Annotated in this window: 51 protein-coding genes (2 of these 51 only partly in view); 31 read left to right on the top strand and 20 right to left on the bottom strand. The window is 71.9% G+C overall.

Features of this window, described 5'->3' with window-relative positions; genetic code table 11:
- Positions 1-1149, top strand: partial view of a S8 family peptidase gene (locus tag EIY87_RS42110; RefSeq protein ID WP_125315544.1) — the 3' portion only. 390 nt of this gene lie to the left of the window's left edge; only the last 1149 of its 1539 coding nucleotides appear in the window; the start codon falls outside the window, past its left edge; the stop codon is at positions 1147-1149.
- A 40-nt stretch (positions 1150-1189) separates the two neighbouring features.
- Here the strand turns inward: EIY87_RS42110 and EIY87_RS42105 are convergent, their stop codons facing one another.
- Both EIY87_RS42105 and EIY87_RS42100 read right to left on the bottom strand, forming a co-directional pair.
- Positions 1190-2626, bottom strand: coding sequence for a trypsin-like serine protease (locus EIY87_RS42105; protein ID WP_125315543.1), 1437 nt, complete (start codon positions 2624-2626; stop codon positions 1190-1192).
- 89 nt (positions 2627-2715) lie between these two features.
- The gene (locus EIY87_RS42100; protein ID WP_125315542.1) at positions 2716-3141 is read right to left on the bottom strand and encodes a DUF6292 family protein; all 426 of its coding nucleotides are present in this window, start codon (positions 3139-3141) and stop codon (positions 2716-2718) included.
- Between the two features lie 347 nt (positions 3142-3488).
- Here EIY87_RS42100 and EIY87_RS42095 point away from each other — a divergent pair, with 347 nt between their 5' ends.
- The 5 genes from EIY87_RS42095 (at position 3489) to EIY87_RS42075 (ending at position 8137) form a co-directional block, all read left to right on the top strand.
- Complete coding sequence (locus tag EIY87_RS42095) at positions 3489-4880, top strand: FAD-binding oxidoreductase (protein ID WP_125315541.1); 1392 nt, start codon at positions 3489-3491, stop codon at positions 4878-4880.
- Entirely contained in the window at positions 4862-6157 is a 1296-nt protein-coding gene (locus tag EIY87_RS42090) for a class I SAM-dependent methyltransferase (protein WP_191984463.1), read from the top strand. The genes EIY87_RS42095 and EIY87_RS42090 overlap by 19 nt, the downstream gene beginning before the upstream one ends.
- Positions 6158-6246: 89 nt before the next feature.
- Positions 6247-6450 carry a cold-shock protein gene (locus EIY87_RS42085; protein ID WP_086680104.1) on the top strand — a complete coding sequence of 68 codons (204 nt, stop codon included), beginning with the start codon at positions 6247-6249 and terminating at the stop codon, positions 6448-6450.
- Between the two features lie 215 nt (positions 6451-6665).
- Entirely contained in the window at positions 6666-7598 is a 933-nt protein-coding gene (locus EIY87_RS42080) for an acyl-CoA desaturase (RefSeq protein ID WP_125315539.1), read from the top strand.
- Positions 7595-8137, top strand: coding sequence for a polysaccharide deacetylase family protein (locus tag EIY87_RS42075; RefSeq protein WP_125315538.1), 543 nt, complete (start codon positions 7595-7597; stop codon positions 8135-8137). The genes EIY87_RS42080 and EIY87_RS42075 overlap by 4 nt, the downstream gene beginning before the upstream one ends.
- Here EIY87_RS42075 and EIY87_RS42070 read toward each other — a convergent pair.
- The gene (locus EIY87_RS42070) at positions 8127-9143 is read right to left on the bottom strand and encodes an endo-1,4-beta-xylanase (RefSeq protein WP_225440380.1); all 1017 of its coding nucleotides are present in this window, start codon (positions 9141-9143) and stop codon (positions 8127-8129) included. The genes EIY87_RS42075 and EIY87_RS42070 overlap by 11 nt on opposite strands.
- An 81-nt stretch (positions 9144-9224) precedes the next feature.
- Here EIY87_RS42070 and EIY87_RS42065 point away from each other — a divergent pair, with 81 nt between their 5' ends.
- Positions 9225-10295: a LacI family DNA-binding transcriptional regulator gene (locus tag EIY87_RS42065; RefSeq protein ID WP_125315537.1), complete on the top strand. Its 1071-nt coding sequence runs from the start codon at positions 9225-9227 to the stop codon at positions 10293-10295.
- Between the two features lie 88 nt (positions 10296-10383).
- Here the strand turns inward: EIY87_RS42065 and EIY87_RS42060 are convergent, their stop codons facing one another.
- Genes EIY87_RS42060 through EIY87_RS42045 form a run of 4 tightly spaced genes read right to left on the bottom strand, consistent with a single transcriptional unit; the run spans position 10384 to position 16461 of the window.
- The gene (locus EIY87_RS42060; RefSeq protein ID WP_125315536.1) at positions 10384-13362 is read right to left on the bottom strand and encodes a glycosyl hydrolase 115 family protein; all 2979 of its coding nucleotides are present in this window, start codon (positions 13360-13362) and stop codon (positions 10384-10386) included.
- Between the two features lie 14 nt (positions 13363-13376).
- Positions 13377-14201 carry a carbohydrate ABC transporter permease gene (locus tag EIY87_RS42055; protein WP_125315535.1) on the bottom strand — a complete coding sequence of 275 codons (825 nt, stop codon included), beginning with the start codon at positions 14199-14201 and terminating at the stop codon, positions 13377-13379.
- Complete coding sequence (locus EIY87_RS42050; protein ID WP_125315534.1) at positions 14201-15172, bottom strand: carbohydrate ABC transporter permease; 972 nt, start codon at positions 15170-15172, stop codon at positions 14201-14203. The genes EIY87_RS42055 and EIY87_RS42050 overlap by 1 nt, the downstream gene beginning before the upstream one ends.
- On the bottom strand, positions 15169-16461 hold the full coding sequence (locus tag EIY87_RS42045) for an extracellular solute-binding protein (RefSeq protein WP_125315533.1): 1293 nt from the start codon (positions 16459-16461) through the stop codon (positions 15169-15171). Before EIY87_RS42045 ends, EIY87_RS42050 begins: the two co-directional genes overlap by 4 nt.
- Positions 16462-16595: 134 nt before the next feature.
- Here EIY87_RS42045 and EIY87_RS42040 point away from each other — a divergent pair, with 134 nt between their 5' ends.
- The 5 genes from EIY87_RS42040 (at position 16596) to EIY87_RS42020 (ending at position 22898) form a co-directional block, all read left to right on the top strand.
- Positions 16596-17606, top strand: coding sequence for a LacI family DNA-binding transcriptional regulator (locus tag EIY87_RS42040; RefSeq protein WP_166640652.1), 1011 nt, complete (start codon positions 16596-16598; stop codon positions 17604-17606).
- A 31-nt stretch (positions 17607-17637) separates the two neighbouring features.
- Positions 17638-19935 (top strand): beta-xylosidase/alpha-l-arabinosidase, encoded by a 2298-nt coding sequence (locus EIY87_RS42035; RefSeq protein ID WP_125315532.1) that lies wholly within the window; start codon positions 17638-17640, stop codon positions 19933-19935.
- Positions 19932-21155 carry an SGNH/GDSL hydrolase family protein gene (locus EIY87_RS42030; protein ID WP_225440379.1) on the top strand — a complete coding sequence of 408 codons (1224 nt, stop codon included), beginning with the start codon at positions 19932-19934 and terminating at the stop codon, positions 21153-21155. Before EIY87_RS42035 ends, EIY87_RS42030 begins: the two co-directional genes overlap by 4 nt.
- A 183-nt stretch (positions 21156-21338) precedes the next feature.
- Positions 21339-22232, top strand: a complete 894-nt coding sequence (locus EIY87_RS42025; RefSeq protein ID WP_125315531.1) for an Asp23/Gls24 family envelope stress response protein — start codon at positions 21339-21341, stop codon at positions 22230-22232.
- A 117-nt stretch (positions 22233-22349) separates the two neighbouring features.
- Complete coding sequence (locus tag EIY87_RS42020; RefSeq protein ID WP_125315530.1) at positions 22350-22898, top strand: hypothetical protein; 549 nt, start codon at positions 22350-22352, stop codon at positions 22896-22898.
- On the opposite strand, the gene EIY87_RS42015 is transcribed toward EIY87_RS42020, so the two are convergent.
- The 5 genes from EIY87_RS42015 to EIY87_RS41995 all read right to left on the bottom strand — a co-directional run bounded on the left by EIY87_RS42015 (position 22895) and on the right by EIY87_RS41995 (position 29450).
- Positions 22895-23440 (bottom strand): dihydrofolate reductase family protein, encoded by a 546-nt coding sequence (locus EIY87_RS42015; RefSeq protein ID WP_225440378.1) that lies wholly within the window; start codon positions 23438-23440, stop codon positions 22895-22897. The genes EIY87_RS42020 and EIY87_RS42015 overlap by 4 nt on opposite strands.
- A 66-nt stretch (positions 23441-23506) precedes the next feature.
- Complete coding sequence (locus EIY87_RS49415; RefSeq protein ID WP_125315529.1) at positions 23507-26575, bottom strand: helicase HerA domain-containing protein; 3069 nt, start codon at positions 26573-26575, stop codon at positions 23507-23509.
- Positions 26575-27237, bottom strand: a complete 663-nt coding sequence (locus tag EIY87_RS42005) for a hypothetical protein (RefSeq protein WP_125315528.1) — start codon at positions 27235-27237, stop codon at positions 26575-26577. The genes EIY87_RS49415 and EIY87_RS42005 overlap by 1 nt, the downstream gene beginning before the upstream one ends.
- Positions 27234-28862 carry a CATRA system-associated protein gene (locus EIY87_RS42000; protein WP_125315527.1) on the bottom strand — a complete coding sequence of 543 codons (1629 nt, stop codon included), beginning with the start codon at positions 28860-28862 and terminating at the stop codon, positions 27234-27236. The genes EIY87_RS42005 and EIY87_RS42000 overlap by 4 nt, the downstream gene beginning before the upstream one ends.
- A gap of 3 nt (positions 28863-28865) precedes the next feature.
- Complete coding sequence (locus tag EIY87_RS41995; RefSeq protein ID WP_125315526.1) at positions 28866-29450, bottom strand: TIR domain-containing protein; 585 nt, start codon at positions 29448-29450, stop codon at positions 28866-28868.
- 258 nt (positions 29451-29708) lie between these two features.
- On the opposite strand from EIY87_RS41995, the gene EIY87_RS41990 reads away from it, so the two are divergent.
- Positions 29709-30680, top strand: a complete 972-nt coding sequence (locus tag EIY87_RS41990; protein WP_158641456.1) for an SEFIR domain-containing protein — start codon at positions 29709-29711, stop codon at positions 30678-30680.
- A gap of 202 nt (positions 30681-30882) precedes the next feature.
- On the opposite strand, the gene EIY87_RS41985 is transcribed toward EIY87_RS41990, so the two are convergent.
- Positions 30883-31482 (bottom strand): TetR/AcrR family transcriptional regulator, encoded by a 600-nt coding sequence (locus EIY87_RS41985; RefSeq protein ID WP_125315524.1) that lies wholly within the window; start codon positions 31480-31482, stop codon positions 30883-30885.
- Between the two features lie 79 nt (positions 31483-31561).
- On the opposite strand from EIY87_RS41985, the gene EIY87_RS41980 reads away from it, so the two are divergent.
- The 6 genes from EIY87_RS41980 to EIY87_RS41955 all read left to right on the top strand — a co-directional run bounded on the left by EIY87_RS41980 (position 31562) and on the right by EIY87_RS41955 (position 37978).
- A complete protein-coding gene (locus EIY87_RS41980; protein WP_125315523.1) occupies positions 31562-32848 on the top strand; it encodes a cytochrome P450 in 1287 nt (428 codons plus the stop codon).
- A complete protein-coding gene (locus EIY87_RS41975; protein ID WP_125315522.1) occupies positions 32845-33735 on the top strand; it encodes an alpha/beta fold hydrolase in 891 nt (296 codons plus the stop codon). The genes EIY87_RS41980 and EIY87_RS41975 overlap by 4 nt, the downstream gene beginning before the upstream one ends.
- Positions 33736-33802: 67 nt before the next feature.
- Entirely contained in the window at positions 33803-34666 is an 864-nt protein-coding gene (locus tag EIY87_RS41970; RefSeq protein ID WP_125315521.1) for an SDR family NAD(P)-dependent oxidoreductase, read from the top strand.
- Positions 34663-36138: a flavin-containing monooxygenase gene (locus tag EIY87_RS41965; RefSeq protein WP_125315520.1), complete on the top strand. Its 1476-nt coding sequence runs from the start codon at positions 34663-34665 to the stop codon at positions 36136-36138. Before EIY87_RS41970 ends, EIY87_RS41965 begins: the two co-directional genes overlap by 4 nt.
- A gap of 33 nt (positions 36139-36171) precedes the next feature.
- The gene (locus tag EIY87_RS41960) at positions 36172-37047 is read left to right on the top strand and encodes an NAD(+)/NADH kinase (protein WP_125315519.1); all 876 of its coding nucleotides are present in this window, start codon (positions 36172-36174) and stop codon (positions 37045-37047) included.
- A gap of 154 nt (positions 37048-37201) precedes the next feature.
- On the top strand, positions 37202-37978 hold the full coding sequence (locus EIY87_RS41955) for a DUF998 domain-containing protein (protein ID WP_225440377.1): 777 nt from the start codon (positions 37202-37204) through the stop codon (positions 37976-37978).
- Here EIY87_RS41955 and EIY87_RS41950 read toward each other — a convergent pair.
- Positions 37884-38234, bottom strand: a complete 351-nt coding sequence (locus EIY87_RS41950; protein WP_191984462.1) for a DNA polymerase ligase N-terminal domain-containing protein — start codon at positions 38232-38234, stop codon at positions 37884-37886. The two genes, EIY87_RS41955 and EIY87_RS41950, sit on opposite strands and share 95 nt — an antisense overlap.
- Positions 38235-38339: 105 nt before the next feature.
- Here EIY87_RS41950 and EIY87_RS41945 point away from each other — a divergent pair, with 105 nt between their 5' ends.
- The 5 genes from EIY87_RS41945 (at position 38340) to EIY87_RS41925 (ending at position 42706) form a co-directional block, all read left to right on the top strand.
- The gene (locus EIY87_RS41945) at positions 38340-38774 is read left to right on the top strand and encodes a Fur family transcriptional regulator (protein ID WP_125315517.1); all 435 of its coding nucleotides are present in this window, start codon (positions 38340-38342) and stop codon (positions 38772-38774) included.
- On the top strand, positions 38771-40282 hold the full coding sequence (locus tag EIY87_RS41940) for a catalase (protein WP_225440376.1): 1512 nt from the start codon (positions 38771-38773) through the stop codon (positions 40280-40282). The genes EIY87_RS41945 and EIY87_RS41940 overlap by 4 nt, the downstream gene beginning before the upstream one ends.
- A 208-nt stretch (positions 40283-40490) precedes the next feature.
- Positions 40491-41459 (top strand): YdcF family protein, encoded by a 969-nt coding sequence (locus tag EIY87_RS41935; RefSeq protein WP_125315516.1) that lies wholly within the window; start codon positions 40491-40493, stop codon positions 41457-41459.
- Between the two features lie 84 nt (positions 41460-41543).
- Positions 41544-42377: a hypothetical protein gene (locus tag EIY87_RS41930; RefSeq protein WP_125315515.1), complete on the top strand. Its 834-nt coding sequence runs from the start codon at positions 41544-41546 to the stop codon at positions 42375-42377.
- Entirely contained in the window at positions 42374-42706 is a 333-nt protein-coding gene (locus tag EIY87_RS41925) for a winged helix-turn-helix domain-containing protein (RefSeq protein ID WP_225440375.1), read from the top strand. The genes EIY87_RS41930 and EIY87_RS41925 overlap by 4 nt, the downstream gene beginning before the upstream one ends.
- Before the next feature lie 10 nt (positions 42707-42716).
- Here EIY87_RS41925 and EIY87_RS41920 read toward each other — a convergent pair whose 3' ends face one another.
- Positions 42717-43178, bottom strand: coding sequence for an SRPBCC family protein (locus EIY87_RS41920; RefSeq protein WP_125315514.1), 462 nt, complete (start codon positions 43176-43178; stop codon positions 42717-42719).
- 76 nt (positions 43179-43254) lie between these two features.
- On the opposite strand from EIY87_RS41920, the gene EIY87_RS41915 reads away from it, so the two are divergent.
- Positions 43255-43680 (top strand): DUF4383 domain-containing protein, encoded by a 426-nt coding sequence (locus EIY87_RS41915; RefSeq protein ID WP_225440374.1) that lies wholly within the window; start codon positions 43255-43257, stop codon positions 43678-43680.
- On the opposite strand, the gene EIY87_RS41910 is transcribed toward EIY87_RS41915, so the two are convergent.
- Positions 43631-44848, bottom strand: a complete 1218-nt coding sequence (locus EIY87_RS41910) for a glycosyltransferase 87 family protein (protein WP_225440373.1) — start codon at positions 44846-44848, stop codon at positions 43631-43633. The genes EIY87_RS41915 and EIY87_RS41910 overlap by 50 nt on opposite strands.
- Before the next feature lie 409 nt (positions 44849-45257).
- On the opposite strand from EIY87_RS41910, the gene EIY87_RS41905 reads away from it, so the two are divergent.
- From EIY87_RS41905 to EIY87_RS41895, 3 genes are read left to right on the top strand one after another with little or no spacing between them, the layout of a single operon-like run.
- Positions 45258-45485: a hypothetical protein gene (locus EIY87_RS41905; RefSeq protein ID WP_125315512.1), complete on the top strand. Its 228-nt coding sequence runs from the start codon at positions 45258-45260 to the stop codon at positions 45483-45485.
- Between the two features lie 55 nt (positions 45486-45540).
- Positions 45541-46674, top strand: coding sequence for an acyltransferase family protein (locus EIY87_RS41900; protein WP_263855659.1), 1134 nt, complete (start codon positions 45541-45543; stop codon positions 46672-46674).
- A 31-nt stretch (positions 46675-46705) separates the two neighbouring features.
- Complete coding sequence (locus EIY87_RS41895) at positions 46706-47908, top strand: cysteine desulfurase-like protein (RefSeq protein ID WP_125315510.1); 1203 nt, start codon at positions 46706-46708, stop codon at positions 47906-47908.
- Positions 47909-47911: 3 nt separating this feature from the next.
- On the opposite strand, the gene EIY87_RS41890 is transcribed toward EIY87_RS41895, so the two are convergent.
- From EIY87_RS41890 to EIY87_RS41880, 3 genes are all read right to left on the bottom strand, one after another.
- Positions 47912-49351: a M4 family metallopeptidase gene (locus tag EIY87_RS41890; protein WP_125315509.1), complete on the bottom strand. Its 1440-nt coding sequence runs from the start codon at positions 49349-49351 to the stop codon at positions 47912-47914.
- Positions 49352-49611: 260 nt separating this feature from the next.
- The gene (locus EIY87_RS41885; RefSeq protein ID WP_225440372.1) at positions 49612-51252 is read right to left on the bottom strand and encodes a PucR family transcriptional regulator; all 1641 of its coding nucleotides are present in this window, start codon (positions 51250-51252) and stop codon (positions 49612-49614) included.
- Between the two features lie 78 nt (positions 51253-51330).
- The gene (locus EIY87_RS41880) at positions 51331-53136 is read right to left on the bottom strand and encodes a hypothetical protein (protein WP_125315508.1); all 1806 of its coding nucleotides are present in this window, start codon (positions 53134-53136) and stop codon (positions 51331-51333) included.
- 129 nt (positions 53137-53265) lie between these two features.
- Here EIY87_RS41880 and EIY87_RS41875 point away from each other — a divergent pair, with 129 nt between their 5' ends.
- From EIY87_RS41875 to EIY87_RS47930, 3 genes are read left to right on the top strand one after another with little or no spacing between them, the layout of a single operon-like run.
- Positions 53266-53613: a cupredoxin domain-containing protein gene (locus EIY87_RS41875; protein ID WP_125315507.1), complete on the top strand. Its 348-nt coding sequence runs from the start codon at positions 53266-53268 to the stop codon at positions 53611-53613.
- On the top strand, positions 53610-54833 hold the full coding sequence (locus EIY87_RS41870) for a hypothetical protein (RefSeq protein ID WP_225440371.1): 1224 nt from the start codon (positions 53610-53612) through the stop codon (positions 54831-54833). Before EIY87_RS41875 ends, EIY87_RS41870 begins: the two co-directional genes overlap by 4 nt.
- On the top strand, positions 54830-54997 hold the full coding sequence (locus tag EIY87_RS47930; protein ID WP_158641455.1) for a hypothetical protein: 168 nt from the start codon (positions 54830-54832) through the stop codon (positions 54995-54997). The genes EIY87_RS41870 and EIY87_RS47930 overlap by 4 nt, the downstream gene beginning before the upstream one ends.
- A gap of 48 nt (positions 54998-55045) precedes the next feature.
- On the opposite strand, the gene EIY87_RS41865 is transcribed toward EIY87_RS47930, so the two are convergent.
- Positions 55046-57671, bottom strand: the 3' portion of a protein-coding gene (locus EIY87_RS41865) for a discoidin domain-containing protein (protein ID WP_125315506.1). The gene runs 965 nt beyond the window's last position; the window shows 2626 of its 3591 coding nt (coding positions 966-3591); its start codon lies beyond the right edge, outside the window — the gene reads right to left on this strand; its stop codon occupies positions 55046-55048.

Below are 57671 nucleotides of genomic sequence, written 5' to 3'. Positions count from 1 at the left end.
CGCGACAACTCCTACACCTACCCGAACACCGGCGAGGGCGTCACCGCCTACGACCTCGACACCGGGATCAAGCCCGACAACCCCGAGTACGAAGGCCGCGCGTCGATCGGCAAGGACTTCGTCGGAGGGAACGGCAGCGACTGCAACGGCCACGGCACGCACACCGCGGGCACGATCGGCAGCAAGACCTACGGCGTCGCGAAGAAGGTCAAGCTCGTCGGGCTCAAGGTGCTCGGCAACGACTGCTCCGGCAACGGCCCGGACTCCGCCGCGGTCGACGCGATCGAGTGGGTCACGGCCAACGCCGTCAAGCCGGCGGTCGCGAACATGAGCCTCACCATGGACCAGGTCGGGGTCGGCGACGACGCCATCAAGCGGTCGATCGCGGCCGGGATCGTCTACTCGGTGGCCGCGGGCAACAGCTCCACCGACGCCTGCGGCACCAGCCCGGCGCACGTCCCCGAGGCGATCACGGTCAACGCCTCCGACGAGAACGACAACCGCGCATCCTTCTCCAACTACGGCAGCTGCACCGACCTCTTCGCGCCGGGCAACAACATCACGTCGCTCGGGCTGTCGAACGGCAGCAGCGCGAACATGAGCGGCACGTCGATGGCGACCCCGCACGTCACCGGCGCGGCCGCGCTCTACCTGGCGGCCAACCCGGGCGCCACGGCGCAGCAGACGCGGGACGCGCTCGTCGGCGGCGCGACCTCCGGTGTCGTCAAGAACGCCGGGAGCGGTTCGCCGAACAAGCTGCTGAACGTCTCGTTCATCGGCGGCGGCACCCCGCCGTCGCAGTGCGGGGCCAAGTCGAACACGACGCCGGTGGCGATCCCGGACGCCGGCGCCGCGGTCACCAGCTCGGTCACCCAGGACGGCTGCGACGGCAAGGCCTCCGCGGCGCTGCCGGTGAAGGTGGACATCAGCCACACCTACACCGGCGACCTCGCCGTCGACCTGATCGGGCCGAGCGGCGCGGTCTTCCCGCTGCAGCAGGCGGGCGGGACCGGCTCGGCGGCGGGCATCCACACCACGTTCACGGTCAACGCGGCCGCGGAGCCGGCGAACGGCACCTGGCAGCTGCGGGTGCAGGACGTCTACCGCTTCGACACCGGAACGCTGGAGGGCTTCTCGATCACCTTCTGACCCCGGGGCGGGGAGGCGGCCGCCTCCCCGCCCGCGGTCCTCATTGGACGGTCAGGGTGTACTTCGCCGTCGCCGTCTTGCCGGTCGAGTCCTTCGCGGTGACGGTGACCGGGTAGGTCCCGCGCTGGAACGGCCCGACCACCTGCATCTGCGACGTCCCGGCGCCGTTCAGCGTCGAGGGGTTGAAGAACGGCGCGAACGACAGCCCGGTGGCCGACAGCGTCACGGTGCCGGTACCGCCGGCCACGGTGACCGTCGCGGTGGTGAAGAAGCCGGGCTGCACGGTCCCGCTGCCCGGGTTGACGCTCACCTTGAAGTCGCCGGTCGGCGGCTGGCCGCTGCCGACGGTGAGCGTCAGCTTCGCGGTCGCCGTGCCGCTCGGGCCGGTCCCGGTGATGGTGACCGGGTAGTCGCCCTGCGGGGTGCTCGCGGACGTCTCGATCGTCAGCTTCGCGGTGTCCCCCGAGGTGATCTTCGCGGGCTGGAACGTCGCCTTCGCGCCTTCCGGCAGGCCCGACGCGGTCAGGTCGACCTGCTCCGGGCCGTTCTTCCCGGCGGTGCTCGTCACCGAGGCGGAGACGTACTTGCCGGGCTCGGCCCGCACCGTGCCCGGCGTGACCCCGAGCCCGAACGTCTCCGGCGGCGTGACGTCGCCGATCTGCTGCTTCACCCAGTCGCCCATGTCGTTGTTGAGGCGGCCGTAGACGCTGTACCACTTGAAGTCGCTGCGGCTCCACGACGCGACGCCGGCGACCTTGCCGTCGACGAGCAGCGGGCCGCCGCTGTCGCCGGGCAGGATCGTGACGTGGCCGTCGGCGTAGCCGCTGCAGATCATGGTGGCTTCCTGGAACCCGGCGCCCACCCCGCTGCAGTTGCTCCCGGCGACGATCGGCAGGCTGAACTTCGTCAGCGTGACGTCCCGGGTGTTGTCGTTGAAGTCCTTCTTGCCGTAGCCGAGCCCGAGCCCGGTCTTGCCCGGCTTGTTCAGGTCGGTGTCGGCCGAGGTCGCGACCTTCGCGTACTGCCCGCCCGGCACCGGGATGTCCCGGTCGGTGGTCACGACCGCGACGTCGTAGCCCTGGTCGAAGTTGACGTACTTGGGGTGGGTGTCGTAGCTGACGACACCGATGGACGTGCCGCCGCCGGTGCTGAGGTCGTCGAGCCCGTACAGGAACGACTTCTGGCCCTCGGCCGCCTTGCAGTGGGCGGCGATGAGGATCTTGCGCGGGGCCACGACCGAGCCGGTGCAGGTCTGGCCGAGCGGCCGCGACCCGCCCTCCCGCAACCCCGCGATGATGAACGGGTAGTCCTTGACCGACGCGGGCGTCCCGCCGACCGAAGACGGCGAAACCCCGGCCGGCAGCGGTGTCCCGCCGAGCGGGGTGACCGCCACCGGATCGGCACCGGCGGGCACGGCGAACAGCGGGAGGGCGAGGACGGCGGCGAACGCGCCCAGCAAGCGTTGTCTCGAGTTCACGGCAGCTCCTTTTCGAGGTTGCTGCCGGTCACTTTCCGGTGACGCCGGGTACGAGAACAACCGGGGAGCCGCCCCGTACGGCTACGGAACTATTGCCGCGCGAGCAGGGCGTTCAGCAGCTGCTCGTGGTCACCCGCGGCGCGCAGCTCCGGCGCTTCGAGCGAGCCCGCACCGGGGTCGTCCGCGCGCACGGCGGCCAGGAACCGCACCACGGCACGGGGTTCGGGGACGACCTCGCCGCCGAGGTGGGCCAGCGCCGTGGCCGGGTTCCCGGCCGCGCCCTCGATCGCCGCGGCCCAGCCGTGCCGCTCGTCCCAGACGAGCGCGAGATCGTGGTCGGGGAAGCGGCCGAGCCGCCAGTCGAGCGCGATGTAGGCCGCGGCGGGCGTGCCCGCGTCGAACGCGCAGGACTCCAGCCCCACGCCGACGGCCTTGGCGACCGCCTCGACGTACCCGCGCAACCGCCGCTCGAACGAGAACTCCGTGTCGCGCCCGAAGTCGATCAGAATGCTCAACGCCGCCTCGCTTTCCCCTGGTGCGCCGCGGGATCCCCGCGGTCCGGACGGCGAGTACCCCGCCGGGGGCAGGATCAATCCCGGCCCGGCCGCCCGGAGAACACCACCGCGATCAGCCGCCTCCCGTGGGCCGCGCCACCGCCCGGGCACCGTCCGGCAAAGTCGCGCCGAGAGTGAGCCTGCGGCGTGGCACACTTTCGATCACACACAGTCACAAACGACGGACCTGCTCCCGGCTCCGCGACACGAAGCCGAGCCGGCCGCGCGCCGCACCCGGATTCCCGGTATGGCACTGAAATAGGCCGCGGCGCGGTGCGGCCGCCCTGGACGTGAGGCAGGATCGAGTCGTGACCATCGATCAGGCCGGGGTGCCCGAAGCCCGTCCGGGCCCGGCGTTCCCCGAGCACGAAGCCCGCGTCGACGCCCTGCGGCGGCAGCTCACCGGGATCAGCGGCGAAGCCACCGTGCGGCTGGCCAAGCGCACCTCGAACCTCTTCCGCTCCCGGGCGGCCACCCGGCACCCCGGACTGGACGTCTCCGGGTTCAGCCACGTGCTGCGCGTCGACCCCCGAACCCGGACCGCCGACGTCGAAGGGATGGTCACCTACGAGCAGCTCGTCGACGCCACCCTGCCGCACGGGCTGATGCCGCTGGTCGTCCCGCAGCTCAAGACCATCACCCTCGGCGGCGCGGTCACCGGGCTCGGCATCGAGTCCTCGTCGTTCCGCAACGGCATGCCGCACGAGTCGGTGCTCGAGCTCGAGATCCTCACCGGCGACGGCCGGATCGTCGTCGCCACGCCGGACAACGAGCACCGCGACCTCTTCCACGGCTTCCCCAACTCCTACGGCACCCTCGGCTACGCGCTGCGGCTGCGGATCCTGCTGGAGCCGGTCAAGCCGTACGTCGCGCTCCGGCACGTCCGCTACCACGACCGGGAGACCTTCTTCCACGCGCTGGGCGAGGTCTGCGAAAGCGGCGAGCAGGACTTCGTCGACGGCACGGTGTTCGGCCCGGACGAGCTTTACCTGACGCTGGGCACGTTCACCGACACCGCGCCGTCGACCAGCGACTACACCTGGCTGAACATCTACTACCGGTCCATCCAGCGGCGCGGGACCGACCACCTCACCGTCCGCGACTACCTCTGGCGCTGGGACACCGACTGGTTCTGGTGCTCGCGGGCGTTCGGCGTCCAGCACCGGCTGCCCCGGCTGCTGCTCGGCCGCCGCCTGCTCCGGTCGTCGGTCTACTGGAAGCTCGTCGCCCTCGACCGCCGGTTCAAGGTCGCCGAGCGGCTGCTCAAGCTCCGGCGGCTGCCGCCGGAGGAGACCATCGTGCAGGACATCGAGGTGCCGCTGGCCCGCGCGGCGGAGTTCCTCGAGTTCTTCGAACGGGAGATCCCGATCAGCCCGGTCTGGATCTGCCCGCTGAAGCAGCGCCCCGGCGGCGTGCGCTGGCCGCTGTACGAACTCGACCCCGCCGAGCTCTACGTCAACTTCGGGTTCTGGTCGTCGGTGCCGCTCGAACCGGGCGAACGCGACGGCGTGCACAACCGGATGATCGAAGCCGAGGTCACCCGGCTCGGCGGGCACAAGTCGCTCTATTCGGACAGCTTCTACGCCGAAGACGAGTTCTGGCGGCTCTACAACGGCGAGACCTACGCCGGGCTCAAGCGGACCTACGATCCGGGCGGGCGGCTGCTCGGCCTCTACGAAAAATGCGTCCGCCGCCGGTGAAAGGAACGAAAGTGACCCAGGCAAGCACCACGGTCGGCGAGGTCTTCGAGCGCCTCCTCGGCCCCCGCGCCACCGTGTCGATCACCGCGTACGACGGCAGCCGCAGCGGCCCGGCCGACGCCCCGGTGGCCATCCAGGTGCGCTCCCCGCTGGCGCTGGACTACCTGATGTCCTCCCCCGGCGACCTCGGGCTCGCCCGCGCGTACGTCGCCGGGGCGCTCGACGTCACCGGCGACCTCTACACGGCCCTGCACGCGCTGTCGGCCCAGGTCGACCAGCTCACCCCGGCCGACCGGCTGTGGCTGCTGCGCAAGCTCGGGCCACGCCACCTGCGGGTCGTCAAGCCGCCGGCCGAGGAGCACCCGAGCCGGTTCCGGCGCGGGCTCACCGCGCTGCGGCACTCGAAGGAGCGCGACAGCGAGGCCATCGCCAGCCACTACGACGTCTCCAACCGGTTCTACGAGCTGGTCCTCGGCCCGTCGATGGCCTACACGTGCGCGGTGTTCCCGACCGCGGACGCCACGCTGGAGGAGGCCCAGGCCAACAAGTTCGACCTGGTCTGCCGCAAGCTCGGCCTGAAGCCCGGGATGCGGCTGCTCGACGTCGGCTGCGGCTGGGGCGGCATGGTCGCGCACGCCGTCCGGCACTACGGCGTCGAAGCACTCGGCGTCACACTTTCGCGTGAACAAGCGCAGTGGGCGCAGAAGAACATCGTCGCCCTCGGCCTCGCCGACCGCGCCGAAATCCGCCACCTCGACTACCGGGACGTCACCGAAACGGGGTTCGACGCGATCTCCTCGATCGGCCTGACCGAGCACATCGGGGCGCGCAACGTGCCCGGCTACTTCCGCTTCCTGGCCGGCAAGCTGAAGCCGCACGGGCGCCTGCTCAACCACTGCATCACCAACCCGGACACCAGCGTCGCGCACCGCTCGCGCGGGTTCATCGACCGCTACGTCTTCCCGGACGGCGAGCTGGAGGCGCCGGGCGAGATCGTCACCGCGATGCACGACAGCGGCCTGGAGGTGCGGCACTCGGAGAACCTGCGGGAGCACTACGCGCTGACGCTGGCCGGGTGGTGCGCCAACCTCGACGAGCACTGGGACGAGGCGGTCGCCGAGGCCGGGGCCGGGCGCAGCCGCGTCTGGGCGCTCTACCTCGCCGCCTGCCGGCTGGCGTTCGAGCGGCGCGAGATCGAGCTGCACCAGGTCCTCGGGGTGCGCACCGACAGCGAGGGCGGCATGGGCCTGCCCCTGCGCCCCGACTGGGGGGTTTGACCCGGGTACGGGGAGTAGTGCGAGAATGACCCGAGACCGGGACGTCCGAACGGGACGCTCCGGCTCACCAACAAAGAGTGGGTATTGGTATGGCTCAGGGCAGTGTCAAGTGGTTCAACGGTGAAAAGGGCTTCGGCTTCATCGCCCAGGATGGCGGGGGCCCGGACGTGTTCGTCCACTACTCCGAGATCCAGGGCACCGGCTTCAAGTCGCTCGACGAGGGCCAGCGCGTCGAGTTCGAAATCGGCCAGGGCCAGAAGGGCCCGCAGGCCCAGCGCGTCAGCGTCATCTGAGCCACGAGGCACCCGAAGGCCCCTGCCCCCACCGGGCGGGGGCCTTCCTCGTGCGCGGCCACACGGCGGGTTCACAACGATCAGGTAACGTGGGGTGTAGCGAGCACGCCGCCGGCAGGAGCGGCGACGTCTCCCCTCGCCGCCCGCCGGGTGTTCCCGCTCCCCGGCCTCCCGCGCGTACCTCGCCGCGGTGCCGACCTGGAAACGAGTAGTGCATGACCGCCTCCGTGAAGGCTCCCCGTCCCGCCCCGAAACCCGTGCTCTCCGGCAAGCAGACCGTCGCCGAGCTGATCACCATCCGCACGTTCCTGCTGGTCCCGTTCGTCGCGCTGGCCGCGGCCGTCCCGGTGTTCTGGGGCTGGGGCGTCAGCTGGCTGGACCTCACCATCGGCGGCGCGTTCTTCGTGGTGTCGACCCTCGGGGTGACCGTCGGCTACCACCGCTACTTCACCCACGGCGCCTTCCGCGCGAAGCGGGCGCTGCGGGTCGCGCTGGCCATCGCGGGCGGCCTCGCCGCCCAGGGCCCGGTGATCGGCTGGGTCGCCGACCACCGCCGCCACCACGCCTTCTCCGACCGCGAGGGCGACCCGCACTCGCCGTGGCTGTTCGGCACCTCCGCGGTGGCGCTCGCCCGCGGGTTCTGGCACGCCCACATGGGCTGGCTGTTCGGCCGCGACAAGACCAACGTCGACCGGTTCGCCCCGGACCTCGCGGCCGACCGCGACCTGCGCGTCGTCGACCGGCTGTTCCCGCTGTGGGTGCTGCTGAGCCTGCTGCTCCCGCCGCTGCTCGGCGGCCTGCTCACGCTGTCGTGGTGGGGCGCGCTGACCGCGTTCCTCTGGGCCGGGCTGGCCCGGATCTCGTTCCAGCACCACGTCACGTGGTCGGTGAACTCGATCTGCCACATGATCGGCGAGCGCCCGTTCGCCAGCCGCGACCGCTCGGCGAACTTCTGGCCGCTGGCGATCCTGTCGATGGGCGAGTCCTGGCACAACACCCACCACGCGGACCCGACGTCGGCCCGCCACGGCGCGCTGCGCGGCCAGATCGACGTCTCGGCCCGGGTCATCTGGCTGTTCGAGAAGCTCGGCTGGGCGTGGAACGTCCGCTGGCCGACGCCCAAGCGGCTGGCCGCGCTCGCCCGATGAGCACGGTCGCCCTCACCTTCGACGACGGCCCGTACCCGTCGACCACGCCGGCCCTGCTGGCCGCGCTCGGCGACGTGCGGGCGACGTTCTTCCTGTGGGGCGAGCACGCCGAGGCGCACCCGGACCTGGTGCGGGCGATCGCCGGCGCCGGGCACGTGCTGGGCAACCACACGTGGACGCACCCGCGGCTGACCACTGTGGACCCCGCCGCCCGCGACGCGGAGATCCGCCGGACCCAGGAACTCCTGACCTCGCTCACCGGCGTCCGCCCGGTGCTGTTCCGGCCGCCCTACGGCGACACCGACCGGGCCGTGGCGTCGGCCGCCGCCGGCCACGGCCTCACCGAGGTGCTGTGGAGCGTCGACACCCGCGACTGGGCGGGCGCGCCGGCGGACGAGATCGTGACGGCGGCGTCGGCGGTGGAGCCGGGCGGCGTCGTGCTGATGCACGAAGGCCGCCCGGCCACCGTCGAGGCGGTTCCCCGCGTCCTGGCGGCGCTCGCCGCCCGCGGGCTGCGGACCGGTCCGGTCAGGGGTTGATGCGGGTGTAGGCCGGTTTCGGGTTCAGGTTCTCGTCGAAGAGGCAGGCCGCGCCCTCACCGGGGAAGACGTCCGGCACCCAGGAGTGCCGGTCCGTGAAGCCCCACGTCGTGAACTCGACGCAGCGGCGGACCGCCTGGCAGCCGTCCCAGAGCTGCCCGAAGTAGCTCGCCTGGGTCTCGAGGCCCGCGGCGGTGGCCGGGGTCGGGACGCGGACGTCCGCCTCCGTGATCGCGACGTCCACGCCGAGCTTCGCCAGCCGGGCCAGATTTTCCCGGTACTCGCCCGGGAAGCCGTACTGGATCGACAGGTGCCCCTGGATCCCGACGCCGCCGATCGGCACGCCCTGCCGCCGCAGGGTCTTCACCAGCTCGTACACGGCGTCGCTCTTCGGGTTGCGGCCTTCGATGTTGTAGTCGTTGATGTACAGCGTCGCCTTCGGGTCGGCCGCGTGCGCCCAGCGGAAGACGTCGGCGACGAAGCCGTCGCCGAGCTTCTGCCGGAACACCGTGTCGCGCCGCGTGCCGTCCTCGTTGAAGATCTCGTTGACGACGTCCCAGGCGCGGACCTTTCCCTTGTACCGCTTGACTTCCGTCGTGATGTGGTCGCGCAGGACCCGGCGCAGCTCGTCGGCGGGCAGCGCGGCGACCCAGTCGGGGAGCTGGGAGTGCCAGACGAGCGTGTGCCCGCGGACGGTCTTGTGGTGCTCCTGGGCGTAGCGCACGATCGCGTCCGCGCCCGACCAGTCGTACTGCCCGCGGACGGCTTCGACGGTGCCCCACTTCATCTCGTTCTCGGGGGTGACGTTGTCGAATTCGCGGGTCAGCACGGCCCGGTAATCGGGTTCCGACGCCAGGTACGACGCGGCGACCGCGCTGCCGACGTAGCGGTTCGTGGTGTATTGCAGCGGAACCGACGCGGACGCCGCCGGCGCCTGCCACACCGCGATACCGGCGACGGCGGCGAGCACCGCGGCAGCGCGTTTCTTCGGAATTCTTCTCAGCATCTTGCACCCTTCCATCGACAATGGCGAACCGAAAGTTTCGAGGCGTTTCAAATCAGGTTTCGATGACCTAGAATCTCCTCCATGACAACGAAGTCCGAGGAACTCGAGCCGACCGCGTCCCGGGTCACGATCGCCCGGATCGCCGCCGAGACCGGCGTTTCGGTACCGACCGTTTCGAAAGTGCTGAACGGTCGCCCGGACGTCTCCGAAAGCACCCGGGCCCGGGTGGAAGCCGTTATCGGGAAATACGGTTACCGCCGCCGGGCCGACGAGCGGTCCCGCCGTTCACGATTGCTGGAACTGATGTTCCACGAACTCGAAAGCACGTGGGCACTGGAAATCATCCGCGGGGTCGAGTGCGTCGCCCGCGAAAACGGAATGGCGGTCGTGCTCGCGGAATCGTCGGGACGGCACACCCCCGGCCAGAGCTGGCTGGAGAGCGTCCTCGCCCGCCGCCCGGTCGGCATCGTCTCGGTCTGCTCGGACTTCACCGGCGGGCAGCTGGCCAAGCTGCGCGCCCGCGACATCCCGCTGGTCGTGGTCGACCCGGCCGGTGCCCCCGGCCCGGAGACGCCCTCGATCGGGGCCACGAACTGGCAGGGCGGCCTGACCGCGACCCGGCACCTGGTGGAGCTGGGCCACCGCCGGATCGCGATGATCGGCGGGCCGGAAGGCGTGCTGTGCAGCCGGGCGCGCATCGACGGCTACCGCACGGCGCTGGAGACGGCGGGCCTGGCGTTCGACCCGGCCCTGGTCCGCCGCGGCGACTTCCACGTCCGCTCGGGTTACCGCGAGCTGGCATCACTGCTCACCCTCCCGGATCCGCCGACCGCGGTCTTCGCCGGCAGCGACCTGCAGGCGCTGGGCGTGTACGAAGCCGCCCGCGGCGCGGGGCTGCGCATCCCGGACGACCTGAGCGTGGTGGGGTTCGACGACCTGCCGATCGCCCGCTGGCTGACCCCGGAGCTGACGACGATCCGCCAGCCCCTGCAGGAGATGGCCGCGACGGGCGCGCGGCTGGCGATCTCGCTGGCCCGCGGGGTGCACCCGGAGAGCCACCGGGTGGAGCTGGCGACCAGCCTGGTGGTGCGCCAGAGCACGGCGGCCCCGGCCCACCGCCGCACCGAGGTCCTCTCCGTCGTCCGCCGGTAGCCGCCCGCGAGGGCCGGCCGCGCCACTTTCACGTGAAAGCTCCGCGTAGCTTTCACGTGAAAGCTCCGCGACGGGGGCCGCGGGGGGCTCATCCCGGCCACCGCATGCTCTCCGGCGGTCCGAGGTAGCTCGGCCGCAGGCCGCCGGTGTCCACCACCAGCTTGCGCAGCACCACGGCCGGGTCCACCATCCAGAACTTCAGCACGTGCGGGCCGGGCGTCCCCACCACGTGCGTCGTCGACGTCAGGTTCACGTTGTCCGACGTCGTCCGCTCCCACTGGCGGTTCATCGAGGTGTCATCGGCGCCGGTCGCCTTCGTGGTGTTGACGACCTGCGGCTCCGCGTCGTCGAACGAGACCGCGTACCGCAGCCCGTCGCCGGCCAGCACGTTGTTGCGCGGCGCAAGGTGGGCCCACACCGTGACCGGCCCGGCGGTGAACAACGTCATCCGGTACTCCAGCCGGGCACCCGCGCCGGGCGCCGCGCTCGCGGCGGTCACCGGGAACGGCGTCATCCCCAGGTCCGGGACGCGCCGCCAGGAAACCGGACCGGCGCCGACGTTCGCGCTGCAGTGCGGCGCTTCGACCGACACGTAGCCGCCCGCCTCCACGAACCCGCGGCGCCACGGCAGCGGCAGCTCGCGGTTCCGCACCACCGCGTCCACCACGACCGACGCACCGGCGCCCGACACCGTGATCGGCACCGTCGTCGTCCCCCGGGGCGCCCGGGCCCAGTCGATGCGCACGGTCATCCGCAGCTCCTCCTCCACTCGCCCGCCGCGCGGCTCGACGCGGACCCACGGCGCGCCCGGCGTGACCGTGCAGCGGAACGGCGTCCGGCCGCGGTTGAACACGTCGAGGTACTGCGCCGGCGCGCTTTGCCACGGGCTGAACTCCGGCAGCACCGGCCGTCCCGGCGCGCCCGGCCACGCGTCGAGGGACCCGTCGACCGCCACGCCCAGCGAGGCCGCTTCGGGGACGTCGATGCGGCGCACCGCCGGGAAGATCACGTCCGGCAGGGCCACGTTGTTCAGCTCCGGCTGCTGCCACGGCGCGTTCGGCCCGTACCGTTCGACGTCGCCGTAGTCGATGTGCGGCTGGGTCTGGAACCCCCGCCACTTCCCGCCCGCGATGCCGGTGTTGTACTTCTCCGCGAGCGCCAGGTCGTCGGCGAACCGGGCCTCGGTGACGGCGGCGAGCCCGTTCGCCGAAGCCCGCCCCTGGGTCACGTACAGCAGGTTCGTGAACTCCGCGCGCCGCAACGCGTACAGGTTCGCCGTCGCCTGGACCTCGTAGCCCACCAGTTCGTAGAAGGCGTCCCGGTAGCCCGCGGGTACCCGGGCGGCGATCCGGCCGGCCCGCGCTCCCAGGTCCTGCCACTCCGCGGTGACCCGGTCCAGCTCGCCGTAGTTCTCCAGGCTGAACGGCGTCGCCTGGTCGTCGTAGGTGATGGTGCCGTCCGCGGCGAGGGTGATCCGCCGGTTCAGCAGCTCCGGTTTGCGCCGGGACTGCAGCCGCCCGTAGTCGTGCAGCACCCCGGCGATGTCGGCCGCCAGTGCCCCGCCGAAGTTCTCCGCGGCGAACTCCCGCTCCCAGGTGGCCAGCCGGTCGGCCGGCCACGCCGCGGGGTTCCAGGCGTAGTCGAGGAAGAACTGCAGCGGCAGCTCGTTGCCCTTCATGTCCCCGACGTTCGCCACCCACAGCCGGTCGTTCCCGTAGGACGCGGCCTGGTTCAGCTGCTCCCACGTGTTCGCGATCAGCGCGGTGTCGACCCACTTGTAGTTGCGGCCGCCCCCGACGTAGTCGAAGTGGTAGTACAGCCCGTACCCGCCAGGGTGCGGGGGCAGCGAGAGGTCCGGCTGCTTGCGGATGTTGCCCCAGTTGTCGTCGGTGAACACCACGATGACGTCGTCCGGCGGCCGCAGGCCCTTCGCCCAGTACCGCTGGACCTCCTTGTAGAGCGTCCACACCTGCGGGACGTCGGTGCTCAGTTCGCGCGCGAGGATGTCCCGCTCGGCCGCGATGATCTCCTGCATCAGCTCGATGCCGTCGCCGTCGGGCAGGCCGACGTCGCCGTTGCCGCGCATGCCGAGGGTGACGACGCCTTCGAAGCCCTCGCGCGCCATCCGGCGGATGCCGTCGGTCCAGTACGCCTTGATGGCCTCGCCGTTGCGGCGGAAGCTCCACTCCCCGGTGCCGCCGTACGGGTCGTGCCCGGGCGTCGCGTGCCGGTTCCACTCCTCGATGCCGCGCATCATCGGCGCCTCGTGCGAGGTGCCCATGACGACGCCGTACTCCTTGGCCGTCGCGTGGTTGAGCGGGTCGTCCTCGGCGAAGGCCCGCCCCCACACCGCGGGCCACAGGTAGTTGGCCCGCAGCCGCAGCATCGTCTCGAACACCTTGGCGTAGAAGTGGCGGTTGAAGCCGTTGGGGTAGCCCGGCGCGAGCCCCGGCCCGAAGTACGCCGGCGCCCAGGTGCCGAGCGCCGGGTTTTCGTCGTTGATGAAGAACCCGCGGTACTTCACGTGCGGGGTGCCCAGGCTGAAGCGCTCCCCCGGGAAGTGCAGCTCGGACTGCCTCCGCGGCGGCACGTCGGCCCACCAGTACCACGGCGACACGCCGATCCGCCGGGAAACCTCGTAGACGCCGTAGATGACGCCCCGCTGGTCGCTGCCGGTGAGCACGAGCCGCCCGTCGACGACCTGGCTGAGCGAGGTCTCCCACTTGCCTTCGACGTCCCGGACGTCCAGGCGCCCGGCCCGGACCAGGTCGTCGACCAGCGGGCTGTGGCCGAGCGTGCCGACCAGCACGACCGGCCCGCCGGCGGGCACCGCGTCGGTGACGGCGGGCCGGACGCCGGTGACGCGCTCGACGTCCGCGGCCAGGTCCCCGGCGACCCGCCGGACCCCCGGCAGGTCGCCGGGGGCGACCACGATCGTCGCGGCCTTCCCCCGCGACACCAGCGGGAACCCGGTCCCCGCTTCGGCGAGTCCCGGCAGCGCGGCCGAGCCGGCCCCGGCCAGTGCGAGCAGCTGCAGAAAGGTACGACGGTGGACCTCGGACGGCACGGGGACCTCCTGAGTCAGCCCTTCACGGATCCGGTCAGCCCGCCGACGATGCGCCGTTCGGCGAGCACGAAGAACGCGAGCGCCGGGATCATCGACAGCGCGGTGAACGCCAGCACCCGGGCGGTGTCCTGGGAGAACTGGGACTGGAACTGGGCGACGCCGAGGGGCAGCGTGAAGTGCGCGGAGTCGTTGAACACCAGCAGCGGCAGCAGGTAGGCGTTCCAGCTGGTGACGAAGGCGAGCACGGCGACCGTGGTCAGCGCGGGCGCCGACAGCGGCAGCAGGATGCGCCAGAAGAAGCCGAGCCTGCTCGCGCCGTCGAGCACGGCGGCGTCCTCGAGCTCGCCGGGGATGGCGTGCATGAACGGGCGCAGGATCACGATCGTCACCGGCAGGGAAAACGCCGCCTCGGGGATCGCCACGCCCCAGAAGCTCTCGAGCATGCCGAGCTGGCGCAGCCACAGGTACAGCGGCAGCGTCGCCACCGTGAGCGGGAAGAGCAGGCCGAGCGTGAACAGCGTGTACAACGCCTCCCGGCCCTTGAAGTGGTACCGCGACAACGCGTAGCCGGCCATCGAGCCCAAGCCGACGGCGACCGCGGTCGCGATCACGGCGATCAGCGCGCTGTTGCCGAGGAACGTCCAGAACGCGCCCGAGCCGAGGACCGAGGCGTAGTTGTCCGTCACCCACGGGCCGGGCAGCCCGGCCGGGTCGTTGTTGATCTGGGCGTTGGTGCGGAACCCGCCGAGCACCACGAACAGCAGCGGCACCACGGTCACGCCGAGCACGACGATCGCCGCGAGGTAGCCCGTCGCCATGCCGAACCTGCGCGAGCGCATCAGCCCACCATCCTCGTCAGGGCGCCCTCGGTGTCGCGGCGGAGCGCGAACCGCTGGTACAGCAGGGCGAACACGAAGCAGATGACGAACAGGATCACCGCGACCGCCGAACCGAACCCGAACTCGTAGCGCTTGAAGCCGTGGTCGACCAGGTAGGTCGCCATCGTCGTCGACGCGTTCGCCGGGCCGCCGAGCGTCATGATCCAGACGACGTCGAACAGCTGCAGGGACCCGATCACCGAAAGGAAGATCCAGATCCGGATCGTCGGCCCGAGCAGCGGGAGCACGACGTGCCGGGTGGTCTGCCACGCGGACGCGCCGTCGAGCGCGGCGGCTTCGCGCAGCTCGGCCGGCACCCCTTGGAGGCCGGCGAGCAGCAGGATGATGCCGAAGCCGATGTACTTCCACGTGATCACCGCGAACAGCGTGTAGAGCACGATGCCCGGGTCGGCCAGCCACTCGTGGACCAGGCCGCCGAGCCCGGCACCCTTGAGCAGCTGGTCGGTGAAGCCGCCCGGCTGCAGCATCTGCACCCAGATCACCGCGGTGATCGCTTCGGAAAGCACGTACGGCGCGAACACCAGGGCGCGCAGCACCGTGCGGCCCCGCAGCTTCCGGTTGAGCAGCATCGCCAGCCCGATCGACAGCGGCAGCTGCACCACGATCGACAGCCCGGCGATGATCAGGTTGTGCCCGATGGCGCCCTGGAACACCTCGCCCGTGAAAGCGTCGACGTAGTTGTCGAGGCCGATGAACTCGTCGAGCGGGCCGAAGCCGTTCCACTGGAACAGGCTGTAGAACCCGGCGATCCCGATCGGCACCAGGACGAACCCGGCGAACAGCAGCAGGGCCGGCCCGAGCAGCAGCGCCAGCTCGAGCCGCTTGCCCAGGCCGGACCGCCGCGCCCGGGGCCGGGCCGCCGGTGCGGACGGCCGCGCCGCCGTCCGCACCGGGGTCGTCGCCGTGGTCACTTGTTGCCCGCCGCGGCCTGGTTGACGGCGGCCACGATGCCCTCGGGGGTGCCCTGACCGGCGAACATGTTGGCCACCGCGTCGTTCAGCGCCGCGCCGACCGCGGTCGGGAACGCCTTGTCGAAGTACATCTGCAGGTAGGGGGCCTTGGTCCCGTAGTCGAAGACCTCCTTGAGCGTGTCGGTCTTCAGCGACTTCGCCGCCGCGGCGTTCACCGGCAGGCCGGTCCCCTGCGCCGCGAGCTGGGTCTGCACCGGCTCGGAGTTCAGGTACTGCAGGAAGTCCGCGCACGCCTTCGACGCGCGGCTGGTGCAGGCGAAGCCGTCACCGCCGCCGAGCACGGCCGCCGGGTCGCCCTGGCCGCCGGTGACCGACGGGAACGCGAACCAGCCGATCTTCGAGTCCAGCTGCTTGTCTTCGGTCAGCGACGACATCGTGCCGGGCTCCCAGTCGCCCTGCAGCTCCATCGCCGCCTTCCCGTTGGCGACCAGGCCGGCGGAGCTGCCCGCACCCTGCTGGGCGGGCGTGCCGGCGAACCCGGTCTGGAACGGTTGCGTGGCCAGGAAGTTCTTCAGGTCCTGCCCGGCCCTCGTCCAGCACGGGTCCTCGAGCTTGACCGCCTTCACCGACTGCTTGAGCACGTCGGCGGAGCATTCGCGGACCGCGAAGTAGTTGTAGTAGAAGGCGTCCGGCCAGCGGTCCTTGCCGCCGACGGCGATCGGCGCGATGCCCTTGGCCTTCAGCGCCGAGACGGCGGCGTTGAGCTCGTCCATCGTCTTCGGCGGCGCGGTGATCCCGGCCTGGGTGAAGAGGTCCTTGCGGTACCAGAAGCCGACGAAGTGCTGCGCGAACGGCACGCCGTACTGCTTGCCGTCGACCTGCCAGCTCTCGGCGAACTTGCCGGCCTGGCCGATCCAGGACTTGGTCGCGTCGGTGATGTCGGCGAGCTTGCCCGACGTGACCTGCGAGGCCAGCTCACCCGCGCCCCAGGACTGGTAGACGTCCGGTGGCTCGGCACCCTGCAGGGCGAGGGGCACCTTCGTGGGGAAGTCCTCGTTCTGCAGCGGCTGCGCCTTGATCGTGACATCGGGGTGCGCCTGGTGGTAGTCGGTGACCACCTTCTCCCAGATCGACTTGATCGGATCGGTGGTGCCGTTGTGCCACCAGGTGAGGGTGACCGGCCCGCTCGGCTGAGCGGGCGCGTCGCTCCCCCCGCTGCACGCCGACAGCGCCAGCGGGACGACGGCCGCGAGAGCGGCGAGAACGGGGATCCGGCGTTTTGCGAACATCGTGGGTCCACTCCTGACGACTTCGGCCGAGTTGGACGGGGCGTGACAGCGCCCGGGTTGGCGAAGAGTCTGCACCTGGGGCAAATCGGATGTCAATCGTTGTCGATAACGTTTTCCATGGTTAGTCTGAGCCGATGCAGCCCAGCTCGAGGGTGACCATCCGTGACGTCGCGGCGCGTGCCGGTGTCTCGGTGGCCACGGTTTCCAAAGTGATCAACGAGCGCTACGGCGTTTCGGCCGCGACGCTCGCTCGGGTCCGAGCGGTCATCGAAGAACTCGGCTACGAGGCCAGCCTCGTGGCGCAGAGCCTGAGAAACCACCGCACCAACGTCATCGGCATCCTGGTCGCCGACCTGGAACCGTTCTCGACCGAGCTGCTCAAGGGAGCCGCGGACGCCATCCGCGGCAGCGGTTTCGAGCTCGTCGTCTACTCCGCGGGCGGGCGCACCGGCGACCCGTCGGGCTGGGAGAAGCGCTACCTCTCGCGCCTGTCCGGCACCCTCGTCGACGGCGCCGTGCTGGTCACGCCGGCCGTCTCGCTCGAAGCCGTGCCCGGCACGCCGGTGGTCGCGGTCGACCCGCACACCGGGCCGTCGCACCTGCCGACCATCGACTCCGACAACCTCCGCGGCGCGCAGCTGGCCACCGAGCACCTGCTGGACCTGGGCCACCGGCGGATCGCGTTCCTCGCCGGACGGCCCGACCTCGAATCGGCGTCGCTGCGCAAAGCGGGCTACCTGCGGGCGCTGGAAGCCGCGGGCGTGCCCGCCGACGAGAACCTCATCCGGATCGGCGCCTACGACCCGGAAGTCTCGGCGGCCTCGGCCCACGACCTGCTGACCGGCCCGGACCGCCCGACCGCGGTGTTCGCCGCGAACGACATCTCGGCCATCGCGACCGTCGGCGCGGCCCGCGAACTGGGGCTTTCGGTGCCGGACGACCTGTCCGTCGTCGGCTTCGACAACGTCCCCGAGTCCGCGCTCTGCAGCCCGCCACTGACCACAGTGGACCAGCCCATCCGCGAGATGGGCCACCGCGCGATCAGCATGCTCATCGCCCTGATCAACGGCGACGAGGTCGCGCGCACGCACGTCACCCTCGACACCGGCCTCGTGGTGCGCCACTCGACCCGGGCCCTCTCCTGAACCTCAGCTCCTGACGAAGGGCGGAAAACCCTTGACCACGCAGCCCACCACGGCTTCCGAGCCGTGGCGCGACCCCACGGCCGACCCGGGCGAACGCGTCCGCGCGCTGATGGCGCGCATGTCCCTCCGCGAGAAGCTCGCCCAGCTCTACGGCGTCTGGGTCGGCATCGACTCCGGCGGCGAGATGGCCCCGCACCAGCACGAGTTCGTCGACGCGGCGCTCGACTTCGACGACCTGGTCCGGCACGGCATCGGCCAGCTGACCCGCGTGTTCGGCACCCGGCCGGTCGACCCGCTGATCGGCGCGCACAGCCTGGCGCGCACCCAGCGGCAGATCGTGTCCAGCAGCCGGTTCGGGATCCCGGCCGTGGTGCACGAAGAGTGCCTGACCGGCCTGGCCGCGTGGCAGGCGACGATCTACCCGGCGCCGCTGTCGTGGGGTGCGACGTTCGACCCGGACCTCATCCGCCGCATGGGCGAGCGGATCGGGCAGACCATGCGCGCCCTCGGCGTGCACCAGGGCCTGTCGCCGGTCCTCGACGTCGCCCGCGACCTGCGCTGGGGCCGCGTCGAGGAGACCATCGGCGAGGACCCGTACCTGGTCGGCACGATCGGCAGCGCCTACGTCGCCGGGCTGGAGTCGGCCGGGATCATCGCGACCCTCAAGCACTTCGTCGGCTACTCCGCCTCGCGCGCCGGCCGCAACCTGGCCCCGGTTTCGGCCGGGCCGCGCGAGATCGCGGACGTCCTGCTCCCGCCGTTCGAGCTGGCGCTGCGCGCGGGCGCGCGCTCGGTGATGAACGCCTACACCGACACCGACGGCCTCCCCTCGGCCGCCGACGCCTCGCTGCTGACCGATCTGCTGCGGGACACCTACGGCTTCGACGGCACGGTCGTCGCCGACTACTTCTCCGTGGCGTTCCTGCACCGGCTCCACGGCGTCGCGGCCGACCGCGCCGACGCCGCCGGCCAGGCGCTGACCGCGGGCATCGACGTGGAACTGCCCACCATGGACTGCTACGGCGAGCCGCTGCTCGCCGCGGTGGAAGGGGGTGCGGTCGACGCCGCCGCCGTCGACCGCGCCCTCGAACGGGTACTGCGGCAGAAGTGCGAACTGGGCCTGCTGGACGCGGACTGGGCGCCCGAGGTGCCGGAGGAGATCGACCTCGACGACGCCGAGTCGCGGGCGCTGGCCCGCGAGGTGGCCGAAAAGTCGATCGTGCTGCTGCACAACGACGGCACGCTCCCGCTCTCCCCCGGCGCTCGCGTCGCCGTGGTGGGGCCGCGCGCGGACGCCGCGGGCGCGATGCTCGGCTGCTACTCGTTCCCGTTGCACGTCGGCGTCCACCACCCCGACGTCCCGTTCGGCGTTTCGGTGCCGACCGTGCTGGAGGCGCTGCGGCCGTCCTACGACGTCACCTACGCGCTCGGCTGCCCGGTCACCGGCGGGGACGACGCCGGGATCGCGGAAGCCGTGGCGGCGTGCGCGGACGCTTCGGTCTGCGTGGCCGTGCTGGGCGACCGGGCCGGGCTGTTCGGCGGCGGGACGTCCGGCGAAGGCTGCGACGCGCCCGACCTGCGGCTGCCCGGCCGGCAGGAGGAACTGCTGGACGCGTTGCTGGACACCGGGAAGCCGGTGGTCGTGGTGCTGCTTTCGGGCCGTCCGTACGAGCTTTCCCGCCAGCTCCCCCGGCTGGCCGCGGTCGTCGCCGGGTTCTACCCCGGCGAGGAGGGCGCGACGGCGCTGGCGGACGTCCTCAGTGGACGGATCGACCCGGCGGGCAGGCTGCCGGTGAGCTTCCCGGCGGCCGGCGCGAGCCAGCCGTCGACCTACCTGTCCGCGCCGCTCGGCCGGCGCAGCGAGGTCAGCACGGTCGACCCCACGCCCCTCTTCCCGTTCGGCCACGGGCTTTCCTACGCGCCGGCGACCTGGCTGGACGTCAGCGCGACGGGTTCGGTCTGGCCGACCGACGGCGTGTGCCGGGTCCGGGTCACCCTGCGCAACGACCACGACCGGGAGACGTCCGAAGTCGTCCAGGTGTACCTGCACGACCCGGTCGCCGAGGTCGCGCGGCCCGAGCGCCAGCTGATCGCCGCCCGCCGGGTCACCCTGGCCCCGGGCGCGACCGAGGTGCTGGACATCGGGCTGCACGCGGACCTGACGTCCTACACCGGCCGCGCGGGCCGCCGCCAGGTCGACCCCGGCGACGTCGAACTGCGCGTCGGGACCTCGAGCGAGCAGATCGTCGCGACGCTGCACTGCACACTGACCGGGCCGCGCCGGCACGTCGGCTTCGACCGGGTCCTGGCGCCGGAGTTCTCGCGGTGAGACGCACCGCGCTGATCGCGGTGCTGGCGGTGCTGACCGCGTTGTTCGCGGGTGCCTCGGCCCGGCCGCCGTCGTCGCACTGGGTGGCGACGTGGACGTCGATGCCCCAGCTGACCGAGCCGGGGAACCTGCCGCCGGCGCCGTACACCGGCACGGACCGGGTGCTGGACAACGCTTCCCTGCGGCAGACGGCGCACGTCACGGCCGGCGGGCCCCGCATCCGCCTGCGGTTCTCGAACGCCTTCGGCGGCGCGCCCTTGCCGCTCTCGGCGGTCACGGTGGCCCGCCCGCTCGCGGGGGCCGCCGGGGTGTCGTCGGTCGTCCCGGGCAGCGTGCTGCCGGTGACCTTCCACGGCAAGCCGTCGGTGTCGGTCCCGGTGGGCGCGCAGGTGGTCTCGGACCCGCTGCCGTTCCCCGTGCGGCCCTTCGAGAACATCGCCGTGACGACGTATTTGGCGCAGGGGCAGGCTTCGCTGTCGGTCACCTCGCACCCGGGCTCGCGCACGACGTCGTACCTGGTGCCCGGCAACCAGGTGGCGTCGGCGGACCTGACGGGCGCGACCCCGGTGGACCACTGGTACTTCCTGAGCGGCGTCGAGGTGCTGTCCCCGGCTTCGGCGGTGGCGGTGATCGGCGACTCGCTCTCCGACGGCCGCGGTTCGACGACGAACGGCAACGACCGCTGGCCGGACGTGCTCGCGTCCCGCGTGTCGTCCGCGGTGCTGAACCAGGCGGCGGGCGGCAACCGCGTCCTGCAGGACGGCCTGGGCCCGAACGTGCTGGCCCGCCTGGACCGCGACCTGCTCGCCCAGAGCGGCGTGTCGTGGGCGATCGTGTTCGAAGGCGTCAACGACATCGGCACGGCGACGCCGGCCGCCGCCGCGGACGTGGCCGGGCAGCTGATCGACGCCTACGACCAGATCCTCGTCCGCGCCCACGCCGCCGGCATCGACGTGTACGGCGCGACCCTGACCCCGTTCGGCGGCAACACGAATTACGACACCCCGGAACGCGAGGCGGCGCGGCAGCGGGTGAACGCGTGGATCCGCGAGCCGGGCCATTTCGACGCGGTCCTCGACTTCGACCGCGTGGCCCGCGACCCGGCCGCACCGGCGCGGCTGCTGCCGGCCTACGACGTCGGTGACCACCTGCACCTCAACCCCGCCGGATATCGCGCATTGGGTTCGAACGTGCCGGCCGGGCTATTCCGGAAAGGGTGAAAGAAATGTCCACCGGGCGGAAAGTGGACAATTCCTGGACGTAGTTCCCGAGCGCCGGATATCCGTTGGGACACAAGCGAGTCTCGAAGGTGGGGGCCTGTGCCGCGGGTCACAGGCTTCACCCTATAGTGGCGCCCGTCTGTTCGTCCTCACAGTGAGTCGTCGCTCCCGGGAAGGGAAACCATGTCCGACGTCATCAACAGCATCTTCGGCCGCCCCAAGAACGAAACCCCCAGCTCCGGCGGGTACGCCTACGGCACCGCCGAGCCCGAACCCGTCGTCGCCGAAGCCCCGGCCGACACCGTAGAGGAGACGGATTCCGCGGCCGAGGCCGAAGCGACCGCGGAAACCGCCGAGGACGCGGCGGGCTCCGAAGAGGACACCGCCGAAGCCGAAGAGGACGACACGGATTCGAACGCCGTGGCCGAAGACGACAGCGAGGCCGACTCCGACGCGGACGCGGTCGCCGAGGACGAGACCGACGCGGACGCGGTCGCCGAGGCCGAGACCGACGCCGAGGTCGAGTCCGACGCGGACTCCGACGCGGACTCCGAGGCGGACTCCGAGGCGGACTCCGACGCGGACTCCGAGGCCGACACCGAGGCCGACTCCGCCGAGGACGACACCGACGCCAACGCCGTCGTCGCGGAAGAAGCCGAAGCCGAAACCGAACCGGCCGCGGAAGCGGAGCCGGTCACCGAAGACGCGCCGGCCGCCGAGGCGGTCGTCGCCGAAGCCGAAGCCGTGGTCACCGAAGCGGCCGCCGAGACCCGGCCCGCGGCCGGCACCCGCGGCAGCACCACGGTGGCCGACGGGGTGGTCGCGAAGATCGTCACCCGCGTCGCGGCCAAGGCCGAAGGCGTGCACAGCGTCGCCGAAGACGGCATCACCATCGAACTCGCCGACGAGGTCGCCTGGATCACCATCCCGCTGGTGATCGACTTCGGCCACGCGGTCAAGGCGCTCGGCGAGCAGATCCGGGTCGCCGTGATCGACGCCGTCGAGCAGTACCTCGGCCTGGACGTCGAGGTCGTGGACGTGCACGTCACCGACATCCACTTCCCGGAAGCGGACTGATCCCCCGGTGCCCGGTCCCCCACCCGGGACCGGGCACCGGTCCGCAACGGACCCGGCGCGCCGCTCGACCGTAGGTAGACTGCCGTTGCGCACGGTAACGGATCGGGAAGGCGGCACATGCCCATCGACAAGGTCAGGGTGGATCTGGGCTGGGGCCCGGCGAAGCTGTCCGGCGAATGGCGCCCGGACCAGGCAGAACGCGATGCGGCGTGGGAACTGTACGTAGAGCTGGTCACCCGCATCACGGTGGCCCCGCTGGCCCCCGGCCACGGCATCCTGCGCGAGGCGCTCAGCTCGCTGTACCAGCTGTTCGGGGTGACGCGGGAGATCCTGCGCAAGTACGGCCCTTCCGTGGCGAAACCGCCCCGGAAGGGCGAATACCGCTTCGGGCACCTGGCGATCTGGATGCTGAACGCGGCCCTGCGCCCGGTACTGGCCCACTGGCACCCGGCGCTGCAGGAGTGGGAAGCGTCCCGGCCCGAGGGCACGGCGGTCGTCGTCCACGAGGCGGCGTGGGAGCGGTCGCAGGAGCTGCGCGACGAGCTGGAGAAGCTGCGGCGGGTGCTGCTGCAGTACGCGGAGATCTTCGCGACGGTGTGCGAAGCGCCGGCGTTGATCGACGCGACGCACGCGATCCTGGAGCAGTACGCGGCCGAGCAGTCCTAACGCGACACTTCGAAGCGCAGGTGGGTGACACCGCGGTCCTCGAGGCGGCGCACCAGCCGCAGCTCGACCGGGTCCCCTTCCCCGAACAGCCGCCGTCCGCCGCCGAGCAGCACCGGGACCAGGTGGATGTCCAGCTGCCCGGCCGCCAGCAGGGCCTGCGCGGCGCCCGCGCCGTGCACCATGACACCGCGCTCACCGGCCGCCGCGCGGGCTTCTTCGGCGCACGCCACGACGTCCGTGAAGTACCGGGTGCTGCCGGGTGCGGGGTCGGCCGGGTCGACGCGGTGGGTCAGCACGTGGATCGGCACGCCGTCGTGGTGGTCGCCGCCCCACCGGCCGGCCAGCTCGTACGTCCGCCGTCCGGCGATGATCGCCCCGGTCGCCGACGCCTCGCGGTACACCTGGCCGCTGGGTCCGTCGCCGTGGCGGTGGTCGAGCCAGTCGAACAGCCGGCCGCCGCCGCGGCCCAGCTCCTGGCCGGGCCGGTCGTCGGGGCCGGCGATGTAGCCGTCGAGGGACATGCTCATGTAGAGGCGGATCACGGGGTGCTCCTCGGGTCGGGTGCGCTTCACCCCTGCGTCGAACGGCCCCGGCCCGGATCGACACGCTCACGACTCCCGGGCGCGGGCGATCACCTCCTCGAGCCGCAGCGGGCTCGCCGGGTGGTGGCTCAGGCACAGCGGCGTCGCCACCTGCCGGAAGCCGAACGCCTCCCCCGCCACGTAGAACTGGGCCCGCTCCAGCCGTGAGATGTCCGCGACCGGGCTCCCCTTCGCGCGCGCCAGCTCGTTGGCCGCCGCGATCTGCGCCGGGCTGTTGAGGCGGCCGAAGAACTGCGTCATGGCGTTGCCGACCACCTGGTTGTGCAGCCCCTTGGGCGCCTGCGTGGCGAACAGCAGCCCGAGCCCGTACTTGCGGGCCTGGGACGCGAGCACGATCGTGCTGCGCGTACTGGCCGTCAGACTCCCCGAAGACGCCATCGTCTGCGCCTCGTCCATCACGAACAACGCCCCCAGCGGCCGGTCCCCCGCCGGGTTGCGCTTGATCCAGGCGAACAGCTCCATCTGCAGCTGGTTGACGAAGTTCTGCCGCTGCTCCTCCGCCTGCAGGCCGACGAAGCTGATCACCGAAACCCGCGCCCGCTTGCCCTCGGCCGGCGTCAGCAGCACGCCCGGGTCCACCGGTTCCCCGCCGCCCGCGAAGAGCGGATCGTTGACCATCGCCGCCTTGAGCACCTCGGCCAGCCCGGCCGCGATCCGCTTGGCGTCGTTGAGGTTGCTGACGTCTTCGGGCAGGTCGGTCAGCAGCTCGATCAGCTCCGGCAGGCTCCGCGACCCGGTCCGCGCGTGCTCGACCACCGCCTGCCGCAGCACCGCCAGCCCGATGTTGGTCTTCGCGGTGCTCCCGGTCAGCCGGGCCTGCGGCGCCAGCGTCGCGACCGCCACCTCGACGGCCGCGGCGAACTCGTCGGAGTCGTCGAGCACCCCGGCGAAGTCCGGCAGGGGCTGGAACGCCAACGGCCGCCCGGTCACCCGCCCCGGCGTCCAGACGACGACGTCCGTCTCGGCGAGATAGCGCTTCGCCAGCTGGGCGTCATCGGGCCCCCAGCTCTCCGGCGGCGCCGGCCAGGCGTCACCGAGGCGAGCGAGGTCGTTGTTGGGGTCCAGGACGATCGCGGAAACCCCCTGGAGAGCGCACTCCTCCACGATCCGCCGCAGCAGCACGGTCTTCCCGGACCCGGACCCCGCGAAAACGGCGGCGTGCTTGCGCAGCGCGGAAAGCTCGACCCGCACCGGCTCCCCCGAGCCGACGACGCTCCCGAGCGTGATCTCCCCCTCCGCGGGCGGCGGGTGCGTCCCTTCGGCGGGCTGCCCCGACGGCTTCTCCGGCAACACCGCGGAAAGCAGCTCGGACCGGCTCGCGGGCCGCCGGTCGATGAGCCACTCGTGCAGCTCGCGGCCGCCGTTGGCGAGCATCTTCTGCAACGCCCAGAACGTCCGGACGTCGGACGCGCTCGGCGGGATGGTCTTGCCGCCCGCGGTCGTGAACTTCTCGACCTCCTCGCGGGTCTTGGCCCCGCGACCCCAGGCGTCGCGGAGGATGACGAGGTGGCGGTTGTCCGCGCCGTGCAGCTGCCCGGCCGCGGAACGCGCCTTGCGGAACCGGCTCAGCGCGGCGCGCGGGTCCTTGGCCGCGATCACCCGGAACGCCCAGTGCTCCTGGAGGTCCGCGGCCTCGACCACGGTCCGGGTGAGCCAGGCGTGCACCTCGCTCCGCCCGTTCTGGCGCTCGCACGACCATTCCATGTCGTCGTCGCCGACTTCGGTGACCCAGCACCGCAGCGCGGCGGAAAGCAGGCCCGGCATGGCCTTGTCCACGGCCTTCTCGGCGAGCAGCGCGCCCGGGTCCGCTTCGGCCTGCAGCTTCTCGAATTCAGCGTCGAGTTCCGCGAACCGGTCGTGCTCGACGGCGGTGCGCACCGGGACGACCGGCGCGGGTGCCTTCTCGTCGAAGGAGGTGAGCTCCTGGACCTGACCGGCGCGCAGGCACAGTTCGATGTGCGCGCCGATGCGCTTCAGCAGCTGCCGCGGCGTCCACTGGTCCCACGGCTGAGCGAACGCCACCGGCGCGACCGGCCACGTGGGGTGCGGCGGCGTGAACCCCATGGCCTCGTACGCGACTCCCAGCCGCTTCGCCACCAGCGCGCGTCCCACCTCGGCGTCGAGGATCCGGCCGAGGGTGACCGACTCGCGGAACCGGTCCGGCACGGTCCCGGCCGACTTGGCTTTGATCTGGTCCCACGTGCTGGGCAGGCAGGTCATGACCGTGAGCGTCTTGTGCGTGACTTCGCGCAGGCCCATCAGCCCGTCGGCGATCTGCGCCACGAGCAGGCTTTCCTCGGTGTTGTCCCCGATTTCCTGGGTGCGCTGGGCGGACCGCGCGACGAGGGTGTCGAGCTGGTCCACCGCGATCACGACGGGCCCCGTGAGGGCCAGCAGCCGGGTGATCTCCCGCACCAGGACCCGTGCGGGCTTGGGTCGCGAGTAGATGTTCCACTGCCGGGCTTCCGGCGTGAGCTGCTCGTCGCCGTCGAGGAAGTCGTCACCGATGTACTTGGCCCCGCGGTCCTTGCTGGCGATCAGCACGAGGGCGCGCGCGGTGTCGCCGCATTCGTCCGCGACGACCGCGTCGAGGGACTCCACGCCCTCGATGAACGCTTCCAGGTCGTCCGGGGTCAGTCCGCGGCCACGCCGGATCCGCTCCTCGATGCCGGCGTCGACGTGCGCCCGCAAGCACACGCGGAGCAGGAAGCGCTTCAGCTGCGAGTCGCCGGAGTCGTCCGGGCGGGCCAGCCCGCGGCGCAGGGCTTCGGCCGTGTTTTCCCAGAAGGCGTCGGCGGCGGTGACGTCGTCGAGGAAGAAGTAGCCCCGCGCGCGGTGGACCTGACGGCGGACCAGGCCCAGCAGGTGGGTCTTGCCGACTCCCTTGAGCCCGCGCAGGACGAGGCCGATCGGACTGGGCCCGCCGCTGGTCACGGCGTCGCGGATGCCCGTGTCGATCGCGGCGAGCGCGTCGGCGTGCAGGCCGTCGACGTGGTACGGCGAATCCACCCAGACCTGGTCGGGTGTGTCCGCCCAGTCGAAGCTGAGGGTCGCCAGCGCTTGGAGCTCGTCCATCACAACGCCTCGATCGAGAGCAGGTGGTTGTCCTCACCGCCGATGCGGATCGCCGCCTCGTGGTCGGCCGCGGTCAGTGCCTTGCGGTTGTCCTCCGGTACGAGGTGCACCTTGCCCGCGCTGCTCAGCCGCTTGAGCACGGCGTCGACCTCCGCCGCCGGCGCGCCGAGCTTCGGGCGCAGGTCGACCAGGCCGACCCAGCCGCGGGGTTCCCGCACCAGTTCGCGGTAGGCGACGCGGATGCGGGTTTCGAGGTCGCCCTCGGGTTCCGGGCGCGATTCCGGTGCGGTGCCGACCGGACCCGTGCTCGCCGGGTCGAAGACGTCCGCCAGGCGCAGGTTCCGCCGGCGGAGGAACTCGTCGAAACCGCCGAGCACGACGTAGAGCGCCGAGCAGAGCGTGCTCAGCGGACGGGGCGGCGGCGGGTTCCCCTCACCGATCTCCTTCTCGCACCACGCCCAGCCGCGGTCGGTCAGCTGGTGGACGAACGTGCGGCCGACCTTTTCGCTCGTGATGTACCCGGTTTCGTTCAGCTGGGTGCGTTCCTTGCCGGTCAGCGTGAAGCCCACCCGCTCCTTCAACTCCGGGTTGGGCACCTCGCGGCCCAGGACCATCAGCGTGAACATCGCCGCGGTCTGCTTGTGTCCCAGACGGTCGGTCATTCGAGATCCTTCCGGTGCTGCGTCGTGGTTTTCGCTCGGGTGTCGAGGGTTCGCAGCAGCCAGTCGATCGACTGGCGAACCCCCGGCGGGGCCGCGTGGTGGTCGTCGCCGTTCGCGACGCGGGGTTTCACCGCCACCGCCAGGTCCGCGGCCAGGTCGTGGGTGCGCCCGCTGTCGCCCGCGCCGACGGCGGCCTGCATGGCCGTGACCAGCTCTTCGACGAGGTCCCAGCGCGACGGCCGCAGATGCGCTCCGCGGACTTCGCCGAGCAGGCCCGCGAGGTCGAGGTCGTCTTCCGGCTCGACCAGCGCGGTGAAGCCCTTCAGCTGGCCGACCAGTTCGCGGGCCACCTCGGCCGGCCCGCGCGAGTCGGTCAGCCGCAGGTACCGCAGGTTGCCGACGTAGCCCGGGAGCGACGCCGCGTCCGTGCCCGCCGTCAGGATCGGGATCACGCGGCGGTCCTGGCCGAGGGTGCGGTGCAGGAACAGCTCGACCTCGGCCGCCTGCCAGCGGCTGACCTTGCCGTCGACGACCAGGCACAGGTGCTTGGCGTCGTCCTCGGCGCGGGCGAGCAGGGAACGGTCACCCGAAAGCGATTTCACCGCGCGGACGTCCCGCTTCTTCAGCTCGGTGACCAGCTCGTTCGCCGGGCCGACCGCGCCTCTCGGGATGCTGACGCGCAGGTCGTGCTTGAACTCCCGGCGGCTCGTCCGCACAGCGGCGACGTAGGCGTCGCGGTTCTCGGCCAGCAGATCCGTGCGGTCCAGCCGGCAGGCGATCACGGCCGCCACCGTCTCGAGGGCGAACCCGATCTGGTCGGCGCTGGGCGTCTGTTCCGACAGCACCGGCAGCTGCTCGCCGAAGCTCCAGTAGGACACGTACGGCAAAGTGAGGTGGCGGGCCATGGTCGCCGGGTCGACGGTCTGGTCGAGCCAGCTCCCGTACAGCTCGGCCGTCTCGTCGACGACGATGCCGCGCCACGTTTCCGACCGGTCGTACTCCTCGCGGTTGTCGAACCGCGACAGCACCGGCAGCACGGTCAGCCGCGAGCGGTCGAACGGCAGGCGGTTGCGCGCCGCGTCGGCCCGGCGGGCGGCGTCCATCGCGCCGAGGATGCTCTGCCGGTTGGCGGTGAAGAGCAGGACGAGGTGGTCCGGCAGGTGCGCGGTGCAGATGCCGCCGATGTCGGAGATGCCGGTGCGGCTGTCGATGAGCACGAAGTCGTAGCGCGTGACCCAGTGCTCGCGGCACTCCTCGAGGTATTCGCCGAACCCGTCGTCGTACAGCGCGTCCCAGTCGATCTCCTGCAGCTGCCCGAGGTAGCCGGGCTCCTCGCGGCCGGCCGCGACGAAGTCGAGCACGCCGGCGTCGTCGAGCCGCTGGACGTGCGCGTCCGGGGCGAACCGGCCCCGCCGGAAGTCGTCGACGATGTCGACCACGCCCCCGCTCGGCCGCTTCGGCAACCGCGGCCGGAAGTAGTCGGCGAGGCCGGGCGCTTCGAGGTCCCAGTCCAGGCAGAGCACGCGGTGCCCCCACCGGGCCAGCAGCACGGCGATGTTGGCCAGCGTGAAGCTGCGGCCGACCCCGCCTTTGTAGGAGTAGAAGGTGAAGACCGATCCCGGCATCCGTCAGAACCTCGGCATTCGTGCCCGGCTCGGCGGTTCCACGACCGGGGTGCTGACCGGCCAGTCGCCTCGCCACTCCGGTGCCCGGTCGATCAGCTCCTCCAGTTCCGCGGCGATCTGCTTGATCCGCTGGTTGAAGTCGAGGTAGGCGGGCGCGGTCTGGAAGTGCTCGAACGGGTGGTTCCACTGCTGCAGATCCCGCGGGCGCCGCTCGTGGGCCCAGTCCGGGAAGTGCTGGGAGTCGCAGAAGATCACCGGGTAGATCAAGGGCAGCCGCTGCTCACGCGGCTCGGCGGTGGCCAGCGCTTCACGATCGGCCATCGAGAACCACTCGGCCAGGCACCATTCGTCCCGGAAGTACTTCGGCGAGCAGACCGGCACGAGCACGCGCGAACGCAGCAACGCACCGCTCAGTTCGTCGGGCCAGCGGGCACCGACCCGCACCTCGTCGTCGAAGAAAATCCGAACGTCTTCGTAACGATTGTTGTCGAGCACTTCCAGGAGACGCGGGTGGAAATGGTTGCGGATCCACTCGGATATGTCGCTCGCGGAACGGCGGTAGCTGATGAACACGTCGTACTCGTACACGCGAGCCGCCACTCCTTCACCGCTCCCCACCAGGCGGATCCGATCCTAGATCCGCGCCGCTCCCCCGAAGAAGGCGCTAAACCGGACAGATCCAGGACAATAACTGGCCACCCGTCACAGCGACCCCGAAACGCACCTCTTGACAATCCGTCGAGCCACGGATATACGACAGGCGAACACCGGAAAGAACGGGGAGTTGTTTCCGGAATACCGATCTCCCGGATCGGTGAATCACCGCCCGATCCCGAGGAGCCACCGATGTCCGAGCGCGAGGCGCCCCGGGTGTTCATCAGCTATTCGCACGACACCGAAGAGCACAAGGCGCAGGTCCGGAAGTTCGCGACCCTGCTGCACAGCCGGATCGGCCTGGAGGTCGTCCTCGACCAGTGGCAGGACAACGTCCGCGTCGACTGGTCGTTGTGGGCCACGCGGAACCTCAAGGCGGCCGACTTCATCATCGTCGTGGCGTCGCCCCTGTACCGGGCTCGCGCCGACGGCGATGCCCCTCCGGATGAAGGCCGCGGCGCCCAGTTCGAGACCGCCATCATCCGCAACAAGCTGACCAAGGACCTCGACGACGGCACCCGCCGCGTGCTTCCCGTCGTCCTGCCCGGTGGGTCGATCGACGACATCCCCGAATTCCTCAACCCCTACTCCATGACGCGGTACGAGATCTCGCAGATCACCGCCGACGGTGTGGCCGACTTGCTCGGCGCGATCATCGGGCGGGGGCAGCACACGGCACCGCCTCGAGGGGTCTGGCGCGGAGGCGAGCTCGAAGCCCCGCCCGTGCACGCCGGCGAACTGCCGTGGTCGTGCGCCAGCCAGGGCATCCGGCGCGGCCCGGCCTCGATCGGCGGCGTGCGGTACGAGAACAGCATCGTCCTGCGGCCGTCGATCCCGGCCGCGACCGGGCCGGGGTACGTCGAACTCGACCTGGGCGGCCACTACGAGCGGTTCACCACGGTCGCCGGGGTGCTCGACGACGCCCGGGACCCCCACCAGGTCGGGCACCTGCGCGTGGTCCTCGACGGCACGCCCCGCTCGGCGCACAACGTGGCCCCCGGAAAGCCGGCGGAGATCGACGTCGACGTCTCCGGCGCGCGCGTGCTGCGCTTGGAGATGTCCCGCCCGAGCCCCACGGCATCGCCGTTCGGCTCCGCGGCCGTCGTCGTCACGCGGCGAGGACGGCCGCCGGAACTCGGTCTCGGCGACCCGGTGGTGACGTAGGGTCTGTATCGAAATCGGCGTCGGTGCGGACAGCCGGCGGGTGGTCCGCCCACCCGCGATGTCATGAAAGAGTCGTTCACCTCGCCAGACGACATGAACGACCCTTTCATGACATCCCCGCGACGCCGGGCAGACCACGCGGCCAGGAGGCGGGCCACGGTCGCCGAACGGCTCTGAACGATTTCGATACAGGCCTAGCCGCTCACGGGGTGTCGACCACGGGCCCCAGCAACGCGATCGACGCCCGCACCGCCACCTCGGTGACGTCCCCAGCCCTCCCGCCGTCCTCCACCGTCGTCGCGATCAGCTCCCGCAGCCCGCCCAGCAGGATGATCGCCATCTGCCGCGACGGCGGGCTGATCCCGGCCGCCCGCAACGACGGTGTGTCCGTCAGGCGCTGCGTCATCGCGATGAACCCCTCCATCGCGTCGCGCTGCAAGTCCCGGGCCGCGGCGCCCAGCGCGGGTACGTCGCGGATCCAGCTCAGGGTGATCGCCGGTTCCGATTCCGCGCAGGCGATCCAGGACTCGATCGCCTGGCGCACCTGAACGTCCCACGGCGCACCAGGGTCCACCGCGTCCGAGATCTGCTGGATCATCGCGCGGTTAGCGTCGGCCAGCAGGGCGATCAGGCACTCCTCGCGGCTCGAAAAGTGCTCGTAGAACGTCCGGCGGGAAGTGCGGGCGCGGCGGACGACGTCGGCCACCGTCGTGTCGCGGAAGCCGGTTTCGGTGATCGACTCGGCCAGGCCGTCCAGCAGGCGCTGGCGGTGCCGGCGGGTGTCGACGTCCACGGCAGTCACCCCTTCCTCTTGAAACCGGATGGTACACCGGCGTACCGTACCGACGGTACGTTCGCGTACCACCTTTCCGGGAGGGTCGATGACGACCATGACAAGCGCGGTGACGCTGCCACCGGGACCGAGCGTGCCCCGCGCCGTCCAGGGCGCCTACGCGCTCACCCAACCCCTGCGGGGCATGCGGCGGCTCAAGGAACGCTACGGCGACGCCTTCACGGTGAACGTGCCGATCTTCGGCAACGCCGTCGTGCTCGCCGACCCCGCCGAAATCAAGCAGCTGTTCACGTCCGGGCCCGACCTCGTCGACAACCTCGAAGTCAACCTCGGCCGCGTCCTCGGGCCGCGGTCGCTGTTCGCCCTCTCCGGTGACGAGCACAAGCGGCAGCGCAAGCTCCTGGTACCGCCCTTCCACGGCCGACGGCTCGCCGCCTACGAACAGATCGTCGAAGCCGAAACCGTCCGCGAACTCGCGAGCTGGCCGGACGGCAAGGAGTTCGCGACGCTGCCGTCGATGATGCGGATCACGCTGAACGCCATTCTCCGCGCGGTGTTCGGCGCGGAAGGGGCCGAATTCGCGGAGCTGCGCGAACTGCTCCCGCCGTTCGTCACGCTCGGCTCGCGGCTGGCCGTCCTGCCGATCACGAAGAAGGGCCGCTTCAACCCGTGGCGCCGCTTCGAACGGATGCGCCGGGACTACGACGCGATCGTCGACCGGCTGATCGCCAAGGCCCGCCCGGACGGCGACGACGTCCTCGCGATGATGCTGCAGACCCGCCACGACGACGGCTCCGGCCTGACCCGCGACGAGATCGCCGACCAGCTCCTCACCCTGCTCACCGCCGGGCACGAGACCACCGCGACCACGCTGGCCTGGGCCGTCGAACGCCTGCGCCGCCACCCGGCGATCCTGCGCGAGCTCACCGAAAGCGACGACCTCCTCGACGCGACGATCCTCGAGGTCCAGCGCACCCGCCCGGTCATCGACCTCACCGCCCGCCAGGTCAAGCAGGACGGCTTCCGGCTGGGCCGGTGGACCCTGCCCAAGGGCTACAACGTGCTGGTCAGCATCGCGCTGGTGCACGACGACGACGCCGTGTTCCCGCACGCGGCCACCTTCGACCCGCACCGCTTCGACGGCGCGCGGCCGGATCTCTACCAGTGGATCCCGTTCGGCGGCGGCACCCGCCGCTGCCTGGGCGCCGCGTTCGCCACCATGGAGATGACCGTCGTGCTGCGGACGCTGCTGCGGGACTTCACGCTGGTCCCGACGAGCGAGCCCGGCGAACGCTGGCACTCGAGGGGCGTGGCCTACGCCCCCGCCAAGGGCGGCCGCGCGGTCGTGCGCCGCCGGACCGGAGGAGAGCAGTGACCGACCAGACCGCCGACGCCGGCCGGGGGATTTCCCTGGCCTACGAACGGATCGGGGACGCCGGCGCCGACCCGCTGGTCCTCGTCGCCGGCCTCGGCCAGCAGCTGCACAGCTGGCCCGACGCCTTCTGCGCGCAGCTCGCCGGGCGCGGCTTCGAGGTCATCCGGTTCGACAACCGCGACGCCGGGCGCTCGACGCACCCGCGCTTCCGGCCGCCGAGCCTGCTCGGCATGCTCGCGGGCCGGTTCCCCGCGCAGCAGTACGACCTCCTGGACATGGCCGCCGACACCATCGGCCTGTTCGACGCGCTGGACCTCGAGACCGCGCACATCGCCGGCGTGTCGATGGGCGGCATGATCTCCCAGACGGTCGCGGCGCGGTACCCGGACCGGATCCGCACCCTGACGTCGATCATGTCGACGACCGGGTCGCGCCTGCTCGGCCGCCCCGCGCTCTCGACGTTGCGGATGATGGGCGCGAAGCCGCCGAAGTCGCGCGAAGAGGCCGTCGAGAGCGCGGTCCGGATGTTCCGGCACATCGGCTCGCACGGCTTCCCGTTCGACGAGGCCTGGGTGCGCGAGACGGCCGGGACGGGCTGGGACCGCGACCCGACCGCCGGCGGCGTCGGCCGCCAGCTCGCCGCGATCATGAAGTCCGGCAACCGGACCGCGCTGCTGCGGAACATCACCGCGCCGACGCTGGTGATCCACGGCGACCGCGACCGGATGGTGCACCCGACCGGCGGCGGCGCGACCGCCCGCGCGATCCGCGGCGCCCGCCTGGAAACCGTCCCCGGCATGGGCCACGACCTGCCCGAAGGCGCGTGGCCGACCATCCTCGACCTCATCGACAAGCACGCGAGGAGCAGCGATGTCACGGCCCCGTAGTGCCGAACCGGCCGAAAGCAGGCGGAAACGGTCCGCAGCCGATCCGCACGACGCAACGGTTTCCGCCGTGGCTGCCGCCGGATCGGCACGCAAACGACACAGCATCACTGGCCGGCCCGTGGTGATCACCGGCGCGGCCTCCGGGATCGGCCGCGCGCTGGCCACCCGGCTGTCCCGCCTCGGCTCGCCGGTCGCGCTGGCCGACGTCGACGAAGACGGCCTCAAGGCGACCGCTGCCGCGCTGCACGGCCGCGTGCTGACGCGCGTGCTCGACGTCCGCGACGCCGAAGACCAGCTGCGCTTCGCCGCGGAAGTCAAGGACTGGACCCCGGCTCCCCTGGCGGCGGTGTTCAACAACGCCGGTGTCGCCGTCACGTCCACGGTTCTCGACGCCGTCATCGAGGACGACGACTGGCTGCACGACATCAACTTCCACGGCGTCGTCCACGGCACGCGCGCGTTCCTGCCGATCCTCGTCGAGCAGGGCGAAGGCGCGATCGTGAACACCTCCAGCGTGTTCGGCCTGCTCGGGATGCCGCACCAGAGCGCGTACTGCGCGGCGAAGTTCGCCGTGCGCGGGTTCACCGAGTCGCTGCGCCAGGAACTGCACGGCTCCGCGGTCCGCGCGATCACCGTGCACCCCGGCGGCATCACGACGAACATCGCGCGCAACGCCCGCGTCCGGCGCGACCCCACCGGGCTGGGCCGCAGCCGCGAAGAGATGGCCGCGCAGTTCGAGGCCATGACCATGACGTCGCCGGACAAGGCAGCGGCGATCATCCACGCCGGCGTCGACCGCGGGAAGGCCCGCATCCTCGTCGGCCCGGACGCCTACCTGTTCGACGCGCTCGCCCGCATCACCCCCACCCACTACAACGCCGTGCTGTCCCGCGTGATGCGGCGCCCGCGGCGGACGGAGGCCCGCCGATGACCGAGCACGTCGAAGTCCTGATCGTCGGCGCCGGGCTGTCCGGCGTCGGCGCGGCCCACCACCTGCGCACGGCGTTCCCGCGCAAGACGTACACGATCCTCGAGGCGCGCGACGCCATCGGCGGCACCTGGGACCTGTTCCGCTACCCCGGCGTCCGGTCCGATTCGGACATGCAGACCCTCGGCTACCGGTTCCGGCCGTGGACCGACGCCAAGGCCATCGCGGACGGTCCGTCGATCCTGAAGTACGTCCGCGACACCGCGGCCGACGCCGGGATCGACCGGCACATCCGGTTCGGGCACAAGGTCGTCCGCGCCGCATGGTCCACAGAGGACGCACTGTGGACGGTCGAGGCGGTGCACGACGGGAAGCCCGTCGAGTTCACCGCGAAGTTCCTGTACCTGTGCAGCGGCTACTACGACTACGCGGGCGGCCACACCCCCGAGTTCCCCGGCGTCGAGGAGTTCGGCGGCACCGTGGTGCACCCGCAGCAGTGGCCCGAAGACCTGGACTACACCGGCAAGAAGGTCGTCGTGATCGGCAGCGGCGCCACCGCCGTGACGCTGGTGCCGGCGATGACCGACCGCGCCGAGCACGTGACGATGCTGCAGCGCTCCCCCACCTACATCCTTTCGCTGCCGTCCGAGGACGCGCTGGCCAACCGGCTGCGCGCCCTGCTCGGCCCGCGGCTGGCGTACCCGATCGCGCGCTGGAAGAACGTCGCCGTCAGCACGCTGATCTACCAGCTCAGCCGGCGCCGCCCCGGCGTGGTCAAGGCGATGATCCGCAAGGCCGCGATGAAGCAGCTGCCGCCGGGCTACGCCGTCGACACCCACTTCAAGCCGCGCTACCAGCCCTGGGACCAGCGGCTCTGCCTGGTGCCGGACGGCGACCTGTTCCGCTCGATCAAGCGCGGCGACGCTTCGATCGTCACCGACCGGATCGCTTCCTTCACCAGGACCGGGATCCGGCTCGAATCGGGCGGCGAGCTCGAAGCGGACGTCGTCGTCAGCGCCACCGGGCTCAAGCTGCTGGCCTTCGGCGGCATCGACCTGGTCGTCGACGGCGAGCCGGTGAAGCTGCCGGAAACCATGGCGTACAAGGGGATGATGCTCAGCGGCGTGCCGAACTTCGTCTTCACGATCGGGTACACGAACGCGTCCTGGACGCTCAAGGCCGACCTCGTGGGCGAGTACTTCGTCCGGCTGCTGCGCCACCTCGACCGGCACGGGTACGACCGGGCCGTGCCGGTCAACGACGACCCGGCGGTCACCGAGCGGCCGCTGCTGGACTTCGACGCCGGGTACGTGCTGCGCTCGATCGACGAGTTCCCGAAGGCGGGCTCGCGGGCGCCGTGGCAGCTGGGCATGAGCTACGCGCACGACGTCGTCAAGCTCCGGCACGGCAAGATCGACGACGGCGCACTGCGGTTCTCGCGACGGGAGGCGGGAGCGGGCAGACTGGGCGCATGACGCTCGGAACCGCGCCCGGCCGGGGCCGCTGACATGCACTCCGCGGGACTGGTGCTGCACCCCCGCCGCGACTCGGCGGCCGCCGTCGAGGCCGTGCTGGGCTGGGCGGGCAGCCGGGGCATCGAGATCCTCGGCATCGAGGACGAGATCGTCCGGCTGGACTGCGCCGCGGTCGGCGTGACGCCCGAGGAGCTCGGGCGACGCGCCGACCTCGTGGTCAGCCTGGGCGGCGACGGCACGATGCTGCGGGCCATGCGGCTGGCCGACGGGCAGCGCGCGCCGGTGCTCGGGGTGAACCTCGGCAAGCTCGGCTTCCTCGCCGAGGTCGACGTCCCGGACCTGCCCGGCGCGCTTTCGGCGATCGACGACCACCAGTTCACGGTCGAGCCGCGGCTGGCCGTGGACGCCGTGCTCGGCGGGCGGCGGATCACGGCGTTCAACGACATCGCGGTGGTGCGCGTGCCCGGCGACGGCAGCGCGGTGGTCGCGGTCCGCGTCGGCGGCCAGCCGTTCGTCAGCTACTCGGCGGACGCGGTGGTCGTGGCGACCCCGACCGGCTCGACGGCGTACAGCTTCTCCGCCGGCGGGCCGATCACCAGCCCGTCGGTGGAAGCGCTGCTCGTCACGCCGGCGGCGCCGCATTCGGCGTACAGCCGGGGTGTGGTGCTCTCGGTGCACGACGAGGTGACCCTGGAGCTGCTGCCGACCAGCGGACGGCTCGCGGTGGAGGTCGACGGCCAGGTCGAGGGGTACGTCTCCCCCGGCGACCGGCTCGACCTGAGCGCCCGGCCGAGCGCGGCGCGGGTGGTGCGGCTCGGGATGACGACGTTCTACCAGCGCGCCCGCCGCAAGCTGCGGCTCACGGACTCTGCGGAGATCCCCACCGACACCTCATCTTTCCCTGATTAAGTGCCGCCGCGGAGGGCGGCACTTAATCAGGGAAAGATGCGCGGTTGTGGGCTGGGCCACATTTCGTGCGTGTCTTCGATGGTCACGGAATGGTCACGGGTAGCGTCCGCGACTTCGCCTGAACCAGCCGAGCCGTCCCGGAGTGTTTTCACGCATGCTGTGTCCTTCACCCACCCGTCCCTCCCTCCGCGCCCGGCTGCTCGTCCCCGGGGCGCTGGCCGCCTTCGCCGGCGCCGTCGTGCTCCTGGCCGTGCTGCACCTCGACCGGCGGGTGGCGGCGCTCGACCCGGTCAGCACGATGCTCAGCGACTACGCGCTGAGCCCGGGCCGCTGGCTGTGGGACGGCGCACTGCTGCTGACCAGCACGGGCTCGGCGCTGCTGCTGGTCGCGCTGTACCGCCGCGGCCTGCTGGCGAACCCGGCGCTGGTGGCCGCGAAGGCGCTGTGGTGCGTGAGCCTGCTGGCGGTGGCGGCGTTCGCGAAGGATCCGCAGGGTGGCGCGATCACGGCGACGGGCAAGATCCACCTCTACGCCTCGGCGGTGACGTGCCTGAGCCTGCCGGTCGTCGGCTGGGCGCTGGGCCGCCGCCACCGCGACGACCCTCGCTGGCGCCGCTTCGCCGCCTGGTCCCGGCGGCTGGCGCTGGCCGCGATCCCGTTCTACCTGCCGTTCATCGTCCCGTTCGCGGTGAACGTCGTGCTGGGCGGGCACCTGCCGACGGTGGCGACCGGCCTGGTGGAGCGGCTGATGATGGTGCTGGAGATCGCGCTGCTCGCGGTGCTCGGGCACTGGGCGCACCGGGCCATGCGCCCGGCCCGCTTCCGCGCGTTGGACGTCAGTCCGGCTGCTCCCGGGTCCGGTGCAGCAGCCAGTCGCGCTCGGTCCGGATCAGCGCGTACCGCACCGACGACGTCCGCCCGTGCAGGGTGAACAGGATCCGCTTGGCCGTCCGGTCGTGCTCCTCCCACCAGCCCGTGTCGGCGATCTTCTTGGTCTCGTCCTCGTAGCCGAGGTGGTCGAGCGCGTGGTCGGGCACGGCGACGGCGAGCCGGTTGCCGGTCGCGTCCGGCGGGAGGCCGCGGGGCACCGCCCAAGACCGCAGCACGCCTTCCTCCTCCAGCCGGAGATCGAAGTGGTGCCGCGGCCGCCAGTGCTCGTGCAGCACGAAGGCCGGTCGCTCGCTCACTTCTCCAAGATGCCAGAACTCCGTGCCAGTACCCGTTTTCCGGGGTGTCAAACAGTCCATCCGTGGACTTGACCCGTTCCGAAGAAGCGCGCACGGTGGGGTGTCATGAGCGATGTGACGACCGCGCTGCGGGCCGCCGGCCTGCGGGTCACCGCGCCCCGGCGAGCGGTGCTGGGCTGGCTGGCCGGGCATCCTCACTCCACAGTGGACGAAATCGGCACCGGGGTCCGCGCGGAACTGGGTGCCGTGTCCACCCAAGGCGTCTACGACGTCCTCGGCGCGTGCGCGGCCGCCGGCCTGATCCGGCGGATCGAACTGCCGGGACACCCGGCCCGCTTCGAACGGCGGGCCGGGGACAACCACCACCACGTCGTGTGCCGCTCCTGCGGGCGGACCGAAGACGTCGACTGCGTGGTCGGCGCGGCACCGTGCCTGACCCCGGACGACGCGCACGGCTTCCTGGTCGACGAAGCGGAAGTGGTGTTCTGGGGCGTCTGCCCCGGCTGCCGCACCACGCCGCGGAAAGAGGCATCACCGTGACCGAACCGACCACCACCGACGCCGGGATCCCGGTCGAAAGCGACGAGCACTCGCTCACCGTCGGCCCGGACGGCCCGATCCTGCTGCAGGACAGCTACCTCATCGAGCAGATGGCGCAGTTCAACCGCGAACGCGTCCCGGAGCGCCAGCCGCACGCGAAGGGCAGCGGCGCGTTCGGGCGGTTCGAGGTGACCGGCGACGTCACCGCGTACACCAAGGCCGCGGTGTTCCAGCCGGGGACGAAGACCGACCTGCTGGTCCGCTTCTCGACGGTCGCCGGGGAGCGGGGCAGCCCCGACACCTGGCGCGACCCGCGCGGCTTCGCGGTGAAGTTCTACACCAGCGAAGGGAACTACGACCTGGTCGGGAACAACACGCCGGTCTTCTTCGTGCGGGACCCGTTGAAGTTCCAGCATTTCATCCGCTCGCAGAAGCGCCGCGCGGACAACAACCTGCGCGACCACGACATGCAGTGGGACTTCTGGACGCTGTCGCCGGAGTCGGCGCACCAGGTGACGTGGCTGATGGGCGACCGCGGCATCCCGCGCACCTGGCGGCACATGAACGGCTACAGCTCCCACACGTTCATGTGGGTCAACGCCGCGGGCGAGCGCTTCTGGGTGAAGTACCACTTCAAGACCGACCAGGGTGTCGAGTGCTTCACCCAGGACGAAGCCGACCAGATGGCGTCGGCCGACACGGACTACCACACGCGCGACCTGTACGAGGCGATCGAGCGCGGCGACCACCCGTCGTGGACCCTCAAGGTCCAGGTCATGCCGTTCGACGACGCCAAGACCTACCGCTTCAACCCCTTCGACCTGACGAAGGTGTGGCCGCACGGCGACCACCCGCTGATCGACGTCGGGCGGATGACCCTGGACCGGAACCCGACCGACCACCACACCGAGATCGAGCAGGCCGCGTTCGAACCGGGCAACCTGGTGCCCGGCATCGGCGCGAGCCCGGACAAGATGCTGCTCGGCCGCCTGTTCTCCTACCCGGACGCGCACCGCTACCGGATCGGCGCCAACTACCGGCAGCTGCCGGTCAACGCGCCCGTCGCGCCCGTGCACAGCTACAGCAAGGACGGCGCGATGCGGTACACGAAGGTCACCGACCCGGTGTACGCACCGAACTCGAAGGGCGGCCCGCGCGCGGACGTCGCGCGGTACGGGCAGCCGGCGGGCTGGCACACCGACGGCGACCTGGTCCGCACCGCGTACACGCTGCGCGAGGACGACGACGACTTCGGCCAGGCCGGCACGATGGTCCGGGAGGTGCTGGACGACGACCAGCGCGCGCGGCTGGCCGACAACGTCGTCGGGCACCTGCTCAACGGCGTCTCCGAGCCGGTGCTGACGCGGGCGTTCGAGTACTGGCGCAACGTCGACAAGGACCTCGGGGACCGGATCGAGGCCGGTGTGCGGGCGAAGCAGGACGAGAAGGACCCGAAGGCGGCCGGCCAGGCCAACCCGGCGCGGTCGAGCATGCAGCGCAAGGCTTAGCCTCCGCGGCCCTTCCCGGAGCCGGTCACGCCGCATGCGCCCCAAGGTGGCCTTGGTTGCGTCCGACGCACCGAAGGCCACCTTGGTTGCGTCCGACGCACCGAAGGCCACCTTGGGGCGCTTGGCATCACCGGCCGGCGGGAGCAGAAGGAGATCCCGGGCCGGGCTAGGTTGGACCTCCGCGCGGGGAACAGCCGAGGAGGGCCGAGTGAACGTCGCCGGTGGGGTGCTACCGGTCGCGGCCGCGGTGGCGCTGCTCGTGTTCGCCGTCCGGCTGGCGCGTGAGCCCCGGCGGCTCGGCAACGCCGTCTGGCTGGGCGTCGCGTTGCTGCTGACCGCGTTGTGGCTGCTGCGCGAAACCCCCGTGCTGCTGGCGGTCGCCGGGGCCGCGGTGGCGCTCGCCGCGCTGGTGCTGCCCGCCGCGTTGCTCGTCAACGGCGTCCGGATGTGGCGGCGGGAAGGGCGCAGCACCGGGAACCTGCTGTCGCTCGCGCTCGGCGCCGGCCTGCTCGCGCTCGAGGCGCTGTTCTTCGCACCGCTCGGGCGGTGGGGTTCGGCGCTGGTGGCCATCGCGGCGGTGCTCGCCTGCTACTTCGGGTTCCTGTTCCTGTCCCTGCTGGTGTATTCCGTGGTGTACAGCCGGATCGGCCGGCGCGGCGGCGTCGACGCGATCATCGTGCTCGGCTGCGGCCTCGCCGGGGACCGGGTGCCGCCGCTGCTGGCCGGGCGGCTCGAGCGCGCGATCCGGCTCGCCGCGCGGGAGCCCGAGCCGCCGCTGCTGGTCGTGTCGGGCGGGCGCGGTCCCGACGAGACGGTCACCGAAGCCGAAGCGATGCACGCGTACCTGCGGGAACGCGGGATCCCGGACGAGCGGATCCGCCGTGAGGACCGCGCCACCACCACCGAGGAGAACCTGCGCTTCTCGGCGGCGCTGCTCCCCCGCGACGCCCACCGCGTGGTCGCCGTGACCAGCAGCTACCACGTCTTCCGCGCGGCGGTCGAGTGCCGCCGGCTGCACCTGCCCTACCACGCGACGGGGTCGCCGACCGCGGGGTACTTCCTGCCGAGCGCGCTGCTGCGCGAGTTCGCGGCGCTGATCCTCCACTACCGCCGGACGACGATCGCGGCCTGCGTCGCCATCGCCGGGACCGGCCTCGTGCTGGCGATCGCGGCCTAGGCTTCCGCGCCACCCCGCCGTGCGCTATGTTCGTCCGCAGATCAGGTTTGCCGGATAAACCTGTTACGAATCTGGGGAGACCACGTGACCGAGCTGCCGCCGGCCGCCTTGCTCGACGAGATGACCCGGCTTCGCGCACGAGCCCGGGCTGACCGCCACGCCTACGCAGCGCCGCTGCTGCTGTTCGGGGTGCTCGTGCTGCCGGCACCGCTGTGGGCCGACGGCGGGCCGCCGCGGTTCGGGGCCGCCGGGGTCTGGTTCGGGACGCCCCTGCAGCTGTACTGGCTGGTCGCGGTCGTCGGCGGGTTCCTGGCCACCGCGGCCTGGTACCTCCACCGCGGCCGCCGCAGCGGGGTGCGGACGCCGATCCGGGGTTACCTCGCGATCGGGCTGCTCGGCGTGCTCGCGATCTCGTTCGGGCTGCCGGTGGTGGAGTCGTTCGCCTACCGGGTCGAGCGTTCGCCGTACGCGCAGCCGTCGTTCACCGTCCCGGTGGCGGCCGTCGCCGCGCTGGCCGGCGGCGGGGCGCTGTGGCTGCGGTCGCGGCTCGGCGGCCGGGGCGCGCGCGGTACCGCCACGGCCGCGGCGCTGGCCTCCGGGTTCGTCGTGCTGGCGATGCTCGACCTCGCGCTCGCCCCAGCCCGGCCGTACGCGCCGCTGCTCACGATCGCGCTCGGCCTGCTCGGGCTCGCGTGGCTGGAGCGCAGCCGCGTGCTCGGCGTCATCAGCGGCCTCTTCGCCGCCTCGGCGCTGCTGGTCAACCTCTACAACGTGCAGCACGTGTTCTTCCACCTCGGGCTCTTCCCGCGCTACTCCGGCGACACGACGATGGCGTTCACGAACACCCTGCCCCCGGGGCTGGTCCTGCTCGCGGGCGGCACCTTCGCGGCCTGGCACGAACGGCGGGTGCGGGCGTGAGCGAGCACCCCGCGGCGGGCCTGGACGAAACCGTCCACCAGCGGCACCGGCTCGGCATCCTCACCATCGCCGCCGAGGCCGGGAAGGTGGATTTCGGGTACCTGCGCCGGACGCTGGACATGACGGCCGGGAACCTGTCCCGGCACGTCACGATCCTCGAGGAAGCCGGGCTGATCGACGTCGAAAAGGGCTACGAAGGCAAGCGGCCCCGCACGTGGATCACCATCAGCCCGGCGGGCCGCAAGGCGCTCGCGGCGGAGGTGGCGGCGTTGCGGGCCTTGGTGTCGGCGGTCGAACGCGCGGTCCCGGCGCGGCCGCGGACCACCTGATCCGGTCGGCTCAGCCGGACGAGTCCCTCGTGGCGTCGTAGTCCGTCCAGCCGCCCTGGCCTTCGGCGGCTTCGACGTCGGCGTCGGAGGTCGCCGCGTGGGTCATCGCGGCGACCGTCTCCTCGAGGCCGCGCTGGACTTCGCCGCCGTCGGCCTCGCGGACGCTGTGGAGCGTCACGGTGATCTCCGAGGCCGCCGGGCCGGCTTCGGCGATGCGCAGTTCGCCGTGGTAGTCGTCGGGGCCTTCGGCGCCCCACGTCAGCGAACGGGTGCCCGCGTCGGTGTGCAGCCAGGCTTCGCTCGCGACGCGTTCGCCGTGCACCTCGGCCTCGACGTGCACGCTGTCGCCGCCCCGCGGCTCCGCCACTTTCATCTCCGGGAAGTACCGGGGCAGGTTCTCCGGCTGGCTCAGGAACGCGAACAGCTCGTCGGCGGGGATGTCGGCGGTCGCGGTGTGGCGGTACTCGGTCATGGCTCACCTTTCGTCGGCGCCCCGGATACCCCGCAAGACGTGCATTAAAAGGACGCGGGCGGGGAACCTGGAAGACATGACGGCCACCGACCCCGGGACCCGGCGCGGCCCCGCCCCCGTGCAGGGCATGGGCATGCTGATCGGCTTGCTGTTCCTGGTGCTCGCCGCGCTGGAGCTGATGTCGGGCGTCGCGGACGGCGACGGGCCGCGCGAGCTGTTCGGGGTCTTCGCGGTGTCCGGGCCGTGGGCGCTCACGCACCTGCTGACCGGTGCCGCCGCGGTGTTCTGCACGCGCTCGCCGCGGCTGGCCGCCCGGTTCCTGGTCGCCGCGGGCGGTGTCTACGTGGTGGCCGGCCTGGCCGGGCTGCTCCCACTGCCGGACGCGGTCTCCGAAGTGCTGCCGATGAACAACGCCGGGGTCTGCCTGGCGCTCGGTCTCGGGACGGCCATGCTCATCCTCGGAGCGGGCTGGCTGCGGCGCGGGCCGGGACCGCGCCGCTGAAGCCGCCGTCCGGCCGGGGAAAGCGCGTCAGCACGGCCGTGGCCAGGACCGCGAGTCCGAAGAGGACATAGCCGTTGCCGGTGAGCTGCTGCGCGAAGTCCCAGTGCCGCTCGACCTCCCCGCCGCGCGGCCACCACCACTGCGGGCCGGCGACGAAGAGCACCACACCGGCGCCTGCCAGCATTGCGAACCCGCGGCGCCGGGTCCGGCGCGCCAGCTCCGCCCAGCCGAGCAGCACGACCACGGCCCACACCCAGTGGTGCGTCCAGGAAATCGGCGACACCAGCAGCCCGCCCACGGCGTTGAGCCCGAGCGCGAGCACCGGCTCCCCCGCGGCCAGCGCCCGCCGCACGCCCAGCGCGGTCAGCACGAGCACCACCGCGACCAGCGGCAGCCACCACGCCGTCCGGGCCCCGGGCGGTACCCCGGCCCGCGCGAGCAGCCCGAGCAGCGACTGGTCACCGGCGTAGGTCGGCTCCCCGACGCGGCCGGTGTCCCACAGCGCCCCGGTCCAGTACCGCACCGAGTCCGCCCCGGCCAGCAGGAACCCCAGCGCCGTCGCACCGACGAACGTCACGACGGCGGTCACCGCGGCCCGGGTGTCGCGGCGGAGCAGGAAGTAGAGGAGGAAAACGGCCGGGGTCAGCTTGACGGCGGCGGCGATCCCGATCAGCAGCCCGCGCGGCCACTTCGGCACGGCCACCAGGACGTCGAGGACGACGAGGGCGAGCAGCAGGAGGTCGATCTGGCCCGCGTACAGCGTCCGCAGCACCGGCTCCAGCACTTCGGCGGCGAGCAGGAGAGCGGCCACCCGCCACCAGTCGCACCGGGCCTCGAGCGCGCGGAGGACGGTCCTCAGGACCAGGGCCAGCACGCCGAGCGTCAGCAGGGTGAGGGCGAGGCAGGCGGCCCAGTACGGCAGGACCGCGAACGGCGCCAGCAGGATCGCCGCGAACGGCGGGTAGGTGAACAGCAGGAGCTGGCCGTCGCCGGTGGGCGGCAGGGTGCCGTAGAGGTCTTGACCGTGCAGCAGCGCGGCCGAACCCAGCCGGTAGACGTCGAGGTCGACGCGGTAGGCCGGGAACCGGAACCGCCCGTCGTTGTACGAGACCAGCAATGCGGCCAGCACGAGGACCTGCGCGCCGGCCAGTAGGTGTTTCCCCCGCATCCCACGCATTCTGTCGGGCTGGGGTGCGCGCGCCATCCGGGTATCCCCCGGAGCGGACCCGGGGAAACCGGCTGCCGTGGGGTCCGGCGCTGTGGCGCGGACCCAGCGCTGTGCTCAGGCCGGGAAACCGGCGCCCGCCGCAGCGACGACCGGTCGACACCGCTGCGGCCGGGCTCACGCGAACCGGACCCGGCAACCCGGCGGCCTGCCGCGGCGGTCGGATGCGAGGCCGGGACCGGTCGCCCGCGACGGCGCTGTGGGCCCAGGTTCGCGCGCGGACCCAGCCCGGCGATCACACCGGAAACCGGCGCCCGCCGCGGCGGGACCGGGCAACGCCGCCGCCACCGGCCCGCGCGAACCCGGCTCCACCGCCGCGAAAACCGGTTGCCCCGCGTGCCACCCTGGGCGGATGGGGACCCCGGACGGCTTCGCGCACCGCGTCGACGAGCGCGGCACCGTGACCATTACGCACCACGGCCGTCCCGCGGGCACCCTCCGCGGGGCCGCCGCGGCCCGGTTCCTGGCCGCGGTCGCGCGGGGCGACGACCCGCAGCTGCTGATGGCCCGCGTCACCGGCAACTACAAGCACGGCAACGAACGGCGGGCCCGCGAGCACCCGCGCAACCGCGGCCGGTGAGTTTCTCCCCCGTTCGGGGCAAGGGCCGCGACTGGATGGGTTAGCATCTGCCCCCGTGCCGAGCTCGCCAAAAATTCACGCCAATCCCAACGTCGGTTTCGCGTGGCTGAGGATGATCGGCGCGATCACGGTCATCGTCGACCACAGCATGCCGCTGCTGCACCCGCAGCGGCTGACGATCTTCCCCGCGTCCTGGCACATGTCGCCGGGGTACATCGCGCTGATGGGGTTCTTCGCGATGAGCGGCTACCAGATCCAGGACAGCTGGGCGCGCGACCCGTCGTGGTGGCGGTTCTCCGCGCGGCGGCTGCTGCGGATCATGCCGCCGCTCGTCGTGGTGCTGCTGGTGACCGTCTTCGTGATCGGCCCGCTGGTCACGACGTGGCCGGCGCACGACTACTGGACGCACATCCAGACCTGGCGCTACCTGGTCGGCACGACGGTCCTGTTCTACATGCAGCACGACCTGCCCGGCGTGTTCGCGGACAACCCGTACCCGTTCTCGGTCAACGGCGCGATCTGGACGCTGCCGATGGAGCTGCTCGGCTACGCGCTCGTCCTCGTCGTCGGCGTCGCCGTGCTGATCGGCCTGCCGCGGCTGGTGCTGTTCCTCGTCCTCGGCGGCATGATCTACACCGACACGATGCTGCACGCGACGTTCGAGCAGCACGGCCTCGGCGGCTCGCTGCTGGTCGTCCCGATCGGCTCGACGGTGTCGTTCCTGGTGCCGTTCGTGCTCGGGATGGTGCTGCACGCCTACCGCGACCGGATCCCGCTCAAGCCGTGGGTCGCGCTCGTGCTGTTCGGCACCTACCTGGCGCTGAGCCAGACGCCCGCGAGCCGGTACCTGCTGGCGCTCAGCGCGGCGTACGGCGCGATCACGCTCGCGATGCACTGGCCGCGGAAGCTCGAGGTCGCGGGCCCGTGGGTCTACGGCAGCTACGGCACGTACATCTGGGGCTTCCCGATCCAGCAGCTGTTCATCCTCGCCGGGGTCCGGCAGGTGTGGCTGCTGATCCTGCTGGCCGTGCCGTCGGCGTACCTGGTCGGGCAGCTGTCGTGGAACTACGTGGAGAAGCCGACGCAGAAGCTTCGGCGGCACCTGAAGGCGCCGGCCCCGGTCCGGCGGCCGGTGCCCGCGCCGCCGCAGGTTCCCGCCACGGCCGCCGCGCCCCTGCGGAGATCTTGAGGTCGCCGGCGCCGGTGGGCATGCTGGCGCCGTGACCTACGACGTGACCACGATCCGCAAGCACTTCCCCGCCCTCGCCGGCGGTGCCGCCCACTTCGACGGCCCCGGTGGCTCGCAAGTGCCCGACGTCGTCGGGGAGGCGGTCGCCGGGACGCTGTGCGCCGCGATCGCCAACCGCGGGGTCGTCACCGCGGCCGAGCGCCGGGCGAGCACCGTCGTCGCCGACGCCCGGCAGGCCGTGGCCGACCTGCTCGCCGCCGATCCGCGCGGCGTCGTCTTCGGGCGCAGCATGACCCAGCTGACCTACGACTTCTCCCGCGCGCTGGCCAAGGACTGGCGCGCCGGCGACGAAGTCGTCGTCACCCGCCTCGACCACGACGCCAACATCCGGCCGTGGGTCCAGGCCGCCGAGGCCGCTGGCGCGACCGTCCGCTGGGCGGACTTCGACCCCGCCACCGGCGTGCTCGACGCGGCCGCGATCACGGCCCTGCTGTCGGAGCGGACGCGGCTGGTCGCGGTCACCGCGGCGTCGAACCTGCTCGGCACCCGCCCGGACGTCCCGGCGATCGCGGCGGCGGTGCACGACGCCGGCGCGCTGCTCTACGTCGACGGCGTCCACCTGACCCCGCACGCGGCGGTCGACGTCACCGCGCTCGGCGCCGACTTCTACGCCTGCTCGCCGTACAAGTTCCTCGGACCGCACCTGGGCCTGGTCGCGGCGGCGCCGTCGCTGCTCGAGACGCTGCGCCCGGACAAGCTGCTGCCCTCGACCGACGCCGTCCCGGAACGCTTCGAGCTGGGGACACTCCCCTACGAACTCCTCGCGGGCACGACGGCGGCCATCGACTTCCTCGCCGGGCTCGTGCCGGGCACGGGCTCCCGCCGTTCACGGCTGATCGCGTCGCTGACGGCGCTGGAGGAGCACGAAACCGCGCTTCTGGCCCGGCTCGACGCGGGCCTGGACTCGCTCGGGTTCGTCACCCGGTACGGCGCACCCGGACGCCACCGCACCCCGACGACCCTGTTCTCGGTCGACGGGGTGCGGTCCCAGGCGGTGTACGAGCACCTCGGCGCTCAGGGGGTCAACGCCCCGGCCAGCAGCTTCTACGCGATCGAGTGCTCGCGGCACCTCGGGCTGGGCGATGCTGGCGCGGTCCGCGCCGGCATCGCGCCCTACACCACGGAGGGCGACGTCGACCGGCTGCTCGCCGGGCTGGCGTCGCTCCCCCGCTGAGGGCTACTTCGGGTCCTGGTCCAGCTGGGTGGCCTTCACCGCGTTGCCGACCTGGGTGCAGTCGTCGGTGGTGATGCCGGCCGTGCCCGCCTTCGCCAGCGCCGCGCACGAGGAGTTCAGCGCGTCGCCGACGTCCTTGAAGGTCGCGCTCTGGGTGAGCGTGTTCTCGACGCCCCACCAGATCTGGACGGACTTGTCGAGGCCGAGGCCGCGGACGGTCTGGCCGTTGAAGGTGTCGCCGTCGGTGATCAGGTAGTCGGCCTTGTTCACGACGCCGTCGTTGATGTGCTCGTCCGGGTTGTTCGTGTCCCAGCCCGGGCCGTTGACCATGTCCGGCTGCGGCGTGAGCGACGAGCGCGGGTCCTTCATGTTCCGGATCGCGCCGAGCGACGAGCCCGCGCCGAGCAGCCAGCGGTTGTCGCCGGTGTCGTTGGGGTCGTTCGACGTGATGCCGATGAATTTGCCGAAGACGTCCGAGAGGCCCTCGTTGATCGAGTCGGCCTGGCCGCCGCTCAGCCCGGACGTGTGCTGCGTGACGCCGTGCGTCAGCTCGTGGCCGGTGATGTCGTCGGTGGTGACGCCCTCGCCGAAGGCCATCTGCTCGCCGTCCCAGAAGGCGTTGGCGAACGGGCACTCGCCGTCGACGCAGATCCGGACGGTGCCGCGCAGCGCCTTGCCGGTGCCGTCGGAGTAGTCCGCGCCGATCAGGCTGGTCAGGTCGACGTTGACGTACTTCTGGTAGAAGTCCGACGCCTGCCCGAAGAACGTGTAGACGTTGTTGACGTCCGCGACGCTCGACTCGGCGCCGCCCTCCTTGCGGGTGACGTCGAAGGCGGTCCCGCAGCGGACCGACGCGGAGCTCCCGCTGACGACCTTGTGGTTCGCGTCGCAGACGTCGCGGTTGGCCTCGCGGACCTCCGACCACGACGTGACGACGTCCTGGGTGCCGGCCTTGACGACCTCGGTCCACTTGTCGTTGAGCTTCTTGCCGTGCACGGTGACCTGGTAGGTCGGCACCGCGATGCCGTCGCCCTTCGCGCCACCGAGCGTGGCGTCGTACCAGTAGGCGCGCGGCGCGTCGGCCTTCAGCGTGTTCGCGGCGAGGCCGGTGCGCTTGGCGACGTCCGCGATGGCGGCGCCGGCCGCGCCCGCGTCGCTGGCCGGGAAGGCGCCCGCGGTCTTCTTCGCGGTGCGGCCGTGCGTGGCGAGCACCGCGCCCGCCTTGTCGCGGACCTGGATCAGCTGGCCGCCGAACACCGGCACGCCCCCGATCTCCTGCTGCGACCGCACCACGCTGCCGAACGGCATCGCGAGGGGGTTCAGCGCGTGCATGGACGGCTGGGCGATGGTCGCGTAGGCGGGCGAACCCGTCGAGAGCAGCGACACCGCGACGACGGCCGCGCTCACCGCCGCCGTCCCTGCGATGACCCGTTTGCGTGACACCCGGTACACCTCCGTGGAAGCTTGATCACCTGACGTGAAGTCCGAGCAGGTTCACATGCCCCGAAGGGGTCGCACACCGGTCGAAAGTAGGTAACTGACCAAGTCTGGTCAGGTTTCCGGTGGTTAATCACCGACATTTCGGGCGGTGATCACGAAGCGGGCGGAGCCACCACCACGCGGGCGGGCAGGGTCCGGCGAAGTCGCGGTCGAGCGGTCTGCCGGACGTCGCGGGAATGTCGCGGAGGGGCGGATCGGCCACTTCATGAAGCGGGCGGGGCCACCACCCTCAGCTGCAGCATCGCCGCGAACCGCGCCTCCGGGTCCGTCATGTCGAACCCGCCCACCTCCGCCAGCCGCCGCAAGCGGTACCGGAACGTGTTGGGGTGCACGTGGACGGCGGCCGACGCCGCGATCACGTCGCCGAACGCGTCCAGCCAGGCCCGGAGTGTCTCGACCAGGTGCGCGTGGTGCTGCTCGTCGTACTCGATCAGCCGCGCGACCGGCCCGGTCGGGCGATCGCCGCGCACCGACACCAGGTCCTGCAGCTCCAGCAGCAGTGCCTCGACGTGGACGTCGGCCAGCGCCGCCACCCGGCGGCCCGCGCCGCTCCCCGAGCGCAGTACCCGCAACGCGCGATCCGCGCTGGCGCGGGCTTCCGGGAGTTCCGCCGCACTGCGCGCCACCGGGCCGATGCCGACGACGGCCCGGACGCGGTCGCCCACCCGGTCCAGGAAGTCCTTCGCGATCCGGAGCGCGCGACGCTCGCCGTCGGCGTCGCGGGTCACCGGGACCAGGCCGTACGCCGTGTCGCCGACGAGGGCCGCCGCGCAGCGGGGGTGGACCGCGCTCAGGTGCATGGCCAGGCCGTCGGCCAGGCGCTGGCGCTCGGTCGCGATCTCCGCGTCTTCGGCGCCGTTCTCCAGGACCGCGAGCGCCAGCACGACGACCGGCTGGTCGGCCAGCCCCAGCCGGCTCAGCGCTTCGCGTGCGGCGGCCCCGCCCTCGAGCGCCGTGCTCAGCAGGTCCGCGCGCAGCCGCCGTTCGACGTCGGCGCCGGCCCGGACGCGCAGCAGGTGCAGGGCCACCAGGCGGGCCGCGTCGCAGAGGGCCTGGGTGCGGTCGGGCGTCAGCGGTTCGCGGACCGCGGCCCAGATCGAGCCGAGGATCTCGTCGCCCGCCCGCACCGCGACCGCCACCCGCGGGATCATGAAGCCGTCGGGGCTTTCCGCCGGCCGGTCGACGAACACCGGCTGGTCGCTGCGGTAGAGCTCGCGGAACACGCCGCGGTCGGCCAGCATCCGCGAGAACCGCTCCGGCACCTGCCGCCCGAGGATCGTCTCCACGCGCGACGGGTCGGCTTCGTCCTGGCGACCGGAGAACGCGAGCACCCGCGAGCGGCGGTCCTCGATGGTGACCGGCGCGTCGATCAGCGCCCCGATCGCGTTGGCCACGGCGAACAGGTCGCCCGACGGCAGCCCGGCCAGGGTCTCCGGTTCGGCGTCGCCGACGTCGCCCTCGGCCAGCAGCGACCGCAGCATCGCGGCGAGCTGGGCCCAGGAGGCGCCGCGGGCCAGGCCCAGCAGCGCGACGCCGGTCTCTTCGACGGCGGCGGTGATCGCCGCGGTGACCGTGACCGGGGCGCGCAGCACGAGCCCGGCCGCGTCGTGGCGCGCCAGCGTGCGCAGCTGCCGCACGACTTCGCCGGGCTCGGCCAGCCCGACCCCGAGCACCAGGGCGTGCTGCGGCAGCGCGGGTTCGTCGAGCGGGTCGTGGATGGCGACGCCGCCGATGCCGCCCGGGCGGTCGCCGTCGCCGAGCACGAGGTCCAGGAGGGTGCCGCCGAGGTCGTCGAGGACGCGGCCGAGGCTGGCGTGCGGGCGCAGGTTCACCGAAACGAGCACCTCCCGAAGCTAGGCGGGACGACCTCAGCCTAGTTCGTCGGAGGGCACGAAATCAGTACCCGGTTTAGTCGGCGCGCACTAACTCGCGGTCTGCCGGCGCCGAGCCGCGTCGCCGGCCGCCGCGGCCGCGTAGAGCCACGCGAACGCGGCCCACATCCCGGCGAAGATCAGCCCGACCGCGACGTAGGCGACCGTCCACAGCACCAGCGGGGTGTCGGTCTTGCGTTCGCGCTGCAGGAAGGAGATCTCGGAGACGAAGTCGCGCTTCCCCGACTCGGCCGTGATGACCTTCGCGTTCGCCGCCGGGTCGGCGGGCGCGTAGATCGGCGCGAGCGCCATCATCCGGTTCGCGACGTGCAGCCGGATCCCCGCCTTCCACTGCCCGAACACCGGCAGCGGCTCGGCCGTGCGGTAGACGCCGGGGCCGAGCTTCTCCAGCGGCGCGGAGTAGAAGTCGCCGCCCTGCCAGGCGAACCCGGTGAGCCAGACGGCGTCGTCGGCGAGGTCGGGCCGGCTGATCGTCACGGTGGCGTCCACCCAGCGGGGCGTCCCGCCGCCGTGCGGGTTGGAGATCTCCTGGCCCGCGGCGGCTTCGGTCAGGCGGACGTCGGCGGTGAGCCCGGGCGGCGGGGCGAGCGGCGCCGCGACCGCGGCCATCAGCGCGACGACCCCGAGCGCGCCCACCAGCCCGGCGGCGTGCCGGGCTCCGAACGCGCGCTCGAGACGGCTGCCCGCGGCGACGTCCTCGATCCGCTGGTACTGCCACACGCCGATCAGCGCGCCGCCGACGCTCGCGGCCGCGCCGAAGGCGAGGAAGAGGCCGAGGTCCGCGGCGGGCCACGGGTCCGGCATCAGCCACTGCGAGAACGCCCACTCGCCGAGCAGGCCGAGGGTGCCGCTCGCCAGGCCGGCCACGACCGGGAACAGCGGCCCGCGCACGAGCAGCGCGACGACCTCGATCACGACCGCTTCGGCGGCGTAGGGCAGCAGCGAAGCGACGTGCAGGTCCGCGACCAGCGGGATGATCGAGAAGACCGCGCGGGAAACCAGCAGCACGGCGACGACGATCAGCGCGCCGCCCGGGCCCCACGAGAGCCGGCCGCAGACGAGCGTCCAGCTGCCGATCAGCCCGACCAGCACCACCTGGGCGAGCATCGGGAACTGCGGCACGCCGAGGTCGAACTCCATCAGGAACGCCGACGCGCCCATCATCCAGGCGCCGGCCAGCACCGGCCCGAGCAGCCGGACGAGCGGGCCGGTGGCGCCGGCCTGGCGGGCTTCGGCCAGCAGCAGCTGCAGGCCGATCACCACGCCCACGCCGCCGCCGATCATCAGCACGTGGGTGGGGCCCCACTCGGTGACGTCCTGGCCGAAGAGCCGGTGCCAGACGTCGTCGAGCGGGAAGCCGGCGATGCCGACCAGGCCGGTCAGCATCATCTGGACGCTGCCCATCGGCACCCGCCAGTGCGGGCCGAGCTTGAAGGTGCGCTTCGGCAGCTTCCCCTTGGCCAGCGCGGCGCTGAGCACGCCGCTGGCGAAGATGCCCATCAGGCCGAAGTAGATCGGGTAGTGCGACGGGTTGGCCAGCGGGCCTTCGTCGCGGCCGAGTTCCATGTGGATCGGCACGTCCCAGTAGACGCCGATCAGCGCGGACATGCCGGAGAGGAAGGCGACGAACATCGGCAGCGCGGCCCAGCGCGGCAGCCCGGACAGCTCGCCCGACCAGTCGGCGAGGCGGCCCACGAGCGTCCGTTTGCCGGCGCGCGTGCGCAGGACGAAGATCGCCAGCGGGATGAAGACCAGCAGGAACATCAGCAGCGCGACGACGATCTGGCCGAACTGCGCGCCCCCGGCCGGGGGGCTGTTCTCCTGCGCCAGCAGCATCGCGTGCGCCTTCCTGAATCCGTGAACAGAAGTAACTGTTACTGTTCGTCACACGATAAGCCGGGCGAACCGCCCGGGCAACTCCGGGGTGCCCGCAATCGGACAACCCGCACGAAGAGAAGGACGGCGATGGCGCGGACCCTCGTGCTGGTGACAATGCTGACCCTGGTGCTGGGCGGGTGCGCGTCCCCCGCGCCGCCGGCGCCCGCGGGCGAGCAGGTCGCGCGGTTCACCGTCCAGGGCGGCAAGCGGGTGGCCGGACCGGACCGGGTCGAGGTCTCCCCCGGCCGCGCCGTCCGGCTCGAAGTCACCTCAGACACCGCCGACGAGCTGCACGTCCACGGTTACGACAAGGAGGTCGAGCTGACGGCGGGACAGCCCGGCTCGGTGTCGTTCACCGCCGACGTCCCGGGCCTGTTCGAAGTCGAGCTGCACCACAGCGGGACGAAGCTGACCCAGCTGCGGGTCGGCGCGTGACGATCGTCCTGGCCCACGGCCTCGGCGGGCGCTCCGACCTGCCGGTCCCGCTCTGGCTCGCGCTCTACGCGGGCGCGGCGGCCGTGCTCGCGTCGTTCGTCGCGCTGACGCTGCTGTGGAAGACCCCGCGGCTGCGGGGCGCGGAGGCCGGACGTCCGCTGCCGTTCGCGGGCGTGCTCGACTCCCGCGCGGTGTCGTTCGTCCTCAACGGACTCGGACTGGCCGGGCTCGCCGGGTTCCTCGGGACGGCGTGGTTCGGCCCGGACACCTCGGCGGCCAACCCCGCGCCCGCGTGGTTCTACGTGTGGTTCTGGGTCGGACTGGTGCCGCTGTCGCTGCTCTTCGGCCCGGTCTGGCGGCGGCTGAACCCGTTGCGCACCTTGGCGTCGCTGTTCCCCGGCCGGCGTCCGTTACCGGAACGGCTCGCTCACTGGCCCGCGGTCGCGAGCCTCCTCGCCTTTCTCTGGCTGGAGCTGGCTTCCGGTCATTCGGACTCGCCACGGCTGATTGCCGCGTTCGTCACCGTGTATGGCGTTATACACGTAACTTGCGGTGCGGTGTACGGGCCGCGCTGGTTCGACCGCGGCGACGGCTTCGAGGTCTACGCGGTGCTGATCGCCGGGCTGTCCCCGTTCGGCCGCCGCGCCGACGGCCGCCTGGTCGTGCGGTCCCCCTTGGACGGCCTGCTCGCGCTCGGCGGCTCCCCCGGCCGGACGCCGGTGATCCTGGTCGTCCTGGGCTCGACGGCGTTCGACGGCCTGACCCGGCTCCCGTTCTGGAGCGACCTGACCCCGTCGGTCCTGCTCGCCACGGCCGGCCTGCTCGCGGCGATCGCGCTGACCGCGCTGGCGTACGCGGGCGGCATCCGGCTGACGCGGCCGTACCTGCGCAAGGGCACCGAGCCGTACTCGGGGTTCGCGCACACGCTCGTACCGATCATGGTCGGCTACACCGTGGCCCACTACTTCTCGTTCGCACTGTTCGAAGGCCAGCGCGGCTTCGACCCGGCCGCCGTCGACTACACGCTCGTGTCGACGGCGCTCATCGCCGTGGTGCAGGTGGGCGCGATCGTGCTGGGACACGTCCTGGCGGTCGGCTCGGCGCACGACCGCGCCCTCGGCCTGCTGCGCGCGGGGTACCGGACGGTCGGCCAGTACCCGCTGCTGGCCCTGATGGTCGGCTACACGGCGGTCGGCATCTACCTGGTGTCGGGCGCATGACCACAGTGGACACCGCGGCCCGCGTGGTGATGATGCACCAGGGCGGCTGGGACGAGATCGCGCTGTTCACCGGCCCGGTGGCGATCATCGGCCTGCTGATCTTCCTCGCCCGCCGCCAAGTCCCGCCGCCGGAGGACGAGGACGACGACGAGGAAAGTTCGTGAAGGCCACCTTCACGAACTCTACGTTCCTCAAGGTGGCCTTCACGAACTTCAGCTGGTCAGCTTCGCCGCCACGTTGTAGGCCTCCACCAGCAGTTTCGCGTTCGGTACCCGGCGGCGCGGCTCGACGCGGATCGTGCGGCTCTCCCCCGGCAGGAGCCAGAAGTAGTTGTCGTCGTAGCGGGTCGGCAGGACGCGGTCAGTGCCGTTGTTCTCCCGCAGCGACAGCCGGATCATCGCCGCCACCGTGCGGCCGTCGTTGCGGATCGTCGCGGTGTACGCGTCGCCGTCCGGACGCAGCGACGTCGTCAGGCGCGCGCCCGGGAGCTGGTTCAGCGCGCGCATCGCCGTGTCGCTGCGGTAGCGCCAGTACGTGTTCTCCGACAGGACCGCGCCGCGGGCGTCGGTCAGGGTCAGCCGCAGCAGGTGCAGGTCCGGCAGGCCGTCGGCGAACGGGACCGTGAACGCCGCCGCGGCCGAAACCGGGGCCACGTCGAGCTTCTGCTGCTGGGCCGGGCCCAGTGCGGCGCCGTCGAGCCCGTGGAGGCGCGCGGTGGCGGTCACGCCGGTCAGCGCGCCCGGCGTGTGGTTGACCACCCGGACCTGCCACGTCGTCAGGTCGGCCTGCACGTGGTGGTGCTCGCAGCCCTTGCGCGCGCCGTAGTAGCTGCCGTTGACGTCGAGGTCGTAGTCGTAGGTCTGCCAGACCGTGCTGTGCCACGCCGGGTGCGACATCCACAGCAGCACGCCGGTGGCGTCGTTCCACAGCTTCGCGTTCCACGCCTCGAAGATCGCGCGCATGCTCTCGTAGTTGACGAACTGCGCCTTGCGGCAGAACTCCGCCAGGCTGGTCGACGGCGCCAGCCGCGCGTCGATGGCCGCCAGGTAGCTCTGCGGGGACTGGTTCCCGTTCGTCGACCAGTCGTGCAGGAACCAGGGCGCGCCGATCGGCCAGCCCGGGTCGCCCTCGCCGACCAGGTTGCGCATGCTTTCGACGACCGACACCGTCGGCAGCCCGATCTCGCTCCAGAACCCGGCCTTGCCGCCGGTCGCCTCGCCGGTGAAGTACCGCTTCGGGTCCTGCCAGAAGTACGGTCCGTCGCCGGTGATCACGCCGCCCGCGGAGTTGCCCTGGTAGAGCAGGTCGGTGCTCGAATGGACGATGTCGCGCAGCGCGTTGTCGATCACCGCAGGCGGAGTGCCTTCGTTGCAGCCGAACCAGACCGTCGCGCACGCGTGGTGGCGGTAGCGCAGCACGGTGTCCTTCGCCTGCGCCAGGAAGATGTCGTGGTTGGCCGGGTCGGTCGACCAGCCGTCCCAGAACTCGTTCCACAGCAGGATGCCGTACTTGTCGCAGGCGTCGAACAGCTCCTGCCGGTACGAGGAGCCCACCCAGTTGCGGATCAGCGTGAAGTTCATGTCGCGGTGCATCGCGACGACGGCGTCGGTGCGCTCGGCGGGCATCCGGCGCAGCAGCTCGTCCCAGCCCCAGCTGCCGCCGCGGGCGAAGATCTTGACGCCGTTGACCAGGAACGTCAGCGGCTTGGGGCTGTTGTCCACCGAAGCCGCGTCGGTCCACGTCTCGCCGTCCTGCGACACCTGGATCTTGAAGGTCGCCGCGTACGCGGTTTCCCAGGTCAGCACGACCTTCTCGAACGCCGTCGCGGCGCCGAGGTCGACCTGCAGCCACTGGTTGTCCTCGTAGGCCGACGTCCAGCGCGTGTTCGGGTCGCCGTCGAAGGCCCGCTCGGGCGGGTTGCCGTCGGCCACCGACAGCGAGCTCGACGGCTTGCCCTGCGCGACGTCGGTGCCCGAGCCGTCGAGCACCGCCATCGTCCAGAGCGAGAAACCCCAGCCGGTGGCCCGCTTGAGGCCTTGCATCCGGACGTACCGGGCGGTCTGCGGCGCCAGGTCGACGGTCTGGGTGGCACGGCCGTCGGCGATGACGATCGGCAGGTCGTACCGGTAGCCGATCTCGCGCAGGCCGATCTTGACCGTGCGCCGGTCGCTGGTGCTCGCGCCGATCGCCGCGGTCAGCGTCAGGTCGTGGAGGTCCGGGTCGCCGTAGCCGTTGGGCCACCAGAGCTTCGGGTTCCGCACGACCTGCTTCGGGAACACGACGTCGGTGCTCTGCCCGGCCGGGACGGTGACCGTGCTCGACACGCTGACCGGGCCGAACGCGGCGCTGACCTTGACGCGCTGCGCGGTCGCGGCCGCGTTGCGGACCGGGACGGTGAGCGTCACCTCGGCGGTCGCGGCGTCGGGCACCTTCGTGTCGACCCGGACGTCGCCGAGCACGGCGGCGCCGGTCGAGCGCAGGCGGACGTGGTCCCAGATGCCCGAAGCGCGGTCGCGCACCGCGGGCATCCAGTCCCAGCCGGAGACCGCGAGGTAGGTCGGCGAGTTGTCGAACATCGTGTTCCCCGCGTCGACCCACGAGCTGCCGTCGGACCCCTTGTCGCCGGGGCTGCCGGGCCGCGGCATCGGCGAGATCTTCACGGCGAGGACCTGGTCTCCGGTGCGGCGCAGCGCCGCCGTGACGTCGAAGGCGCCGCGGCCGAACGGGTGGCTCTGCGTGCCGATTTCCGCGCCGTTGAGCCAGATCTGCGCTTCGTGGTTGATGCCGTCGAACTCGAGCCAGACGTGCCGGCCGGGCGAGGTGTCGAGGCCGCGCGGG

This window comes from Amycolatopsis eburnea (genome assembly GCF_003937945.1).
GTDB lineage: Bacteria > Actinomycetota > Actinomycetes > Mycobacteriales > Pseudonocardiaceae > Amycolatopsis > Amycolatopsis eburnea.
The sequence above is the reverse complement of the archived record's forward strand: the minus strand, read 5'-3'. Positions and strand labels throughout refer to the sequence as shown.

Bases quoted from the DNA above. Each gene is read 5' to 3' on its own strand.
- EIY87_RS42045 (WP_125315533.1), bottom strand. From the start codon at position 16,461: ATGTTCGCAAAACGCCGGATCCCCGTTCTCGCCGCTCTCGCGGCCGTC.
- EIY87_RS47930 (WP_158641455.1), top strand. From the start codon at position 54,830: ATGACCACAGTGGACACCGCGGCCCGCGTGGTGATGATGCACCAGGGC.
- EIY87_RS41965 (WP_125315520.1), top strand. From the start codon at position 34,663: ATGACCGAGCACGTCGAAGTCCTGATCGTCGGCGCCGGGCTGTCCGGC.
- EIY87_RS49415 (WP_125315529.1), bottom strand. From the start codon at position 26,575: ATGGACGAGCTCCAAGCGCTGGCGACCCTCAGCTTCGACTGGGCGGAC.
- EIY87_RS42020 (WP_125315530.1), top strand. From the start codon at position 22,350: ATGCCCATCGACAAGGTCAGGGTGGATCTGGGCTGGGGCCCGGCGAAG.
- EIY87_RS41905 (WP_125315512.1), top strand. From the start codon at position 45,258: ATGGGGACCCCGGACGGCTTCGCGCACCGCGTCGACGAGCGCGGCACC.
- EIY87_RS41955 (WP_225440377.1), top strand. From the start codon at position 37,202: ATGCTGTGTCCTTCACCCACCCGTCCCTCCCTCCGCGCCCGGCTGCTC.
- EIY87_RS42000 (WP_125315527.1), bottom strand. From the start codon at position 28,862: ATGCCGGGATCGGTCTTCACCTTCTACTCCTACAAAGGCGGGGTCGGC.
- EIY87_RS42070 (WP_225440380.1), bottom strand. From the start codon at position 9,143: ATGCTGAGAAGAATTCCGAAGAAACGCGCTGCCGCGGTGCTCGCCGCC.
- EIY87_RS41880 (WP_125315508.1), bottom strand. From the start codon at position 53,136: ATGCTGCTGGCGCAGGAGAACAGCCCCCCGGCCGGGGGCGCGCAGTTC.
- EIY87_RS42075 (WP_125315538.1), top strand. From the start codon at position 7,595: ATGAGCACGGTCGCCCTCACCTTCGACGACGGCCCGTACCCGTCGACC.
- EIY87_RS41980 (WP_125315523.1), top strand. From the start codon at position 31,562: ATGACGACCATGACAAGCGCGGTGACGCTGCCACCGGGACCGAGCGTG.
- EIY87_RS42055 (WP_125315535.1), bottom strand. From the start codon at position 14,201: ATGCGCTCGCGCAGGTTCGGCATGGCGACGGGCTACCTCGCGGCGATC.
- EIY87_RS42005 (WP_125315528.1), bottom strand. From the start codon at position 27,237: ATGACCGACCGTCTGGGACACAAGCAGACCGCGGCGATGTTCACGCTG.
- EIY87_RS42090 (WP_191984463.1), top strand. From the start codon at position 4,862: ATGCGTCCGCCGCCGGTGAAAGGAACGAAAGTGACCCAGGCAAGCACC.
- EIY87_RS41910 (WP_225440373.1), bottom strand. From the start codon at position 44,848: ATGCGGGGGAAACACCTACTGGCCGGCGCGCAGGTCCTCGTGCTGGCC.
- EIY87_RS41945 (WP_125315517.1), top strand. From the start codon at position 38,340: ATGAGCGATGTGACGACCGCGCTGCGGGCCGCCGGCCTGCGGGTCACC.
- EIY87_RS42080 (WP_125315539.1), top strand. From the start codon at position 6,666: ATGACCGCCTCCGTGAAGGCTCCCCGTCCCGCCCCGAAACCCGTGCTC.
- EIY87_RS41960 (WP_125315519.1), top strand. From the start codon at position 36,172: ATGCACTCCGCGGGACTGGTGCTGCACCCCCGCCGCGACTCGGCGGCC.
- EIY87_RS42085 (WP_086680104.1), top strand. From the start codon at position 6,247: ATGGCTCAGGGCAGTGTCAAGTGGTTCAACGGTGAAAAGGGCTTCGGC.
- EIY87_RS42025 (WP_125315531.1), top strand. From the start codon at position 21,339: ATGTCCGACGTCATCAACAGCATCTTCGGCCGCCCCAAGAACGAAACC.
- EIY87_RS42040 (WP_166640652.1), top strand. From the start codon at position 16,596: ATGCAGCCCAGCTCGAGGGTGACCATCCGTGACGTCGCGGCGCGTGCC.
- EIY87_RS41915 (WP_225440374.1), top strand. From the start codon at position 43,255: ATGACGGCCACCGACCCCGGGACCCGGCGCGGCCCCGCCCCCGTGCAG.
- EIY87_RS42065 (WP_125315537.1), top strand. From the start codon at position 9,225: ATGACAACGAAGTCCGAGGAACTCGAGCCGACCGCGTCCCGGGTCACG.
- EIY87_RS41920 (WP_125315514.1), bottom strand. From the start codon at position 43,178: ATGACCGAGTACCGCCACACCGCGACCGCCGACATCCCCGCCGACGAG.
- EIY87_RS41875 (WP_125315507.1), top strand. From the start codon at position 53,266: ATGGCGCGGACCCTCGTGCTGGTGACAATGCTGACCCTGGTGCTGGGC.
- EIY87_RS41990 (WP_158641456.1), top strand. From the start codon at position 29,709: ATGTCCGAGCGCGAGGCGCCCCGGGTGTTCATCAGCTATTCGCACGAC.